This window comes from Ideonella alba, from assembly GCF_018069875.1.
In the GTDB taxonomy this organism is placed as follows: Bacteria; Pseudomonadota; Gammaproteobacteria; order Burkholderiales; family Burkholderiaceae_C; genus Ideonella; species Ideonella alba.
The window spans coordinates 275,958-332,055 of the sequence record NZ_JAGQDF010000004.1 but is presented as its reverse complement, the minus strand read 5'-3'; the positions used below and the strand labels follow the sequence as shown (position 1 = coordinate 332,055).

General features: G+C 70.0%; 49 protein-coding genes and 1 pseudogene (2 of these 50 only partly in view). 16 read left to right on the top strand and 34 right to left on the bottom strand.

Annotated elements, in window-relative coordinates; genetic code table 11:
* The 5 genes in view from KAK07_RS08965 to KAK07_RS08945 are tightly spaced (at most 45 nt apart) and all read right to left on the bottom strand, a layout consistent with a single transcriptional unit that may run on beyond the window.
* Window positions 1-469, bottom strand: partial view of a CaiB/BaiF CoA transferase family protein gene (locus tag KAK07_RS08965; RefSeq protein WP_210860302.1) — the beginning only. It extends 596 nt beyond the left edge of the window; the window shows 469 of its 1,065 coding nt (coding positions 1-469); it begins with the start codon at window positions 467-469; its stop codon lies beyond the left edge, outside the window.
* Window positions 469-1,611: an acyl-CoA dehydrogenase family protein gene (locus KAK07_RS08960; RefSeq protein WP_210860301.1), complete on the bottom strand. Its 1,143-nt coding sequence runs from the start codon at window positions 1,609-1,611 to the stop codon at window positions 469-471. Before KAK07_RS08960 ends, KAK07_RS08965 begins: the two co-directional genes overlap by 1 nt.
* Complete coding sequence (locus KAK07_RS08955; RefSeq protein WP_210860299.1) at window positions 1,608-2,813, bottom strand: lipid-transfer protein; 1,206 nt, start codon at window positions 2,811-2,813, stop codon at window positions 1,608-1,610. The genes KAK07_RS08960 and KAK07_RS08955 overlap by 4 nt, the downstream gene beginning before the upstream one ends.
* Window positions 2,814-2,849: 36 nt before the next feature.
* Window positions 2,850-3,341, bottom strand: coding sequence for a GNAT family N-acetyltransferase (locus tag KAK07_RS08950; RefSeq protein WP_210856389.1), 492 nt, complete (start codon window positions 3,339-3,341; stop codon window positions 2,850-2,852).
* 45 nt (window positions 3,342-3,386) lie between these two features.
* Window positions 3,387-4,079, bottom strand: coding sequence for a cytochrome b/b6 domain-containing protein (locus KAK07_RS08945; protein WP_210856390.1), 693 nt, complete (start codon window positions 4,077-4,079; stop codon window positions 3,387-3,389).
* Window positions 4,080-4,276: 197 nt separating this feature from the next.
* On the opposite strand from KAK07_RS08945, the gene KAK07_RS08940 reads away from it, so the two are divergent.
* Window positions 4,277-4,726 carry a c-type cytochrome gene (locus KAK07_RS08940; protein WP_210856391.1) on the top strand — a complete coding sequence of 150 codons (450 nt, stop codon included), beginning with the start codon at window positions 4,277-4,279 and terminating at the stop codon, window positions 4,724-4,726.
* A 423-nt stretch (window positions 4,727-5,149) separates the two neighbouring features.
* On the opposite strand, the gene KAK07_RS08935 is transcribed toward KAK07_RS08940, so the two are convergent.
* The 4 genes from KAK07_RS08935 to KAK07_RS08920 all read right to left on the bottom strand — a co-directional run bounded on the left by KAK07_RS08935 (window position 5,150) and on the right by KAK07_RS08920 (window position 10,087).
* Window positions 5,150-6,247 (bottom strand): transglutaminase-like domain-containing protein, encoded by a 1,098-nt coding sequence (locus KAK07_RS08935; protein ID WP_210860297.1) that lies wholly within the window; start codon window positions 6,245-6,247, stop codon window positions 5,150-5,152.
* Between the two features lie 22 nt (window positions 6,248-6,269).
* The gene (locus KAK07_RS08930) at window positions 6,270-6,836 is read right to left on the bottom strand and encodes a TlpA family protein disulfide reductase (protein WP_210856393.1); all 567 of its coding nucleotides are present in this window, start codon (window positions 6,834-6,836) and stop codon (window positions 6,270-6,272) included.
* Between the two features lie 90 nt (window positions 6,837-6,926).
* Complete coding sequence (locus KAK07_RS08925) at window positions 6,927-7,400, bottom strand: hypothetical protein (protein WP_210856394.1); 474 nt, start codon at window positions 7,398-7,400, stop codon at window positions 6,927-6,929.
* Between the two features lie 32 nt (window positions 7,401-7,432).
* Window positions 7,433-10,087: a serine/threonine-protein kinase gene (locus KAK07_RS08920; RefSeq protein WP_210856395.1), complete on the bottom strand. Its 2,655-nt coding sequence runs from the start codon at window positions 10,085-10,087 to the stop codon at window positions 7,433-7,435.
* Between the two features lie 161 nt (window positions 10,088-10,248).
* Here KAK07_RS08920 and KAK07_RS08915 point away from each other — a divergent pair, with 161 nt between their 5' ends.
* A complete protein-coding gene (locus KAK07_RS08915) occupies window positions 10,249-12,312 on the top strand; it encodes an ATP-dependent helicase (protein WP_247661293.1) in 2,064 nt (687 codons plus the stop codon).
* A gap of 13 nt (window positions 12,313-12,325) precedes the next feature.
* Here the strand turns inward: KAK07_RS08915 and KAK07_RS08910 are convergent, their stop codons facing one another.
* Window positions 12,326-14,233 (bottom strand): hypothetical protein, encoded by a 1,908-nt coding sequence (locus tag KAK07_RS08910; RefSeq protein ID WP_210856397.1) that lies wholly within the window; start codon window positions 14,231-14,233, stop codon window positions 12,326-12,328.
* Window positions 14,234-14,418: 185 nt separating this feature from the next.
* Here KAK07_RS08910 and KAK07_RS08905 point away from each other — a divergent pair, with 185 nt between their 5' ends.
* Complete coding sequence (locus KAK07_RS08905) at window positions 14,419-15,075, top strand: DsbA family oxidoreductase (RefSeq protein WP_310738672.1); 657 nt, start codon at window positions 14,419-14,421, stop codon at window positions 15,073-15,075.
* Window positions 15,076-15,124: 49 nt separating this feature from the next.
* Complete coding sequence (locus KAK07_RS08900; RefSeq protein WP_210856398.1) at window positions 15,125-15,436, top strand: hypothetical protein; 312 nt, start codon at window positions 15,125-15,127, stop codon at window positions 15,434-15,436.
* Between the two features lie 3 nt (window positions 15,437-15,439).
* Here the strand turns inward: KAK07_RS08900 and KAK07_RS08895 are convergent, their stop codons facing one another.
* The 7 genes from KAK07_RS08895 to argS all read right to left on the bottom strand — a co-directional run bounded on the left by KAK07_RS08895 (window position 15,440) and on the right by argS (window position 22,932).
* On the bottom strand, window positions 15,440-16,663 hold the full coding sequence (locus tag KAK07_RS08895) for a THUMP domain-containing class I SAM-dependent RNA methyltransferase (protein WP_210856417.1): 1,224 nt from the start codon (window positions 16,661-16,663) through the stop codon (window positions 15,440-15,442).
* A 59-nt stretch (window positions 16,664-16,722) separates the two neighbouring features.
* On the bottom strand, window positions 16,723-18,237 hold the full coding sequence (locus tag KAK07_RS08890; RefSeq protein ID WP_210856399.1) for an RNA polymerase factor sigma-54: 1,515 nt from the start codon (window positions 18,235-18,237) through the stop codon (window positions 16,723-16,725).
* A 55-nt stretch (window positions 18,238-18,292) separates the two neighbouring features.
* A complete protein-coding gene (lptB, locus tag KAK07_RS08885; RefSeq protein WP_210856400.1) occupies window positions 18,293-19,054 on the bottom strand; it encodes an LPS export ABC transporter ATP-binding protein in 762 nt (253 codons plus the stop codon).
* A 17-nt stretch (window positions 19,055-19,071) separates the two neighbouring features.
* Window positions 19,072-19,635 (bottom strand): lipopolysaccharide transport periplasmic protein LptA, encoded by a 564-nt coding sequence (gene lptA, locus KAK07_RS08880; RefSeq protein ID WP_210856401.1) that lies wholly within the window; start codon window positions 19,633-19,635, stop codon window positions 19,072-19,074.
* A gap of 181 nt (window positions 19,636-19,816) precedes the next feature.
* Complete coding sequence (locus KAK07_RS08875; protein WP_310738673.1) at window positions 19,817-20,461, bottom strand: thiol:disulfide interchange protein DsbA/DsbL; 645 nt, start codon at window positions 20,459-20,461, stop codon at window positions 19,817-19,819.
* Between the two features lie 96 nt (window positions 20,462-20,557).
* Window positions 20,558-21,235 carry an SPOR domain-containing protein gene (locus tag KAK07_RS08870; protein WP_210856402.1) on the bottom strand — a complete coding sequence of 226 codons (678 nt, stop codon included), beginning with the start codon at window positions 21,233-21,235 and terminating at the stop codon, window positions 20,558-20,560.
* The gene (gene argS / locus KAK07_RS08865; RefSeq protein ID WP_210856403.1) at window positions 21,232-22,932 is read right to left on the bottom strand and encodes an arginine--tRNA ligase; all 1,701 of its coding nucleotides are present in this window, start codon (window positions 22,930-22,932) and stop codon (window positions 21,232-21,234) included. The genes KAK07_RS08870 and argS overlap by 4 nt, the downstream gene beginning before the upstream one ends.
* 160 nt (window positions 22,933-23,092) lie before the next feature.
* On the opposite strand from argS, the gene KAK07_RS08860 reads away from it, so the two are divergent.
* The gene (locus tag KAK07_RS08860) at window positions 23,093-24,469 is read left to right on the top strand and encodes a serine/threonine-protein kinase (protein WP_310738674.1); all 1,377 of its coding nucleotides are present in this window, start codon (window positions 23,093-23,095) and stop codon (window positions 24,467-24,469) included.
* Between the two features lie 166 nt (window positions 24,470-24,635).
* Window positions 24,636-24,947 (top strand): PsiF family protein, encoded by a 312-nt coding sequence (locus KAK07_RS08855; RefSeq protein WP_210856404.1) that lies wholly within the window; start codon window positions 24,636-24,638, stop codon window positions 24,945-24,947.
* 227 nt (window positions 24,948-25,174) lie between these two features.
* On the opposite strand, the gene KAK07_RS08850 is transcribed toward KAK07_RS08855, so the two are convergent.
* The 4 genes from KAK07_RS08850 to KAK07_RS08835 form a co-directional block, all read right to left on the bottom strand.
* Complete coding sequence (locus tag KAK07_RS08850; protein ID WP_210856405.1) at window positions 25,175-25,618, bottom strand: DUF2214 family protein; 444 nt, start codon at window positions 25,616-25,618, stop codon at window positions 25,175-25,177.
* An 87-nt stretch (window positions 25,619-25,705) separates the two neighbouring features.
* Complete coding sequence (locus KAK07_RS08845) at window positions 25,706-26,137, bottom strand: hypothetical protein (RefSeq protein ID WP_210856406.1); 432 nt, start codon at window positions 26,135-26,137, stop codon at window positions 25,706-25,708.
* 127 nt (window positions 26,138-26,264) lie between these two features.
* Window positions 26,265-26,822: an ECF-type sigma factor gene (locus tag KAK07_RS08840; RefSeq protein ID WP_210856407.1), complete on the bottom strand. Its 558-nt coding sequence runs from the start codon at window positions 26,820-26,822 to the stop codon at window positions 26,265-26,267.
* An 83-nt stretch (window positions 26,823-26,905) separates the two neighbouring features.
* Window positions 26,906-27,811, bottom strand: coding sequence for a LysR family transcriptional regulator (locus tag KAK07_RS08835; protein ID WP_210860295.1), 906 nt, complete (start codon window positions 27,809-27,811; stop codon window positions 26,906-26,908).
* Between the two features lie 87 nt (window positions 27,812-27,898).
* On the opposite strand from KAK07_RS08835, the gene KAK07_RS08830 reads away from it, so the two are divergent.
* A complete protein-coding gene (locus KAK07_RS08830; protein WP_210860293.1) occupies window positions 27,899-28,588 on the top strand; it encodes a haloacid dehalogenase type II in 690 nt (229 codons plus the stop codon).
* A 38-nt stretch (window positions 28,589-28,626) separates the two neighbouring features.
* Window positions 28,627-30,819, top strand: a complete 2,193-nt coding sequence (locus tag KAK07_RS08825; RefSeq protein ID WP_210860291.1) for a malate synthase G — start codon at window positions 28,627-28,629, stop codon at window positions 30,817-30,819.
* Between the two features lie 71 nt (window positions 30,820-30,890).
* Here KAK07_RS08825 and KAK07_RS08820 read toward each other — a convergent pair whose 3' ends face one another.
* Window positions 30,891-31,385: a hypothetical protein gene (locus tag KAK07_RS08820; protein ID WP_210860289.1), complete on the bottom strand. Its 495-nt coding sequence runs from the start codon at window positions 31,383-31,385 to the stop codon at window positions 30,891-30,893.
* 138 nt (window positions 31,386-31,523) lie between these two features.
* A complete protein-coding gene (locus KAK07_RS08815; protein WP_210860287.1) occupies window positions 31,524-32,006 on the bottom strand; it encodes a hypothetical protein in 483 nt (160 codons plus the stop codon).
* A 483-nt stretch (window positions 32,007-32,489) separates the two neighbouring features.
* Between KAK07_RS08815 and KAK07_RS08810 the strand changes: the two genes are divergently transcribed.
* On the top strand, window positions 32,490-34,436 hold the full coding sequence (locus tag KAK07_RS08810) for an SIR2 family protein (protein WP_210860284.1): 1,947 nt from the start codon (window positions 32,490-32,492) through the stop codon (window positions 34,434-34,436).
* A 767-nt stretch (window positions 34,437-35,203) separates the two neighbouring features.
* Here the strand turns inward: KAK07_RS08810 and KAK07_RS08805 are convergent.
* A complete protein-coding gene (locus KAK07_RS08805) occupies window positions 35,204-35,398 on the bottom strand; it encodes a hypothetical protein (protein WP_210860282.1) in 195 nt (64 codons plus the stop codon).
* 310 nt (window positions 35,399-35,708) lie between these two features.
* Between KAK07_RS08805 and KAK07_RS25720 the strand changes: the two genes are divergently transcribed.
* Together KAK07_RS25720 and KAK07_RS08795 are read left to right on the top strand one after the other, a co-directional pair.
* Window positions 35,709-36,206 (top strand): SEC-C domain-containing protein, encoded by a 498-nt coding sequence (locus KAK07_RS25720; protein ID WP_210860281.1) that lies wholly within the window; start codon window positions 35,709-35,711, stop codon window positions 36,204-36,206.
* A gap of 249 nt (window positions 36,207-36,455) precedes the next feature.
* Complete coding sequence (locus KAK07_RS08795) at window positions 36,456-37,820, top strand: protein kinase domain-containing protein (RefSeq protein ID WP_210860279.1); 1,365 nt, start codon at window positions 36,456-36,458, stop codon at window positions 37,818-37,820.
* Window positions 37,821-37,831: 11 nt separating this feature from the next.
* Here KAK07_RS08795 and KAK07_RS08790 read toward each other — a convergent pair.
* The 3 genes and pseudogenes from KAK07_RS08790 to KAK07_RS08780 all read right to left on the bottom strand — a co-directional run.
* Window positions 37,832-38,101 (bottom strand): annotated as a pseudogene (locus tag KAK07_RS08790) (integrase core domain-containing protein); the annotation flags it as partial.
* A gap of 303 nt (window positions 38,102-38,404) precedes the next feature.
* The gene (gene glyA, locus KAK07_RS08785; RefSeq protein ID WP_210852991.1) at window positions 38,405-39,691 is read right to left on the bottom strand and encodes a serine hydroxymethyltransferase; all 1,287 of its coding nucleotides are present in this window, start codon (window positions 39,689-39,691) and stop codon (window positions 38,405-38,407) included.
* Between the two features lie 24 nt (window positions 39,692-39,715).
* Entirely contained in the window at window positions 39,716-40,330 is a 615-nt protein-coding gene (locus KAK07_RS08780) for a chalcone isomerase family protein (protein WP_210852989.1), read from the bottom strand.
* 382 nt (window positions 40,331-40,712) lie between these two features.
* Here KAK07_RS08780 and trpE point away from each other — a divergent pair, with 382 nt between their 5' ends.
* Window positions 40,713-42,188 carry an anthranilate synthase component I gene (gene trpE / locus KAK07_RS08775; RefSeq protein ID WP_210803208.1) on the top strand — a complete coding sequence of 492 codons (1,476 nt, stop codon included), beginning with the start codon at window positions 40,713-40,715 and terminating at the stop codon, window positions 42,186-42,188.
* 21 nt (window positions 42,189-42,209) lie between these two features.
* On the opposite strand, the gene KAK07_RS08770 is transcribed toward trpE, so the two are convergent.
* From KAK07_RS08770 to KAK07_RS08740, 7 genes are all read right to left on the bottom strand, one after another.
* Window positions 42,210-42,458: a hypothetical protein gene (locus tag KAK07_RS08770; RefSeq protein WP_210852987.1), complete on the bottom strand. Its 249-nt coding sequence runs from the start codon at window positions 42,456-42,458 to the stop codon at window positions 42,210-42,212.
* Window positions 42,458-42,940, bottom strand: coding sequence for a TspO/MBR family protein (locus tag KAK07_RS08765; RefSeq protein ID WP_210852986.1), 483 nt, complete (start codon window positions 42,938-42,940; stop codon window positions 42,458-42,460). The genes KAK07_RS08770 and KAK07_RS08765 overlap by 1 nt, the downstream gene beginning before the upstream one ends.
* Window positions 42,937-44,127, bottom strand: coding sequence for a geranylgeranyl diphosphate reductase (locus tag KAK07_RS08760; protein ID WP_247660980.1), 1,191 nt, complete (start codon window positions 44,125-44,127; stop codon window positions 42,937-42,939). Before KAK07_RS08760 ends, KAK07_RS08765 begins: the two co-directional genes overlap by 4 nt.
* Window positions 44,124-45,461, bottom strand: coding sequence for a BCD family MFS transporter (locus KAK07_RS08755; protein ID WP_210860267.1), 1,338 nt, complete (start codon window positions 45,459-45,461; stop codon window positions 44,124-44,126). The genes KAK07_RS08760 and KAK07_RS08755 overlap by 4 nt, the downstream gene beginning before the upstream one ends.
* A 37-nt stretch (window positions 45,462-45,498) precedes the next feature.
* Window positions 45,499-46,389 carry a chlorophyll synthase ChlG gene (gene chlG / locus KAK07_RS08750; RefSeq protein WP_210860263.1) on the bottom strand — a complete coding sequence of 297 codons (891 nt, stop codon included), beginning with the start codon at window positions 46,387-46,389 and terminating at the stop codon, window positions 45,499-45,501.
* A 339-nt stretch (window positions 46,390-46,728) separates the two neighbouring features.
* A complete protein-coding gene (ppsR, locus tag KAK07_RS08745; protein ID WP_310740713.1) occupies window positions 46,729-48,195 on the bottom strand; it encodes a transcriptional regulator PpsR in 1,467 nt (488 codons plus the stop codon).
* Window positions 48,192-49,064 carry a cobalamin B12-binding domain-containing protein gene (locus KAK07_RS08740; RefSeq protein WP_210852981.1) on the bottom strand — a complete coding sequence of 291 codons (873 nt, stop codon included), beginning with the start codon at window positions 49,062-49,064 and terminating at the stop codon, window positions 48,192-48,194. Before KAK07_RS08740 ends, ppsR begins: the two co-directional genes overlap by 4 nt.
* Window positions 49,065-49,424: 360 nt before the next feature.
* Between KAK07_RS08740 and bchF the strand changes: the two genes are divergently transcribed.
* The 4 genes in view from bchF to KAK07_RS08720 are tightly spaced (at most 13 nt apart) and all read left to right on the top strand, a layout consistent with a single transcriptional unit that may run on beyond the window.
* On the top strand, window positions 49,425-49,946 hold the full coding sequence (bchF, locus tag KAK07_RS08735; RefSeq protein WP_210852979.1) for a 2-vinyl bacteriochlorophyllide hydratase: 522 nt from the start codon (window positions 49,425-49,427) through the stop codon (window positions 49,944-49,946).
* Window positions 49,946-51,220: a ferredoxin:protochlorophyllide reductase (ATP-dependent) subunit N gene (locus KAK07_RS08730; RefSeq protein ID WP_210852978.1), complete on the top strand. Its 1,275-nt coding sequence runs from the start codon at window positions 49,946-49,948 to the stop codon at window positions 51,218-51,220. Before bchF ends, KAK07_RS08730 begins: the two co-directional genes overlap by 1 nt.
* Window positions 51,221-51,233: 13 nt before the next feature.
* On the top strand, window positions 51,234-52,787 hold the full coding sequence (gene bchB, locus KAK07_RS08725; protein ID WP_210852976.1) for a ferredoxin:protochlorophyllide reductase (ATP-dependent) subunit B: 1,554 nt from the start codon (window positions 51,234-51,236) through the stop codon (window positions 52,785-52,787).
* Window positions 52,762-56,098 carry the 5' portion of a magnesium chelatase subunit H gene (locus KAK07_RS08720; RefSeq protein ID WP_210860261.1) on the top strand. The gene runs 515 nt beyond the window's last position, so only the first 3,337 of its 3,852 coding nucleotides appear in the window; it begins with the start codon at window positions 52,762-52,764; its stop codon lies off the right edge, out of view. Before bchB ends, KAK07_RS08720 begins: the two co-directional genes overlap by 26 nt.

The following is a 56,098-nucleotide window of genomic DNA, read 5'->3' as shown; positions in this document are numbered from 1 at the left end:
GCATCTGGCCCGGCCGCGCGGCCAGGCCCATCAGGCCGGTCAGCGCGATGTAGTTCATGTCGTGGCCGGCGGCGTGGGCCAGCGGGCCGCTCTGGCCCCAGCCGGTCATTCGGCCGTAGACCAGGCGCGGGTTCAGCGCTGCGCAGTCGGCGGGGCCCAGGCCCAGGCGCTCCATCACGCCGGGGCGGTTGCCCTCGATCAGCGCGTCGGCGCTGGCGATCAGGTCGCGCGCGCGGGCCAGGCCCTCGGGGGTCTTCAGGTTGACGGGCTCGATGCGCTTGCCCTCGCGCAGCGGGCTGGGACCGGAGCCGCCCAATTGGTCAGCCACCGCGGCGGGGCCGGGGCGCACCAGCGCGATCACGTTGGCGCCATGCTGGGCCAGCCAGCGACCGGCCAGCGGGCCCGGGCCCAGGCCTTCGAACTCGACGATGGTCAGGCCCTGCAGGACCGGGGCGAGAGAGGTGTTCATCACAGCGTGCGGGCGATCAGGTCCTTCATGATCTCATTGGCGCCGCCGTAGATCTTCTGCACCCGTGCGTCGGCAAACAGGCGCGCGATCGGCGTCTCGGCCATGTAGCCGTAGCCGCCGAAGAGCTGCAGGCAGCGGTCGGTGACCTGGCACTGCTGCTCGGTGGTCCACCACTTGGCCATGAAGGCGGCACTGTCGTCCAGGGTGCCGTCGTGCAGGCGCTGGATGCAGTCGTTGACGAAGCTGCGCACCACATGGGCCTGTGTGGCCACCTCGGCCAGCGTGAAGCGCACCGTCTGCAGGTCCCACAGCGTGCCGCCGAAGGCCTGGCGCTGCTTGACGTGGTCCAGCGTCAGCGCCACCGCCAGGTCGATCGCCGCCGCCGCCCCCACCGCCAGCAGCGTGCGCTCATAGGGCAGCTGGCTCATCAGCTGCGCAAAGCCCTGGCCCTCGACGCCGCCCAGCAGGTTCGCCGCCGGCACGCGCATGTTGTCGAAGAACAGCTCGCAGGTGTCGCTGGCGTGCATGCCGATCTTCTCGAGGATGCGCGCCTGAAAGCCCGGCAGGCCCTCGGTCTCGGCCACCAGCAGCGACACGCCTTTCGATCCCTCGCCCCCGGTGCGCACCACCAGCACCAGCAGGTTGGCGCTGTGGCCGTTGGTGATGAAGACCTTGCTGCCGTCGACCACGTAGTCGTCGCCGTCGCGGCGGGCGCGGGTGCGCACCGCCTTCAGGTCGGAGCCGGCGCCGGGCTCGGTCATCGCGATGCCGGCCAGCAGCTCGCCGCTGGCCAGGCGCGGCAGCCAGCGCGCCTGCTGCTCGGGCGTGCCGTAGTCCAGGATGTAGTGCGCGGCGATGGTGTGCACGGCCACGGTGCCGCTGACCTCGGCGCGCGCCAGCTCATCCGTGACCACCATCTGGTAGGCCAGCGGGGCGCCAGCACCGCCCCAGGGTTCAGGCAGCTCGGGCAGCAGAAAGCCCATCGCGCCGAAGCCGCGCCAGACCTCGCGCGGCACATGGCCCTGGCGGCGCCAGTCGGCCACGTGGGGCGCGATCTCGGCATCCACGTAGCGGCGCACCGCGTCGCGGAAGGCGGCGATGTCGGCGTCCATCCAGGCGTGCTGGTGCAGGCGCGGCATCATGCGGCGGCGCCTTCCACGGCTTCGTACAGTGTGACCACGCAGGCACCGCCCAGGCCCAGGTTGTGCTGCAGCGCCAGCCGCGCGCCGGGCACCTGGCGCGCGCCCGCCTGGCCGCGCAGCTGCTGGACCAGCTCGGTGCACTGCGCCAGCCCGGTGGCGCCCAGCGGGTGGCCCTTGCTGAGCAGGCCGCCCGACGGGTTGGTGACCACCCGGCCGCCGTAGGTGTTGTCGCCATCGGCCACGAACTGCGCGGCGCCGCCCTCGGGGCACAGGCCCAGCGCCTCGTAGCTCAGCAGCTCGTTGTGGGCGAAGCAGTCGTGCAGCTCGACCAGTTGCACGTCCTCAGGACCGACGCCGGCCTGTTCATACACCTGCCGCGCAGCGGCGCGTGCCATGCTGAAGCCCACCACCTCGCGCATGTCGCCGGCCTCGAACGTGGCGGGGCCGTCGGTGGTCATGGCCTGGGCGCGGATGCGCACGTCGCGGCGCAGGCCGTGGCGGCGTGCGAAGTCGTCCGAGCAGATCAGGGCCGCCGCCGCGCCGCAGGTGGGTGGGCAGGCCATCAGCCGCGTCATCACGCCGGGCCAGACCACCGGCGCGGCCATCACCTCCTCGGTGCTGAGCGGCTTGCGCAGCAGCGCCAGCGGGTTGTTCGCCGCGTGCCGGCTGGCCTTGGCGCGGATCGCGGCGAAGGTCTCCAGCGGCGTGCCCCACTGCCGCATGTGGGCCAGGCCGGCGCCGCCGAAGTAGCGCAGCGCCAGCGGGATCTCGGCGTGGCCCACCAGGTCTTCGGTGGCGGCGTCGAAGCGGTCGAAGGGCGTGGGCCGGTCGTCGAACACCGCGCCCAGCGCGCCGGGCTTCATCTGCTCGAAGCCCAGCGCCAGCACGCAGTCGGCCGCGCCGTGCGCCACCGCCTGGCGCGCCAGCCACAGCGCGGTGGAGCCGGTCGAGCAGTTGTTGTTGACGTTGAGAATCGGGATGCCGCTCAGCCCCACCTCATAGAGCGCGCGCTGGCCGGCGGTGGAGTCGCCGTAGACATAGCCCACATAGGCCTGCTGCACCTGGGCGTAGTCCAGGCCGGCGTCGGCCAGCGCCAGGCGGGTGGCCTCGGCGGCCATCTGCGGGTAGGGCGCGCTGGCGCCGGGTTTGGCAAAGGGGATCATGCCGACCCCGGCCACCAGAACATGCTGCTGCTGCTGCATCGCTGTCTCCATGCCGCCTGCCCGCGGGGCAAGGGCTCAGCCCAGGTCGGCCTTCAGGTAGTGGGCGCCGGGGATCGGGTTGTAGTAGTAGGGCGGCACTTCCTCGAAGCCCAGGCTGGCGTAGAGCTCGCGCGCGGCCTCCATGTCGTCCAGGGTGTCGAGCAGCATGGCCGAGTAGCCGGCCTGCAGCGCGGTGTCCATCAGCGCCTGCGCCAGTTGCCGGCCCAGGCCGAAGCGGCGGAAGGCGCGGCGCACGTACAGGCGCTTCATCTCGCAGGCGTTGGCGTAGTCCACATCGGGCAGCGGACGGAAGGCGCCGCAGCCGGCCAGCTCGCCGTCCACCCAGGCCAGCAGCAGGCCGCCGGTGGGGGCGGCGTAGTCGCCGGGCAGCGCGGCCAGCTCGGCCTCGAAGCCCTGGAAGCACAGGTCCACACCCAGCGCGGTGGCGTACTCGCGGAAGATGGTCCGCGTGGCGTCGAGCGCCTCGGGCGTGTCGGGGCTGAGCAGCTGGATCTGCGGGGTGTCCATCGCCTGCGCGAGGTGACCGGGGAGCGCGAGTCTACCCGGCGTGCGTCAGAACGCCGGGGCCGCCTCACCCAGCGAGAACACCCAGCCCATCAGCGCCACGCAGGCCGCGAACAGCACCAGCGCCAGCAGGCGCTGGCCCCAGCCGTCGGCGCTGGCGGGGGTGTCCGGGGGCAGCGGCTTGTCGCCGTGCAGCATCGGGCGCACCAGGTTCTGGCCCTTCTTCTTCAGGTAGAAGACGATGGCGCTGATGTGCAGCACCACCAGCACGATCAGCAGCAGCTTGCCCAGCTCGGTGTGCCAGCCGGTGGCCAGGCTGGCCTGCGCACTGGTGACGAAGCGGTTGAGCGGGCCGGTGGTGGCGATCTCGTCGTCGGCCACCAGCCCGGTGGCCACCTGCAGCAGCAGCAGGCCCAGCAGCGCCAGCACGCTGAGCGCACCCAGCGGGTTGTGGCCCACGTCCAGGTGCTCGTCCGGCCCGGTCTGGCCCTTCAGGTAGCGCACGATGGTGCCAGGCGTCTTCACGAAGCTGGCAAAGCGCGACCAGCGCCCGCCCACCAGGCCCCACAGCACGCGGAAGATCAGCAGCGCGCCGACCACCATGCCCAGGCGCAGGTGCCACTCGATCAGGTTGCCGCCGATCTGGCCGGTGACGACCAGGCCGATCACGCAGAGCACCAGGGTCCAGTGGAACAGACGGGTGGGCAGGTCCCAGACGCGCACGGGGGTGGGGGAGTTCATCTCGGTGGAGGGCTTGGCTATGTCCTGACGCGACCATACCGCGATCCGGCCCCGGCCGGGAATCCCCCCGGGGCTTTTCACGCGGCGGGGAATAGCGCCGGGCCGGGCTGCGTACACTCGACACGACCCGCCCGCTGCTGTGCCTGGCGCGCGGTACGTGCCCTGTACACCCGACCACCCCACACCGGAGGATCTGCATGAAACGTCTTGCCCTGGCCCTGACCTGCGCCACCTTGTTCGCCGCCCTGCCGGCCCACGCCCAGTTCCAGAAGCCCGAGGACGCGATCAAGTACCGCAAGGGTGCCTTCACCGTGATGGCCGCCCACTTCGGCCGCATTGGTGCGATGGCCCAGGGCAAGGTGCCCTTCGACGCCGCCGCCGCCCAGTCCAACGCTGAGATTGTCGCCACCCTGTCGCGCCTGCCCTTCACCGCCTTCGTCGAGGGCACCGACAAGGGCGAGACCCGCGCCAAGCCCGAGATCTGGACCGACGCCGCCAAGTTCAAGGAGGGCAGCCAGGCCATGATCGACGCGGTGGGCAAGCTCAACGCCGCCGCCAAGACCGGCAACCTGGATCAGATCAAGGCCGCCTTCGGCGACGCCGGCAAGACCTGCAAGGCCTGCCACGACAACTTCCGCAAAGAGTGAGATGGAGCCCCCGGGCTGACGGGTACGTCAGCCCACCCCCCGAGGGGGTGCGCAGGCCGCTTCGGAGCGGCCGTGCGCTGGCCTGCGCTCAGCCCTGTTGATTCGGGTATCCGGTCCCAGAGGGGGTGCGCAGGCCGCTTCGGGCAAGACTGGACGTGCTGACGTCCTGAGGACGTCAGCTCGCCTGTCGCGCCGGGCGAGCTCTGCGAGCCCGTGGACCAGGCCGTGCGCTGGAAGAACTTTGTGCCCCCGGGCTGACGGGTACGTCAGCCCACCCCCCGCCGGGGGTGCGCAGGCCGCTTCGGGCAAGACTGGACGTGCTGACGTCCTGAGGACGTCAGCTCGCCTGTCGCGCCGGGCGAGCTCTGCGAGCCCGTGGACCCGGCCGTGCGCTGGCCTGCGCCCAGCCCTGATCAGCCGCGGTCAGGCTTTGATTTCGGTCGCGGCGATCGTGTAGCGGAAGGCGTCGGGCGCCAGGTCGTCGAAGCGGCCTTCGGCGTTCTCGCCCTGCGGGTACATGAAGAAGGGCAGCGTGCCCTGCTCGGCGCGGCCGGGCAGGCGCAGGTCGTGGGCGGTGTTGTAGCCCACCCAGTTGCCTTCCCAGCTGCCGAACAGGCCCGCCATCACCGGCGCGGCCACGGCGTGCGCCGGGTCCTTGATCCACTCGGGCGTTTCCTGGCGCATCACCTTCAGCACGTCGGCCGGGTCCATCGCCACCCAGCCGTGGCCGGCCAGGAAGACCTCGGCGCGGCAGTGCTGCGCGCCCTTGAGCGACGCTGAATTGGCGCCCAGCTCCTTGTAGCCGAAGGCCGAGGGCGCGACGCGCAGGCCGTAGACATCCCGCGCCGGCACGCCGCTGGCGCGGCACAGGCCGACGAAGATGGCGTTCAGGTCGGCGCACTTGCCGCCCAGGTTGCCGCTCTCCAGCATGCTCTTGATGTCGCCGGTGCCGCAGCCGCGGGTCTTGGGTTCGCGGTAGGCGTGGGCCACCACCCACTGGTAGATGCCGCGCACCTTGTCCAGGTCGCTGCGCGCGCCTCGGGTGGCTTCCTGGGCAGTGGTCTTGACGATGCCGTCCAGCGGTAGCAGTTCAGTGGCGGCCAGCGCGCCGCGCAGCACGGCCGGGTCTTCCTTCGCGGCGCTGCGGGCCGACCAGTCCACCGCACGGCTGCGGGTGCGCACGCGCGAGGTGACGCTCACGCGCGGCCGCTCCACGCCGGGCGCGAACTCGGCGTGCAGCATGCGCACGCCGCGCGGTGCATCGGCCACCAGGCGCAGCTGGCCGGCGTTGCCGCTGAAGCGGTGGCCGTCGGTCTGCTGCCAGGGCGTGTCCAGGTCGGGCAGCGGCAGCCACAGCTTCGTCGTGCCCTTGGCGACGGGCACCTCCACGTCCAGGGTCAGGTCGAAGCTCCGCCAGTCGCCGGGCTGCGGCGCGAAGCGGCGCTCGGCGGGTTGCGCGCCGGCCAGGCAGGGGACGGCGGCCGCGGTGGCCAGAAGGGTGCGGCGGGTGAGCAGGGTCATCACAGGCTCCAGAAGGGACGATTCAGCGTTTGAGCAGCGCGGCGAAGCGCGCGCGCGCGGACGGCGCGGTCCAGTCGACCTCGCCGGTCCAGGTGCACACCGGCCGGCCATCGCGGCCGATCAGCACCGTGGTCGGGAACACCCGGGCTGCCCAGGCGCGGGCAGCGGCGCCGTCGGCGTCGCGGGCGATTGGCAGGTCCACCGGCAGCAGGGCCAGGAAGCGGTCGATCGCCGCCGGGGTTTCTCGGAAGTTGATCAGCCAGATGCGCAGGCCCTCGGCCTCGTGGCGCGCGGCCAGCAGCTCCAGCGAGGGCATCTCGCTGCGGCAGGGCTCGCACCAGCTGGCCCAGAAGTTCAGCAGCACGGGCTGACCGCGCAGCGCGGCCAGGTCCAGCCCCGGGCCGCCGTGGCCGGGCAGCACCAGCGGCGCGGGCACCGGGCGGTGGGGGGCCCAGGGCTGCGGCAGCGGGCCGTCGTCGGCGCGCACCAGCGACGGCAGCACGGCGCCCACGCTGGCGCCCAGGCCGGCCGCCAGCCAGTGGCGGCGGCGCAGGCGCGGTGGGTGGCAGGGGGCGGTGGGCAGCGGCATCGGGCCGCGAGCATAGCCGCAGTTGCCCGACGAACCGCTGCGCCGGGTCTTGAACCGGCGCTTCAGCGCCCGGGCCGGACTCTCAGCCTCTCAGAGCGTGCCCTTGATCTCCGGGTCGCGCGTGGGCACCAGGCCCAGCACCTGGTCGCCGCGGTGGCGCACGAACAGCAGGATCACGCCGCGCGTGCTGCCCGGCGCCACCGGCATCACCACCCGGGGCCGGCCGTCGAGCTCGCTGGCCAGGAAGGTGTTGGGCAGACCCTTGGAGGTGGTCAGCGTCTTGGCCACGGCGGCGAACAGCGTGGCCTCGTGGTCGTAGCGCTCCGGGCCCAGCAGGCCATCGGGCAGGTCGCGCCCGCGCGGTTGCTCCAGGCAGACGAAGTCCGAGCCATAAGCGGTGGTCAGGTCCTGCGGCGCCACCGGCTGCCAGACCTGGTCCTGGATGTGGAAGTAGGCGCAGCGCTGCATCACCGCGTCGTCCGGCGTGACCAGCGGCACGACGCTGTAGGTGATGGTGCGGAACGAGCCGTCGGGGGCGGCGCTCGGTGCGGGGTCGGGGGTCATGGGCTCTCCTGGTCAGGTCACGGTGAAGGGTGTCAGGGAAGACGGCGGGGCTGGTAGCCGCCGGCCCGCAGGCGTTGCAGGTCGGCCGCGGCGATCGGTCGCGCCTGCGCGCAGGCCTGGGCCGACAGCCAGGCCTCGAGCACGATGCCGGCCTGGCCGCTCTCGACCGCGGGCTGCAGGCGCGCGGCGGCGGCGGCGCAGGACGCCGCCGAGGGGTCCGCGCGCAGCCGGCGCAGCTGGGCGTGGGCCAGAGTGTCGGACCACTGCCACTTCAGCGGCTGGCGCGCCAGCAGCGGCGTCAGCCGCGACTCGGCCTGGTCGATCAGGCGCTGGGCGGTGGGGGTGTCGCGTTGCGCCAGCGCGGTGTCGGCCTCCAGCAGCGCGCGCCGCGCCTGCAGCGCCTGGGCCAGCGGCTCGTCCGAGTCCAGCGCCGGCCAGTCGGCCAGCAGCGCCTGGCGGGCGGCGTGGGTGGCGGCGTCGGGCGGTGCCTGCAGCAGGTGCTGGGTGTCGCCCCACAGCGCTTCCAGGCGCCAGCGCGCGGCGCTGGGCGAGGCCGCCAGCACCTGCTGCGAGGCGCGGCGCGCCTCGGCGGCGCTGCGGCGGGCTTCGTCGTGGCGGCCCAGGTCGGCCAGGCGGGCGGCGCGGGCCTGCTCGACGCGCGCCAGGTCGGCGATCCAGCTGGCCTGGCCGGTCTGCTGGCGCTGCAGCGCGTCGAGCAGCGCGCGGGCCTCGTCCAGCAGCGCCAGGCTGTCCTGCTCCAGGCCTTGCACATGCAGCACATCGGCCAGCTGCAGCAGGCCGTTGGCCACGGCCACGCGGGCTGCCGCGTCGGTGGGCGCCGCGGCCAGGCGTCGGCGCTTGTCGGCCAGCACGGCCTCGAAGGACTGCCGCGCCGGCCCCCACTGGCCGCGCTGCAGCTGCACCGCGGCCAGGCTGGCGTGGGCGTAGGCCAGTTCCTGCGCCGCGCTGGCGGCGCCGGGCCGCTGGTCCAGCCAGCGCTGCGACAGCGCGCGGTAGCGCTCCAGCTGCGCCGCCGCGGGGCCCAGGTCGCCCTGGTCGAAGGCGATCTGGCCGCGCCAGAAATGCACCGCGCCCAGCGTGGCGAACCAGTCGTCGGCGGGCACGCCGGCGGCGCCGTCCAGCGGCCGCAGCAGGTCCTCGGCGGCCTGCAGCGCGGCCACGGCGGTGGCCGTCTGGCCGCGGCCGCGGCTGCTGTCGACCTCGCCCAGCACCAGCAGCGCCTGTGCGCGGTGCAGGCGGTCCAGTGGGGCCTCGTCGGCGCCGGGCTGTTCGGCCAGCACGGTCAGGCTGCGCTCGCCCAGGCCGGCCAGGATGTCCAGCCGGCCCAGCGGGCGCAGGCGGTCGGCCAGCTCGCCCAGCATGAAGCTGCTCAGCTGCTGGCTCTGCGCCTCGCGGGTGCGGGCCAGGGCGGCGGCTTGCTCGGCGCGCTGCCATTGCCACAGGCTCAGACCCAGGCCCAGCGCCAGCGACAGGCCGACCGGGCCCACGCTGGCCGCCAGCAGCGCATGGCGGCGCAGCCACAGGCCGCTGCGGTGGCGCCAGTGGCCGCGGCGCGCGCTGACCGGGCGGTGCGCGGCCCAGTGGTCCAGGTCGTCGATCAGCGCCCGCACGCCGGTGTAGCGCTCCGCCGGGTCCTTGCGCAGCGCCTTGTCGATCACCGCGGCCAGATCGCCATTGGCCCGCCAGCCATCGGGTGCGGCGCCCGGGCCTTCGGGGTCGGGCGTCACGGCGCCCAGGCGGTGCGGCGGGTCTTCCAGCACCGCCATCTCCATCACCGGGCGCGGCTGGCGGCGCTGGCTGAAGGGCAGGGCCCCGGTGACCAGCTCGAACAGGATCACGCCCAGCGAGAACACATCGGCCGCGACCCCCACCGACAGGCCGATGATCTGCTCGGGCGCGGCGTAGCCCACGGTCAGGCCGCGGCCGGTGCTGCGCGTGAGCTCGCCCGGCTCGGCGGGATCGTCCAGCAGGGCGGCGATGCCGAAGTCCAGCAGCTTGGGCTGGCCTTCGTCGGTGATCATCACGTTGCCGGGCTTCAGGTCGCGGTGCACGATCAGCTGCGCATGCGCGGCCTCCACCGCCTCGGCGATGCGCCCCAGCAGGGCCACGCGCTGGGCCAGCGACGGGCGATGCTGGCGCACCCAGTCGCTCAGCGTGCGGCCCGGCACCAGCTCCAGCACCAGGTAGACCTGGCCCTGGGCCTCGCCGGCATCCAGCAGCCGGGCGATGGCGGGGTGGTTCAGCCGGGCCAGTGCATGGCGTTCGCGGGCGAAGCGGGCGCTCAGGCCGGGGCCGGCGCGGTCGCTGCGCAGCAGCTTGATCGCCGCCGCGCCCTGGTACAGGCCGTCCACGCGCGTGGCGCGCCAGACCTGGCCCATGCCGCCTTCGCCGATCTTCTCCTCCAGCCGCCAGGGGCCCAGGGTCTGGCCCGGCTGGGTGGACAGCTGGGGTTCTGCCAGCGCGGGCGCCAGCCACTGCTGGAAGGCGGCGGCAGGGGCCGAATCGGGCTGGGTGCGCAGGCCCTGGAACAGGCTGCGCAGCGCGTCGGCCAGGCCGGGCTCACGGGCGCACAGTGCGTCCAGCCAGGCGGCGCGCTGGTCCTCGGGCAGGTCCAGCGCCTCATCCAGCAGGGCGGACAGGCGCTGCCAGTGCGGAGGATCGATCATCAGCGCGGAATGCCGGGTGGGGCCATGGCCAGGGGGGCGTGCCAGGAGACAGACGACATTCGCCGCGTCCGTGCGACAGCCCGCGCAGCATAGCCGCCCGGTTGGCGGGCGCCCGTCAGGGGCTGTGCGGGCTGTGGATGTATCCAGTATGCTGTCCACCGATGTCGGCCAGCACTCCCGCCCTGAACCCCGCCCAGCAGGCTGCCGTGGACCACGGCGACGCACCGCTGCTGGTGATCGCCGGCGCCGGCTCGGGCAAGACGATGACGCTGGCCGCGCGCCTGGCGCGGCTGGTGCAGGACGGGGCCGATCCGCAGCGCATCCTGCTGCTGAGCTTCTCGCGCCGCGCCGCGCAGGAACTGGCCCGGCGCGCCGGCCGCCTGCTGCACCAGGCGCTGGGCCTGCCGCCCACCGCGCGCGCCCCGCTGCTGCCCTGGGCCGGCACCTTCCACGGCATCGGCGCGCGGCTGCTGCGTGAGCACGCCGACGCCATCGGCCTGCCGCCGACCTTCAGCATCATCGACCGCGGTGACGCCGAGGACCTGATGGGCCAGTGCCGCCAGCAGACCGGCGTGGCCGACCACACGACCGAGCGTTTTCCGCTGAAGGGCACCTGCCTGGCGATCTACTCGCGCGCGGTGAACAGCCGCGAGCCGCTGGACGCGCTGCTGCGCGAACACTGGCCCTGGTGCGTGGCGCACGAGGCCGCGCTGCGCCGCCTGTTTGGCGCCTATGTCGCCGCCAAGCTGGACCAGCAGACGCTGGACTACGACGACCTGCTGCTGTGGTGGCTGGAGATGCTGCAGGCCAGCCCCGAGATCGCCGCCGCGCTGGAGGCGCGCTTCACGCATGTGCTGGTCGACGAGTACCAGGACACCAACCGGCTGCAGGAAGCCATCCTGCGCGCCCTCAAGCCGCAGGGCCAGGGCCTGACGGTGGTGGGCGATGACGCGCAGGCGATCTACGGCTTCCGCGCCGCCGAGGTGCGCAACATCCTGGACTTCCCCGCCCGCTTCACGCCGCCCGCGCAGGTGGTGACGCTGGCCGAGAACTACCGCAGCACCCAGCCGCTGCTGGACGCCAGCAACGCGGTGATCGCGCTCGCCCCCGAGCGTTTCGCCAAGACGCTCTTCAGCACCCGCGCCAGCAGCGAAAAGCCACTGCTGGTGGCGGTGGACGACGAAGCCGCGCAGGCCCGCTGGGTGGCCGACGAGGTGCTGCGCCTGCGCGAAGGCGGCCTGAAGCTCAAGAGCCAGGCGGTGCTGTTTCGCACCGGCAGCCACAGCGCCGCCCTCGAGCTGGAGCTGGCGCGCCGGCGCATCCCCTTCGTCAAGTTCGGCGGCCTGAAGTTTCTGGAGGCGGCCCACGTCAAGGACCTGCTGGCGCTGCTGCGCTGGATCGACAACCCGCGCAGCCGGCTGGCGGGCTTTCGGCTGCTGACGCTGCTGCCCGGCATCGGCCCGGGCCGCGCCGCGGCGCTGCTGGACGCGATGGACGCTTCACCCGAACCCTGGGCCGCCCTGGCCGCCGCGCGCGTGCCCAGCGCCGCGCGTGCCGACCTGGCCGCCTTCGCCACGCTGTGCCAGACCCTGCGCAGCGGCCAGCGCGGCTGGCCCGACGAACTGGCGCTGGCGATCGACTGGTACCTGCCGCAGCTCGAGCGCCTGCACGAGGAAGACGCCGCGGTGCGCGCGCTGGACCTGCAGCAACTGCTGCAGCTGGCCGCCGGCCACGCCAGCCGCGAGCGCTTCGTGACGGAGCTGACACTGGACCCACCCGAAGCCACCAGCGACGAAAGCGGCCCGCCGCTGAAGGACGAGGACTACCTGATCCTCTCCACGCTGCACTCGGCCAAGGGCCAGGAGTGGCAGGCGGTGTACCTGCTGAATATGGTCGACGGCTGCCTGCCGTCCGACCTGTCCACCGGCAGCGCCCAGCAGCTGGAGGAAGAGCGCCGCCTGCTCTACGTGGGCATGACCCGCGCCAAGCGCCACCTGCAGCTGATCGTGCCGCAGCGCTTCTATGTCACCCAGCAGCGGGCGATGGGCGAGCGCCACCTGTACGGCGGCCGCACGCGCTTCATCCCGGAGGCGCTGCTGCCGCTGTTCGAGGCCGATTCACCAGCGCGCCGCGCCCGTGCGGCCGAGGCAGCGGCAGAGGCCGCCAAGGGCCCGCCCACCAGGCCGCCGCTGGACCTGCGGGCGCGGCTGCGATCGGCCTGGTGAGGCCACCCCGGGGTCAGCGCCAGGCGATGTGGGTGCTCAGGGTCCCATCGGTCTGGCGGTTGATCACCAGCACCCGGTTGCCCATGGGCATCAGATACGCTGGCCCGGCGCCCAGCGACGACCAGCGGGCCAGCGTGCGCACATGCGCGGCGTCGGTCTGGCCCGCCACCAGCGGCAACTCGGCCAGCCGGTAGAAGCGGCTGTCCTGGGTGTCCCAGCTGAACAGGCGTCCGGACTGCTCAGCGCCGAGGGCCAGGGTCTGCGCGCTGGCGCCCAGGTCCACCAGGGCGCCCCGGGCTGTCCAATCCGCACCCAGCAGCGAGCTCGCACTCAGGCGGCCCGAGCCGTCGCGCGGCACGGTGAGCTGGCTGCCCAGGTCAGCCAGGCCCAGGTGATTGAACGAGGTCTGGCACAGCAGCAAGGAGGTGCTGCCCAGGGCCTGGACCTGCATACGGCCGCTGTAGGGGCCCGCGGTTCCGCAGACGCCGTTGGTGCCCGGCAGCGGACGGAGGCTGACCAGGGGCGCCAGCGTCTGATCGGTCGGCCGGGCCTGGGCCAGTTGCCAGGCGTCGCTGCTGGCCTCCACCTCGGCAAAGCTCAGCACGCCCGCCTCTGGCGCGGCGTCCAGACGCCGGGCGCGCCAGCCCAGCGGGTTGGTGCTGGTGGCCACCCGCAGCACCGGCCCCAGCGGGACCCCACGCAGATCGAACGCACGCATGAACTGGGTGTAGAGGTCTTCAAACTGACTGTTCTGACCGTCTGGGGCGATCCAGGCCAACCACAGCGTGTTGCCCACCACGGTTGCGGTGGTCAGGACCCTGTCGTAGTCCGCTTCCAGCGGACCACTGACCAGCGCCACGCTGCCGGCATCCAGCCGCGTCTGCCCGGTGGTGTCCAGCCTCAGCAGGCGGCTGCCGCGGCTGGAGGAGAGCACGGTCAGCAGGGCATCGGGCGTGGCCAGCAGCTGAACGTCGACGACGGCGTTGCCGGGCTCCAGGATGTCCTGGCTGCGGAACACCGCGGTCTTGATCACCTGTCCGCGCGCATCGAGCTGGCTGAAGGCCAGACCTTCTGACGCCCTGCGGCCCGGGATGCTGGTGGCCACCACCGCGTGGCTGTCCCAGGCTGCCGCGGCGCGGGGCTCGGGCAGGGTCTGTCCCGCCACCGGCGAGCCGCTGGCGCCAACCTGGACCTGCAGCGGCGTGTAACCCAGGCCGGTGTCGAGCGCATCCATCGTCACCAGCACCTCCTCGGCCTGGGCGCGGGGGATGGAGCCGGGCAGATCGAGCGTTCGCCGGACCAGACCCAGTCCCGGTGCGTACCACTCGGAGACCGTGGCCGAGACGACATCGCTGGTCGAGCCGTCGCTGCTGTAGCGGGCACGCAGCCGGATCTCGGTGTCCACACGCACGGCCTTGACGTCGCTGCGCTGCGGCAGATCGATCGTGTCCTCGGACTTCACCAGGGTCCAGATGGCCACATCCATCTGGTCATTCAGCTTGTCGCCATCCAGATCGGTGCCCACGTCGGTGTAGCGCTTGTCGATGGCAACATGCCGCTCGCCAAGCCGCACCGGTGAGCTCAGCAGCACCAGCTCGAAGGGGTTCTGCGGGCCGCCGTCGGTCCAGGGCATGCTGGTGTTCATCGTGACCCGGCCGTTGGCCACGACGACCGGATCGGCCGTGGCCGGCCCCTGGCCCAGGTCATTGCTGGCCTGGTCCAGCAGACGCGTGCCGCTGACGCTTTGCGTGACGGTGTTGTCGTACTCGGTGGTCGCGCCCGAGTTGATCGTGCGGCCCCGGTAGACGCTGACCGTGCCGTCGCGCAGCGGGCGCAGGACGGTGGCGTCGACATGCAGGGTCGCGCCGACCGCCGGCGCAGTGGGCAGCAGGCCACTGGTCGTGTCGCCTGGCGGCGTCACAGGATCCGAGCCACCGCCTCCACCGCCACCGCCTCCGCAGGCCACCAGGACTGCGCAGAGCACAGTCACCCCTGCCCGGCGCGCCGCGCGCCATCCTGTCCATCGCATCATGTCTCCCCCTGTTGTTTGTCAGGTCGATGTGCCGTCGATCATAAGTGAGCGCGCCATGGACCTAGACTAGGGCCATGATGCAGATCGAGTTCGTCTCCGACATCGTGTGCCCCTGGTGCGCGATCGGCCTGGCCTCGCTGGAGCAGGCGCTGGCCCAGGTAGGCCCCGAGATCGGCCCGGTATCGCTGCGCTTCCAGCCCTTCGAGCTGAACCCGCAGATGCCGCCCGAGGGCGAGGAGATCGCCGGGCACCTGTCACGCAAGTACGGCCGCAGCCGCGAGGAACTGGCCGGCGCCGCGCAGATGATCCAGCAGCGCGCCGAAGCGCTGGGCTTTCCGATGCGCACCGCCAACCGCACCCGCATCTGGAACACCTTCGACGGCCACCGCCTGCTGCACTGGGCCGGCACCGTGGGTGAGACCGAACAGAAGGCGCTGAAGCAGGCGCTGCTGCTGGCCTACCACCGCGACGGCCTGAACCCGGCCGACCCGGCGGTGCTGCGCGCCGCCGCGGCCGAGGCCGGGCTGGACGCCGCCGAGGCCGCCGCAGTGATCGACGATCCGCAGCGCTACGCCGCCGAGGTGCGCCAGGAGCAGGCGCTGTGGCAGCAGGCCGGCATCCACTCGGTGCCCGCGGTGGTGATCAACCGCCAGTACCTGGTCAGCGGCGGGCAGCCGCCCGAAGTGTTTGCGCAGGCGCTGCGGCAGGCGGCCGGGGCGGCCGCGGCCTGAAGCCGGCACAGACAGGCGGCACCTCGTGACACGATGGTTGAGCGCCGTGATGGCCTGGTCCCTGTCCGCCGCCGTGTGCGCCCAGGAACCGTCGGATCTGGCCCGTCGGGCCCTGAGCGAAGCCGTCGCAGCACGCACCGCGACCGTGGACCACATCGCCACCATTGGCGGCTACGAGTACGAGGTCTACGTCGACCGCAGCGTGGTGCCGCCGGTGGCGGTGGCCACGATCACCTCGGCGTCGATGGACCGCCTGCTGGCCACGCCGCAAAAGGGCATGGCCGAGCGCATGACGGCTCAGCACGACCGCGTCTCGCGCTATCTGGCCACACTCACGGGCAGGCCGGTGGTCAAGCGCTGAGCTTCAACCTGCCGCATCCTTGCGCATCGACCCCGCCACCAGATCAAACCGGAACATCCGGCACTCGATCGGACCGTTCCACATCGGCACGCGGCGGCTTTCCTTCAGGCGCATCAGGCTGGGGGTCTTGGCCTCGGGGGTGAGGACCCAGGCGGTCCAGCCGGTGTAGGCCTTCTTCCAGTGGGCGGCCAGGCGGGCGTAGAACTCGCCGGCGTCGGCGGCGCCTTCGAAGCGCTCGCCCATCACCTCGCCGCGCACGCCGCCGGTGCCCTGGCCGCTGCCCTTGGGCGCAATGCGCTCGCCATAGGGGGGGTTCATCACGATGGTGCCGGCCTCGGCGGGGGCGGGGCGCTGCAGCGCGTCGGCGGTCTTGAACTCGATGGCGTGGGCCACCCCGGCGCGCTCGGCGTTGCGGGTGGCGAAGTCGGTCATGCGAAAGCTCACGTCGCCGGCGTAGATCTTCACCGCGGGCGCGTGGACGGCGGCCTCGGCGGCGCGCTTCATCTGGCCCCAGGTGCCCAGCAGCGGCTTGAAGGGCAGCAGCTTCTCGAACGCGAAGCGGCGCTGCCCGCCGGGGGCGATGCCGCAGGCGATCTGCGCGGCCTCGATGGCGATGGTGCCGGCGCCGCAGCAGGGGTCGAGCAGCGGGCCGTCCTGTTCGCGGCCTTGCCAGCCGGCGGCGGCCAGCATGGCGGCGGCCAGCGTCTCCTTGAGCGGGGCTTCGCCCTTGGCCTCGCGCCAGCCGCGCTTGAACAGGGCTTCGCCGGACAGGTCCACGCTCAGCTGCGCATGCTCGGGGCCCAGGTGCAGCACCAGCGACAGGTCGGGGAAGCGGGTGTCGACGCTGGGGCGCTCGCCGGTGGCGTCGCGCAGCGCGTCACACACCGCGTCCTTGATCTTCAGGCCGGCGAAGTTCAGGCTGTGCAGCGGGCTGCGCCAGGCGCTGGTGTCCACGCGCAGCGTCTGCGCGGGGGTGATCCAGCGGGTCCAGTCGACCTGGCGGGCCAGGTCGTACAGATCACGCTCGTCGCGGTAGACGCCGCCGGCCACCTGCCACAGCACGCGCTGGGCCAGGCGGCTGCCCAGGTTCAGGCGCAGCGCGTCCTCAGGCGTGCCATCGACGAAGACGCCGCCGCGGCTGGCCTCCACATTCGTGCCCTCGGGCAGCAAACGCGCGCATTCATCGGCCAGCAGCGGCTCCACCCCGGCGGCGCAGGGCAGGAACATCACGCCGGGGCCGAGGGCGGCGGCCGGCGCGTCGCTGCGGGTGACGCGGCGGGGGGTGTTCACATGGCTTTGCGCAGGTTGGCCGGCGCAATCTTCAAGGCTTCACGGTACTTGGCCACGGTGCGGCGCGCCACCTGGATGCCCTGCTCTTCCAGCATGTCGGCGATCTGGCTGTCGGACAGCGGCTTCTTGATGTCCTCGGCGGCGACGAACTGCTTGATCAGCGCCCGCACCGCGGTGGAGCTGGCGTTGCCACCGGCGTCGGTGTTCAGGCTGGAGCCGAAGAAGTACTTCAGCTCGAAGGTGCCAAAGGGCGTGGCCATGTACTTGGCGGTGGTCACGCGGGAGATGGTGGATTCGTGCAGGCCCAGCTCGTCGGCGATCTCGCGCAGCACCAGCGGCTTCATCGCGATCTCGCCGTGCGTGAAGAAGGCCTTCTGGCGCTCGACGATGGCCTGGCTGACGCGCTGGATGGTGTCGAAGCGCTGCTGGATGTTGCGGATGAACCAGCGTGCTTCCTGCAGCCGCGCCGACAGGTTGCCGCCGCCGCGCTGGCCGCGGATGGCCTGGGCGTAGAGCTCGCTGACGCGCAGCTTGGGCATCACGTCGGGGTTGAGCGTGACCTTCCAGTTGCGGCCGCTCTTCACGACGATCACATCGGGCACCACGATCAGGCTCTCGGCCGGCGAGAAGGGCCGGCCGGGCTTGGGCTCGCAGGCCACGATCAGCGCCTGCGCGGCCTTGACGGTGGGCTCGTCGGCGCCGGTGGCGCTGGCCAGCTTCTTCAGGTCGCGCCGGGCGAGCAGCTCGAGGTGGCTGCGGGCGATGGCCATCGCGCAGTCGCGCGCCGGGCCCGCGGGGCGGTGGCGCAGCTGCAGGCACAGGCAGTCGCCCAGGTTGGCAGCGCCCACGCCGGCGGGCTCCATGCTCTGCAGCCAGGCCAGGCCGCAGCGCAGCTGGTCCAGCAGCTCGTCGCGGTCGTCCAGGTCACCCAGGCCCAGGCTGTCGGCCACGCGCTCGGCGATGTCCTCCAGCGTGCCATCCAGGTAGCCGTCCTCGTCGAGCGACTCGATCAGCACATGCACTGCGGCGGCGTCCTGCGGCGACAGGCGCATGCCCAGCAGCTGCTGGCGCAGGTGCTCCTGCAGCGTGGGGCCGCTGACGCTGCGCTCCTGCGGCTCGAAGTCGTCGTCGTTGCCCTGGCCGCTGCCGGTGCCGGGGGTTTCGCGGATGCCGTCGAAGTCGTCGCGCTCGGTGCCGTTTTCCCAGTCGTCGCGCTCGGTGGTGCCGAAGTCGGCGCTGTCCACCCCGGCGGACTCGTCGCCGCCTTCACCCACCGAGGCGCCGGCGCTGTCGGCCTCTTCGCGCTGGCTGGTGCTGCTGGCGCGGTCCACCGAGGTGAATTCGAAGCCGGGCCCTTCGTCCTCGGTTTCGAGGAAGGGGTTCTGGTCGAGCATCTGCTCGACCTCCTGGTGCAGCTCCAGCGTGGACAGCTGCAGCAGGCGGATCGACTGCTGCAGCTGGGGCGTCAGCGCCAGGTGCTGCGAGAGGCGGACCTGCAGGGTCGGTTTCATCGCGCTCGCCGCTCAGCCGGGATGACGGGCAGGGAATACAGCAGGGCCGTCATGGTCACATTCTGAAGTGCTCGCCAAGGTAGACCCGGCGCACGTCCGGGTTCTCGACGATGTGGGCGGGCGTGCCCTCGGCCAGCACGGTGCCGGCGCTGATGATGTAGGCGCGGTCGCAGATGCCCAGGGTCTCGCGGACGTTGTGGTCGGTGATCAGCACGCCGATGCCACGGGCCTTGAGGAACTGGATGATGCGCTGGATCTCGATCACCGCGATCGGATCGACCCCGGCAAAGGGCTCGTCCAGCAGGATGAAGCGCGGCTGCGTGGCCAGCGCGCGGGCGATCTCCACGCGGCGGCGCTCGCCGCCCGACAGCGCCGGGGCCGGCGAGTCGCGCAGGCTGGTCAGGCTCAGGTCGTTCAGCAGGCCGTCCAGGCGCGACTGGATCTCGCTGTCCGACAGCGGCTTGCCGTCGGCGCCGTACTGCAGCTCCAGCACCGCGCGGATGTTCTCGTCCACCGTCAGCTTGCGGAAGATCGAGGCCTCCTGCGGCAGGTAGGACAGGCCCATGCGCGAGCGCTGGTGGATCGGCTTGCGGTGCACCGGCTCGCCGTCGATGTGGATCTCGCCGGCATCGCAGCGCAGCAGGCCGACCACCATGTAGAAGGTGGTGGTCTTGCCGGCGCCGTTGGGGCCGAGCAGGCCGATCACCTCGCCGGCGCCCACCGACAGGTGCACGTCCTTGACCACCACCCGCGCGCCGTAGGCCTTGCGCAGGCCGGTGGCCTCCAGACGGCTGACGCTGGCAGCGGCGGCCGCCATGACCGGAGCGACCGTGGTCAACGCGGGGCCTCGGGGTTGTCGGCGCGTGGCACGAACACCAGGCGCGGGCGGCTGGACGCCGCGGTGCTGCCGGGGCTGCCGCCCTCGAAGGTGAGCGTGTCGGCCGGCTGGTCGTAGACGATCACGGCCGCGGTGGCCTCGTCGGCCGGCTGGCCGGCGCGCAGGATGCGCATGCGGGCCTCACCGACCAGGCGGATGCGGTCGGCGCCGCCGTCGTACTCGATGCGCAGCGCCTGGGCCTCGATGACCTCGTCCACCCGGTCGCGCTTCTGGCGGAAGGTGGCGGGCTGGGCGGCGCTGCCCAGCGCGGTGGCGCTGAAGCGGCCGGGCGCGTCTTCGCGCACGTCCACCTTGTCGGCCTTGATCTGCAGCGTGCCCTGGGTGATCACCACGTTACCGACGACGGTGGTGGTGCGCTTGCTCAGGTCCACCGAGGCGGCCTTCTTGCCGTCGCTCTCCACCACCAGCGGCTTGGTCCGGTCGGCCCGCTCGGCCCGGGCCGGCACGCAGGCCAGCAGCGCCAGCGCGGCGATCAGACAGAGGGGAGGGCGGCGGGACATGGCTGCGGCACGGAAATTGCAGACCATTCTACGGCCCCGGCACCCGAGCGCCAGCCCGTTGGCACGAAAAAGACAGCCCCAGCGGGGTCAGTGCGCCAGCCTGGGGCTCAGCGCGGGCGTCGCACGGCGTGCACCGGGCCCCGGCGGAGGGGTGACGCCGCGCAGCGGCCAGCCCAGGGGGTCAGGTCTTGGTCTTCCGGGCTTGCGCGACCAGGTAGTCGGCCACGGCCAGCGCCTTCTCGTGGGTGCCGGCGGTCGAGCCCGAGGTGGTCCAGCGGCCCTGGATGGCCAGCATCGGCACGCCGTCGACGCGGTAGGCCTCCATGGTCTGCTTGGCGGCGCGCACCTTGCCGGCCACCGAGAAGGACTTCATGGTGTCCAGCAGCTTGGCGCCGTCCAGACCGTTGGCGGCGCCCCAGGCGGCCACGTCCTCGTCCTTGAGCAGCATCTTGTGCTCGACGTGGATGCTGTTGAAGGCCTTGGTGTGCAGCGCTTCCAGCTGGCCCAGCGCCTCCAGCGCGTAGTACAGGCGCTGGTGGATCTCCAGGTTGGGGCGGAAGGCCACCGGCACGCGGCGGAAGGCCACGTCGGCGGGCTGCTTCTTGACCCAGGCTTCCAGCGCCGGGTCGAACTGGAAGCAGTGCGGGCAGCTGTACATGAAGAATTCCAGCACCTCCACCTTGCCGGGCACCGACACCGGCACCGGGCTGGCCAGGCGCATGTAGTGGGTGCCCTCGACCGGGCCGCCCTGGGCCTGGGCCAGGCTGGTGGTGGCCACACCGCCAACGGCCACCAGGGCCCCCGTGAATTCGCGCCGGTTCAGCATGTCGTTCGTCCTGTGTGCTGCCAAGGAAAGTGAGGTGTCAACGCCTGGTGCGACCGTGGCGATGACCGGAAGTTCAATCGGTGCCCGCCGGCGGCCTCAGTGCGGACGCTCCAGGCGCACCAGCACGGCTTCTGCGCCGCCGGCCTTCAGGCGGTCCTGCAGGGCCTCGGCCTCGGCGCGGGTGTCGTAGGGGCCCAGGCGCACGCGGTGCACGGTGCGGCCGCCCTGCTCACGCTCGGTGACCTTGGCGGTCATGCCCTGCATGGCCAGGCGGGCGCGCTGCTGTTCGGCATCGTCGGCGTTGGAATAGGCGCCGGCCTGCACGAAGTAGACGAACGGGTCCTTGGACGCCGCGTCGGTGCCCGCGGGGCTCTGGCCGGAGAGGATGGCGGCCGGGTCGCGGCCCGGCTTGGCCGGCTCGGCCGCGGGGGCGGTCGGGCTGGGCGCCGACGCGGCAGCGCGCTTGTCAGGCACCACGGCCGGCGCGGCCGGCGCCGTGGCCGGGGCGCTGGCCGCCGGGGCCGCCGCGTCGTTCACCGGCTTGCCGGCCTGCTTGCCGGCCAGCGGCGCGTTCGGGTCCCAGTTGCGGTTGCGCTCGATTTCGGCGGCGTCCTGCTCGGGCGTGCGGTGCGGCACCTTCTCGACGAAGGGCACCGGCACCTTGGCGATGTACAGCGCCACCAGCAGCGCCAGACCCAGGCCGATCAGCAGGCCGATGATGATGCCGACGAAGGTGCCGCCGCGCTGGGCGCCGGCCGGGGGGGTGCGGTTCATGCGGTCTCCGGCGCGGCGTCGCGCGACATTTGGTCAGGGGCGCCCACGCCCAGCAGCGCCAGCGCATTGCGCAGCACCTGGCGGGTGGCGGCCAGCAGGCCTAAGCGGGCGCGGGCCAGGGCCGCGTCGTCCACCAGGAAGCGCTCGGCGGCGTAGTAGCTGTGGAAGGCGGCAGCCAGGTCGCGCAGGTAGAAGGCCACGTCGTGCGGGGCCAGGTCGCGCGCGGCGCTGGTGAGCATGCCGGGGTAGTCGGCCAGCTTGAGCATCAGCGCCAGCTCGGTGGGGGCGGTGAGCAGCGACGGGTCGGCGCCCTCGGGCGTCAGGCCCTTGTCGGCGGCCTGGGCCAGCACCGAGCAGATGCGCGCGTGCGCGTACTGCACGTAGAAGACCGGGTTCTCGTCGTTCTGCTTCAGGGCCAGGTCCACATCGAACGTGAACTCGGTGTCGGCCTTGCGGCTGATCAGGAAGAAGCGCACCGCGTCCTTGCTGGTCCAGTCGATCAGGTCGCGCAGCGTGACGTAGCTGCCGGCGCGCTTGCTGATCTTCACCTCGGCGCCGTCGCGCACCACCCGCACCATGGTGTTGAGCACGTAGTCCGGGTAGCCCTGGGGAATGCCCGCGCCCACGCCCTGCAGGCCGGCGCGCACCCGGGCGATGGTGCCGTGGTGGTCGGTGCCCTGGCAGTTGATGACCTTGCTGAAGCCGCGCTCCCACTTGGTCACGTGGTAGGCCACGTCGGGCACGAAGTAGGTGAACGAGCCGTCGGACTTGCGCATCACGCGGTCCTTGTCGTCACCGTCGTCGGTGCTGCGCAGCCACAGCGCGCCGTCCTTCTCGTAGGTCTTGCCGGCGTCCACCAGGCGCTGCACCGTCTGCTCGACGCGGCCGCTGGTGTAGAGGCTGCTTTCCAGGAAGTAGCTGTCGAACTGCACGCCGAAGGCCTGCAGGTCCAGGTCCTGCTCGTGGCGCAGGTAGGCCACGGCGAACTGGCGGATGCCGTCCAGATCAGCCGGGTCGCCCGAGGCGGTGAAGGCGCGGTCGTCGGCCGTCACCGTCTTCTTGGCCAGGAAGTCGGCGGCGATGTCGGCGATGTAGTCGCCGTTGTAGGCGCTCTCGGGCCAGCCGTCGTCACCGGGCTTGAGGCCCTGGATGCGGCACTGGGTGGAGGTGGCCAGCGTGGCGATCTGCACGCCGGCGTCGTTGTAGTAGAACTCGCGGGTGACGTCCCAGCCCTGGGTCTCGAAGAGGTGGCACAGGCTGTCGCCCAGCGCGCCCTGGCGGGCGTGGCCCACGTGCAGCGGCCCGGTGGGGTTGGCCGAGACGAACTCGACCATCAGCTTGCGGCCGTTGGCTGGCTGGCGGCCGAAGGCGCTGCCGGCGGCCAGCACCTCGGCGACGACGGCCTGCTTGGCGCTGTCCTTCAGGCGCAGGTTGATGAAGCCCGGGCCGGCGATCTCCAGCGCCGCCACCCAGCGCTCGAACGCGGGCTGGGCCTTCAGCGCGGCGATCAGCTGCTCGGCCAGCGCCCGCGGGTTGGCCTTCAGCGGCTTGGCCAGCTGCATGGCGGCGGTGATCGCTAGGTCGCCGTGGGCGGCCTGCTTGGGGGATTCGAAGACGGGGGTGAGGGCGGCGTCGGGGGCCAGCTGCGCGACGGCGGCGGCCAGCGCGGCCTGGAGCTCTGCCTTGGCTTGGATCATGGGCCCGATTCTACGGTTGGGGGCCCCGCCCGATCTGGCGGGTCGGCGCCCGGCTGTTCGCCGCTTTGCCGCCGCGCGGCCCGGGCACCATGGGAGCGCCGTTCGTACCCCGGGACCGGGGGCGGGCTGCGCCCGCCTTGCCGCCTGCCCTGCCGCCGCCGTGTCCGACCTTTCTGATCTGTCCCGCCATCTGGAATCCACCGTGCCGCAGGCCCGGGAGGGTGCGCTGCGGATGATCGGCAAGTACAAGGTGATCAAGAAGCTGGGCGAGGGCGCCACCAGCGAGGTCTTCCTGGCCTGGGACGAGTTCCACCAGCGCGAGGTGGCGATCAAGCGCACCCTGGCCCTGGCTGGCCGCAGCGCCGCCGAGCAGCATTTCGCGGCCCACTTCTTTGCCGCCGAGGCCGCGCTGGTCGGCCGCCTGAACCATCCGAACGTGGTGCAGCTCTACGATGCCGTGGAGGAGCCCGACGGTCGCGCCTACCTGGTGATGGAGTACGTGGCCGGCGACACGCTGCGCGGCCACTGCGCGCCCGACCGCCTGCTGCCGCTGGAGCAGGTGGTGGAAATCGGCTTCAAGTGCGCGATGGCGCTGGACTACGTGTGGCGCCAGGGCGTGATCCACCGCGACGTCAAGCCGGCCAACATCCTGACCGTCGAGGAAGCCGGCGAGCTGACCGACATCAAGCTCACCGATTTCGGCAGCGCACTGAACCTGACCAGCGACCGCACCCAGGTGCACCGCGTGGGCTCGCTGGCCTACATGTCGCCCGAGCAGCTCGATGGCGCCACGCTGGACTGCCGCGCCGACATCTATTCGCTGGGCGCGGTGCTCTACCACCTGGTGGCGGGCCGGCCGCCCTTCGAGGCCGAGTCGCAGGGCGCGCTGCTGAACCTGATCTGCCATGTGCCGCCCGAGCCGCTGACCGGCTGCCGCGCCGGCGTGGGCGAGGAGCTGTCGCAGGTGATCTGCGGCGCGCTGGCCAAGTCGCGCGAGGACCGGCCGGCCAACTGGCAGCTCTTCGCGCAGCAGCTCTCGGCGCTGATCGTCAACCACCAGGTGCCGCGCGGCCGGTTGCAGCAGGTGATGGACTCGGAGCGCTTCAACCTGCTGCGCGGGCTGGAGTTCTTCACCGACTTCGGCGACGTGCAGCTGTGGGAGGTGGTGCGGCGTGCGCGCTGGCAGCGCTTCCACTACGGCCACCGCATCTACAAGCGCGGCCAGCAGGGGCGGCAGTTCCACATCATCGCCCAGGGCGAGGTCGAGGTTTTCCGTGAAGGCCAGCGCGTGGCGCGCCTGGGTGCCGGCACCTCGGTGGGCGAGATGGCCTACCTGGCGCCCAGCCCCGAGCTGCGTCGCCACGCCGCCGACGTGATCGTCAGCGAGCCCTGCACGACGATCTCGTTCACCCCCGATGCGCTGGCCGAGCTCAGCACCGAGACCCGCCACCGCTTCGACGGCGCCTTCATCAAGGTGCTGGTGCGCCGGCTGCACGCCGCCCACGAAGCGATGGCGCATCCGCGCCGCATCCTGTAGCCGGGCGCCGACACCCGGGCGTCGCATTCAACGCATCCCCCCGTCGGGGGCTTGTGTTGTCCACCGAGGAAGCGCAACCTGCGTTGTGAACCCAGGTACCCCGGCCAGTGTGACCGGGGACCGGTTCACCCACCACGCATCTGCACACCTTGCTAGGAAGGACCCCATGAAGCATCTGTTCACCGCCATCGCGCTGGCCGCCTGTGCCTTCACCGCCGCTGCCCAGAGCGCCGCGCCCGCGTCCGGCCCGTCGGCTGCCCAGACCGCCCAGCGCAACAAGATGAGCGAATGCCATCAGCAGGCCGGCGACAAGAAGGGCGACGAGCGCAAGGCCTTCCTGTCCGAGTGCCTGAAGGCCCGCAAGGACAAGCACACCGCCCAGCAAGAGAAGATGAAGACCTGCAACGCCGACGCCAAGACCAAGGCGCTCAAGGGCGATGAGCGCAAGGCCTTCATGAAGGACTGCCTGGGTAAGTAAGGCCCCCACGCTCCCTGCCGGTCGCGCCTGGCAGGCCGCGCCGGACCAGCGGTCCGGCCCCTCGACAGGCGCCAGTGGTCCTCAGGACCACTGACGTCCGGTCTCGGCCCCCCAAGGGGGCTCATGCAGCGGACCGGCAAAGCCGGATCCGCGCATGGACCTGGATTGGGGTCCTGCCTGGATCTATCGAAGCCCGGTCTCTGGCCGGGCTTTGTTGTGTCTGGGGGTCAGGTGGTGAGCAGGCCGCGGGCCAGCAGCACGGCGAGCAGCGGGATCAGCAGCATCGCGTGCGAGGCGCGCATCACCTGGCGGCGCACACGGGCCACCTCGTCGGCGCTGGGCAGGGCGGGGGCAGCGGCCCAGCGGGCGTAGGCGCGGTGCGGGGCCACGGCGGCCCAGGCCAGCAGGGCCAGGCCCAGCAGCTTGGCCCACAGCAGCGGCTGGGCGCCGTACCAGGCCAGGCCCTTGACGCCCAGCGTCATGCGCAGCAGGCCGCTGAGCAGCAGCGCGGCCAGGCAGCCCAGGTAGATGCGGTCCACCACCAACAGCCGCTGCAGCACGGCGGCATTGAGCCATTCAGCGCGCAGCAGCGCCGCCTGGCTGGTGGAGAACACCACCAGGGCCAGCACCGCGGCCAGGTGGACATAGGCGATCAGGGCCTCGGTCAGCATGCGGCGATTGTCGCCACAACGAAAAACCGCCCGGCGGTGCGGGGCCGCGGGCGGTGAAGCGAGTCCAACGGAAACCGGGGCGGCCGCTCAGCCGGTGATCGCCCAGGCCGAGGTGCCGTAGTTGCGGCCGTTGGTGCATTCCTTGTCGGTCGGCTTGAACTTCTTGCTCCACTGCGGCAGGCTCCACTGGCCGTCGGCCTCGCGGTAGGAGTAGTAGAACTGCACGTTGCTCAGGTCATGGCCCAGCCGGCCCTCGACCACCGAGCCCAGGTCATCGCCCAGCGTGCTGCAGGTATTGCCGAACTGGCAGGTGATGTCGATCACGTCCTCGGTGTTGTTGGTGGCGGCGGTGGTGTCGCGGTACTTGACCTTCTTGACCTTGATCTCGTCGCCCGTGTAGTGGTCGTTCTTGAAGGTGAAGGTGATGTCCTGGCAGACGCCGGCCAGGCTGGGGCCGGCAATGCCCAGGGCCAGGGCGGCGGCGATGAAACGGGCGGTGAGGCTGCGCGAAACGGTCATGGTGAAGCTCCTGAAGTGGGGTAGGTGCGGTGTCGCAAACAATCGACTCCCGACACTTCAGAAGACGGCCTGATGGCCGCCGTTCCGGACACTTCACACCCCCCCAGCTTCAGGGGGTCACCCTCTTTCAGCGCAGCGCGTCAGCCAGGAACAGCCGGGCCTGCTGCCAGTCGCGGCGCACGGTGCGCTCGTTGACATCCAGCGCCGCGGCGATCTCGGGCTCGGTCAGGCCGCCGAAGTAGCGCATCTCGACCACCCGGGCCATGCGCGGATCGAGCTTGGCCAGTTCATCCAGCGCCTCGTTGACGCGCAGGATCTGCTCCTCGCCACTGGCCGCGGGCAGGTTCTCGCCCAGCTGGGTGGACAGCGTGACCTGCGCCAGGTCGCCGCCGCGGCGCTCGGCCTGGCGCTCGCGCACCAGGTCGATGATCACCGAGCGCATCACCCGCCCCGCATAGGCCATGAAGCGGGCGCGGTCCGGGAAGCCGGCGTCCTTGCCGGCCAGGCGCAGGTAGGACTCGTGCACCAGCGCGGTGGTGTCGAGCATCCGCGACGGCCCGGCGCCGTGCAGCCGCGCCCGCGCCATGCGGCGCAGGTCCTGGTAGGCGGTCTCGAACAGCTCGTCGACGCCGCGGGCCCCCTCAGGCCCGTTGTTCGGCGCTGCGTTCGGTGTGGATTCGGTCATGCGATTTCCGAGCAAGCGACCGCGCATTGAACGCCGGACCGGCCCCGCTGTCCATTCCCGTGAACACGGGACAGGCCGCCGGCTCAGCGGCTCCAGTAGCCCGGGTCGCCGTAGCTGTGCTTGATGAAGTCGATCCACAGCCGCACCCGCAGCGGCAGGTGGCGGGCGCTGGCGAACACCGCGTAGATGCCGTTGGGCGGCGCCGCGTAATCGTCCAGCACGCTGATCAGGCGACCGGCGGCGATGTCCGCCTGGACCTCCCAGGTGCTGCGCCAGGCGATGCCCAGGCCCTGCAGGCACCAGGCGTGCAGCACTTGGCCGTCGCTGCAGTCCAGCCGCCCGCCGGGGCGCAGGTGGGTGACCGCGCCGTCGACCAGGAAGGCCCAGCCGCGCGTCTGGCTGGCGTCGGAGCTGAGCGTCAGGCACTGGTGTCGGCCCAGCTCGGACGGGTGCTGCGGCGTGCCGGCGCGGCGCAGGTACTCGGGCGTGGCCACGCACAGCCGGCGGTTGTCGGCCAGGCGCACGCCCACCAGGCTGGAATCGGGCAGGTCGCCCACCCGCACCGCGCAGTCGAAGCCCTCGTTGACGATGTCCACCACCCGGTCCGACAGGTTCAGCGACAGGCTCACCTCCGGGTGCTGGGCCAGGAAGGAAGGCACCAGCGGCGCCACGTGGCGGCGCCCGAAACCGGCCGGCGCTGTCACCCGTAAGTGACCACTGGCTTTCACGCCACCCGCCGACACGCTGGCCTCGGCGTTGTTGAAGTCGGCCACCAGGCGCTGGCAGTCTTCCAGAAAGGCGCTGCCCTCGTGGGTGAGCGTGACACGCCGCGTGGTGCGCAGCAGCAGCTTCACGCCCAGCCGCTCTTCCAGCGCGTCCATGCGCCGGCCGATCACCGCCGGGGCCACGCCCTCGGCCAGCGCGGCGGCGGTCAGGCTGCCCTTGGTGGCCACGGCGACGAAGGTTTCGATCTGCTTGAGGCGGGGCATGGGCGGGGCTGACTTTTGCGTTCAAGTCATGAATCCATGACGTTCCAGGGTATTAATCGCTGGCCAAGTATCGAATAAATTGCGAGCATGGAAAAGAGGCCCCCGCCCCGCGCCGTGCTGTTCGACGCCTACGGCACGCTGTTCGATGTCTACAGCGTGGGCCTGGAGGCCGGCCAGCTGTTTCCCGGCCGCGGCGACGCGCTGGCCCAGCTGTGGCGCGACAAGCAGATCGAATACACCCGCCTGGTATCGATGAGCGGCCCGCAGCACTACCGCCCGTTCTGGGAGATCACCCGCGAGGCGCTGCTGTTCTCGGCCGAGAAGCTGGGCCTGGCGCTCTCGCCCGAGGCCGAGCTGCGCCTGCTCAACGCCTACCGCCACCTGTCGGTCTTCCCCGAGAACCACGGCGTGCTGCAGGCCCTGAAGGACCGCGGGATCCCCACCGCCATCCTCAGCAATGGCGACCCCGAGATGCTGGCCGTCACGGTCAAGGGCGCCGGCCTGGGCGGCCTGCTGGACCACGTGCTGAGCGTGCACCCCACGCGCCGCTACAAGACCGACCCCGCCGCCTACCAGGTGGGCGTGGACGCGCTGGGCCTGCCCGCGCGCGAGGTGCTGTTCGTCTCCAGCAACGGCTGGGACGCGGTCGGCGCCACCTGGTTCGGCTTCAACACGCTGTGGGTCAACCGCAGCGGCGCGCCGCTGGAGCGCCTGGGCACCACCCCGCACCGCACCGGCACCAGCCTGCGCGACGTGCTGGCCTTCTTTCCCGATTGATTCCTTCTCTTCCTTGTGTTCCTTCCCTGAGGTTTGACATGACCGCACGCACCACCGTCCACGGCCTGCAAGTGGCCACCGAGCTGCACCGCTTCATCGAGGAGCAGGTGCTCCCCGGCACCGGCGTCGACGCCGCCGCCTTCTGGAAGGGCTTCGACCAGATCGTCGCCGACCTGGCGCCCAAGAACGCTGCGCTGCTGGCCGAGCGCGACCGCCTGCAGGCCGAGCTGGACGCCTGGCACACCAAGCACCCCGGCCCGATCAAGAACATGGGCAAGTACCGCGCCTTCCTGGAGAAGATCGGCTACCTGGTGCCGGTGCCGGGCAAGGTGAAGGCCACCACCAAGAACGTCGACGCCGAACTGGCCCTGCAGGCCGGCCCGCAGCTGGTGGTGCCCATCACCAACGCCCGCTATGCGCTGAACGCCGCCAATGCCCGCTGGGGCAGCCTGTACGACGCGCTGTACGGCACTGATGCATTGCCCGAGACCGACGGCGCCACCAAGGGCCCCGGCTACAACCCGGTGCGCGGCGCCAAGGTCATCGAATACGCCCGCCACGTGCTGGACCGCTGCGTGCCGCTGAAGAAGGGCTCGCACCTCGATTCCACCGCCTACCGCGTGGTCGACAACCAGCTGGCCGTGACGCTGAAGAACGGCAGCACCGTCGGCCTGAAGAACCCGGCCCAGTTCGTCGGCTTCCAGGGCGAGATGGGCGAGCCCAGCGCCGTGCTGCTGAGCCACCACGGCCTGCACATGGACCTGCGCATCGACCGCAGCACCACCATCGGCGCCAGCGACGCGGCCGGGGTCTGCGACCTGGTGCTCGAGTCGGCGCTGTCGACCATCCTGGACCTGGAAGACTCGGTCGCCGTGGTCGACGCCCAGGACAAGGTGCTGGCCTACGGCAACTGGCTGGGCATCCTCAAGGGCACGCTGACCGAAGAGGTCAGCAAGGGTGGCAAGACCTTCACCCGCGGCCTGAACCCCGATCGCCTGTACACCGGCCCGCGCGGCGAGGACGTGGCCCTGCACGGCCGCAGCCTGCTGTTCGTGCGCAATGTCGGTCACCTGATGACCAACCCGGCCATCCTGTGGGGCGAAGGCGCCAAGGAGATCCCCGAGGGCATCATGGACGCGGTCATCACCACGACCATCGCGCTGCATGACCTGAAGGGCAACGCCACCGCCGGCATCAAGAACAGCCGCAAGGGCTCGGTCTACATCGTCAAGCCCAAGATGCACGGCCCGGCGGAAGTGGCCTTTGCCTGCGAGCTGTTCACCCGCGTGGAGCAGCTGCTGGGCCTGCCCAAGGCCACCGTCAAGCTGGGCATCATGGACGAGGAGCGCCGCACCAGCGTCAACCTCAAGGCCTGCATTGCCGCGGCGGCCGACCGCGTGGCCTTCATCAACACCGGCTTCCTGGACCGCACCGGCGACGAGATGCACACCGCCATGCGCGCCGGCCCGATGATGCGCAAGGGCGACATGAAGACCAGCGCCTGGATCCAGGCCTATGAGCGTTCCAACGTGCTGGTGGGCCTGGAGTGCGGCCTGCGCGGCAAGGCCCAGATCGGCAAGGGCATGTGGGCCATGCCCGACCTGATGGCCGCGATGCTGCAGCAGAAGATCGGACACCCGCGCGCCGGTGCCAACACCGCCTGGGTGCCCAGCCCCACCGCCGCCACGCTGCATGCGCTGCACTACCACCAGGTGGACGTGTTCAAGGTGCAGAAGGAACTGGAAAAGACCGATGTCGATGCGGTGCGCGAGGAGATCCTCACCGGCCTGCTGACCATCCCCGTGGTGAAGAAGGCCAAGTGGTCCGACGAGGAGAAGCAGCAGGAGCTGGACAACAACGCCCAGGGCATCCTGGGCTACGTGGTGCGCTGGGTCGACCAGGGTGTGGGCTGCTCCAAGGTGCCCGACATCCACAACGTGGGCCTGATGGAAGACCGCGCCACGCTGCGCATCTCCAGCCAGCACATGGCCAACTGGCTGCTGCACGGCGTGGTCACCAAGGACCAGGTCAAGGCCACGCTCAAGCGCATGGCCAAGGTGGTGGACAAGCAGAACGCCGGCGACACCGCCTACACGCCGATGGCCAAGAACGCCAAGGGCGCCGCCTACCAGGCCGCCTGCGACCTGGTCTTCAAGGGCGTGGCCCAGCCCAGCGGCTACACCGAGCCGCTGCTGCATGCCTGGCGCCTGAAGGTGAAGGCCGGCGCCTGATCACGGCCCGCACCTGACACGACAACGGCGCCCCGCGGGGCGCCGTTGTGTTTGGGCGGCAGGTCTGGACCTCAGGGTGCGACCGAGCAGGTCGAGCCCAGCACGCCCTGGCCCTCGCCTCCGTCCAGCACCACGCTGGCGATGCGTTCGGTGGCTGGCGGCACCAGAATCACGTCGTAGACGACCTCGTTGTGGACCAACTCGCTGGTGAGTGTCTGGCCAGCGTCATTCAGGGCCCGCACCCGCACCACCTCGGTGGGCGACAGCAGCAGGCGCATCCGCACCCGCATGCCGGCCACGTGTGACTCGGGCATCGTGATCACCAGGCTGCGCGGGTCGAAGCTGAAGCCGTGCAGCACCTGGCCGTTGGCGGCCGTGAGGTCGCGCACCGTCGGGGCGACGCCGCCGCTGCGGTCCTTGAAGCGAAAGCCCTTGATCCTGAACTTGTCGGGCATCACGGTGCCAGCGTCGACGGCGTCCACGTTGGCGCAGCGGGTGGCGGCCTGGGCAGGCGCCAGCGTGGACAGGGCCAGCAGCGTGGCGGCGAGCAGGGCGGGGCGGATCATCGGCATCTCCTCATGCGTGGGTGTTGGATACCTCAGAGAACGCGATCCGCGCGCCGATCCGGACACGTGGCGGCCAGCGCCACAGCCGGAAAAGACAAGGGCGCCCCGCAGGGCGCCTTGGCGGGGGGGCAGCCGGGCTCAGCGCATGGCGCAGACGCCGTTGACCACGCCCTCGTTGGCGCCGCCCTTGACCTGCACCATCGTGATCGGCGCGGACACGGCGGTCAGCGTCGCCGTGTGCATGATGTTGTCGCTGGGCAGGATCAACACGTCTTGCACGCCGCCCGCGGCGTCCAGCGCCTCGATCGGCACACCCGCGCCGGCAAACGCGCCGATGCGCAGTTCCACGGTCAGCGACGGACCGGGCAGCGTGATGCGCAGACCGCGCGGGTCAAACTGCATGCCGTGCACCGGCTGGCCGATGATGTCGCTGAACACGTTCACGAACGGCGCCCAGCCGCCGCTGCGGTCCTGGAACTTGAACTTGGCCAGCTTGAACTTTTCCGGCAGCGGCGCGTTGTCCGGGAAGCCGAGGAAGTCGGTGCAGCGGATAGCGGCCTGGGCGGTGGGCAGCGCGGCCAGGGCGAGCAGGGCGGCAGCGATCAGGGTGCGGCGGGACATGGCGGACTCCTCAAGAAGTGGGTGGATACCTCAGAGAACGCGATGAGAGCGCGGATCCGGACATGGGTCCAGCGGGGTGATCCACCATGCCCCCAAATTTGCAGGTGCCATTGGGGGCGATGGCGCTATCGCGTGGGCGGAGCCGTCTGGCGCGGCGGTCGAGCTTAGAAGGCAACAGAGAGCCATGCGATTGGGGACGATCGCGCAGTCTTTTGGCAGGCTCCCCGGTACGAAGGCGTCATTCATGGATCGCCACCCCTTGGCAGGAGCCTCTAAGCACCGCCACAATCAGTCGTAACGGGCGTCCGATTTTCTCGTAAGATTTAAACTGTATAAAAATACAGTTAGCAAGGGAAAAGTTATGCGCGACAACGGTCGTTCGATGATTGACTGCTGCCTGATAAATCGGAACCGATCAGCGATCGCAGGATGTTGCGCCCTATGAGAACGCGTTAGGCCGCACAACTTCATCCGGTGACCGTAGTGAAAGCCTCTGACATACTCGATCGCTCGGGACTCTTTGATCACATATCTCCGCTCGTCGTTCTTGCAGGTGCGGGCGTTTCACTCGACTCCCCGTCCAACGTTCCACTGGCCAACGGCTTCACGTGGCACATCCTAGATTCGCTCCTCCCAAGCACTGCATCGTTGCGCGCGCGTTTTGCGGAGCAGTCCGAATATGGACTTACATGTCCTCGGCTAGAGACCGTCCTTGAGGTGGCCGTTGACGTATTTGGCAATCGAGCGTTGACTCCGCTGCGCGCACTTGCGGACATAAAGGCGAACAGATCGCATCGATTGCTCGCGGAGTTGTCAGATTTCGTTCCGATTATTACAACAAACCTGGACTGTGGAATTGAGAACGCAACCACTAGCGCGATCTATCGCGTCGTAGCAAACCAGACTCCAATTGGCGGGACTGGGTTACCCCCACTGCTAAAGCTACATGGCAGTGCCGATCTGGCTGTTGATCAACTAGGCGTCACCCTGAACGGCATTCGGCACGGGTACGGCACCTATATTGAATCCTCGCTTCGCTCCTTGTGGATGTCTTGTGGCGCACTTTTAGTCTGCGGCTACAGTGGTCTCGACACATGCGATCTCTGGAGATTCCTTAGGCGAGCCCGCGCAATGCCCAAGGCAAACCTCTCCGTCTATTGGATTGATCACACCGCCGAGTTTCAAATTGACGACGTCTCCCCGCCCACTCATTTTGGGTTCCATCTTTTTCGCCAATCCATTCCGACATCAAATCTCCATGTCCTAAGAGGCCCGACCTATGAATTCCTACACGCGATTCGGTCGCGTCTTCTAGACGCGTACATTGGGCCTTCTCCGGTTGAATCACCTGCGACTGCCCGCGAAGCGCCTGAGCTTGTTTGGAGCGGAATCTCTGAGCAGGAGAAGAGCGACTTCATGTTTGCCTTGTATGACAGACTCGGCCTAACGGATTTGCTACTTGATGAAGCACTGTTGCTTGAAGCAACGGAGGCCAATCGAACTCGGCAAGTTCACGCGGTTTTTAGGGCAGGTCTTGGTGGCGTGGTTTCAGTGACCATGCCAACCGGAGAATTGGCTGACATTGAGGAGTTCGCCAGAGTCGCCTCGTTGCACCGGCAAAGCGGCTACGAGACCCGGGTCGCCCTAGAGGAGAGACATCTTGATATCGATCACGCATCTATCGATTTCGAGAACTTGACCGTAAGCCGTAGCAAGGCAGATCAGCACCAGTTGGCACTTGTAGCTGAGTGGCTACTTGGAGTGATACACGCGGAGCTAATGATCTCCGCTGCCGAGATTGATTCCGGAGCATACAAGAGACTTTCAGAGAACGTCCAGAGGCTCGCCCCGACACTACTCAGAGTCGTTAAGGGCCTACTGATGTCAACGGGGGCTCGCTTGTTCGCCACACCGGCTGGGCTAAAGTCTCTGACTGCGATCTTGTACCTGCGAGATATCAATGTCTTGGACGAGTCGATCCTGACCATTGACGAACAAGGCGATGTCGATTTAGCCTTGAGCTTGTACGAGTCGCTACTGGCGGCTGATCAGAATGACGTGTTCTGGTCAGCATTTCTTATAAATGAGCTTGACGTTGCATTTGAGGCCACCAGACTACATCTTGAGTCGTACCTAGTCTTGCTGCTCGCCGGAAACGTAGACGAGCGAGATGCCCAGGGCATATCCTCCTCGTATCGTGGCCTACTTGGTCGAATGAATCAGGTTGCCGGATTCACTCGAAATCATCATATGCAACGGACGTCCGCCGACTATGACATGATTTTTGCGGAGCTTTCCCGAGTCGATAAGGGATCCACACGTTTTCGCGCGCTGCTGGACCATATGACGGACCTAGCCAGCGATCGAGATCAAGATGCACTACGAGTTATCCGGCAACTGCCAGATCTCAAACTTCGAGGGGCGTCCTAAGATGCAGAGCATCGCGGCACCATTAGCACGTGCGGCCTAACAGGTCGTTCAACCGGACGTGCTACGGCGAGCACCGCTTGGCCGCTCCGGTCCATGGCGGCTATTGTCCCTCCGCGGCCAGGCGGCGCTCGCCTCCGCACGCCGGTTAACTCTTCGTTAGCAGGCTGTTGAAATACTGTTCAGCAGGGTGCGCCACGATAAAGTTTGCCTATCGAGACCAAGCGTCGACGACCTGGGCCACCAGTAGTTCCCAGGTAGTGCGCAGAGTGAAGACGCCTCTTGATAGCTCCACTGCATCGCTTCAGATGTCATGAATCGGTTTTTCAACACCCTGTTAGGCGTCGCAAACTCCCGGATCGCGCAGCAAGCAAATGATCGAAGTCCCTCCTCAGGCTCGCCGATACGAGTGCAGATGGCGAGAGGTTGATGGTCGCCAAGTTCACTACTGGGTCGATCACTCTCCAGACGAGCCACATTGGCCCGACTCTGCCGTGATGCGATGGGACTTGAGACAACGCGACTGGGACAAAATTTGGCCGGAACTGATTGACCATCCGTGTGCCATCCTTTTTGCACCGCGCCACCCTCATCGGCCCGGTCCTAGAAGGTTCAAAGACTGGGTGGCGTCATGGCCAAGCGCTTTTGACTGGGCCCATGAATTGCCAGAGCACCTTCATGACGCAATCCGGAAGACTCTTGCCGATCTTGAGGCGGGAACTACAGCCGATGCGCGCGCTACAAGTGACGCAGACCCCAGTGAGTCTGGCTCAGTTGAACAGCAGCAGCCACATCACTCCGCCCAGCGCCGACAAGACACGGACGATCTGGTCGAACAACTGGTCGTAGCCTTGCTTGAGGTAGACGATTCGGTTCGTCCAGCTTTGGCTCAGCAACTTCAAGTTCTCGCCCTTGCACCCGACAGTGGAAGGGTCGTGCAGACCCTCAAGAACCTTCTTTCTCATAAGTCTTCGAGGACAGAAGGCGACGCCTAACATGTCGGTCAACCGGACGCGCTACGGCATGGCACCCAGGCCGCCAGCCGCTCGTTGTCTATGTTGCGCTTCGCGGCCAGGGCGCCATGCCTCTGCGCGCCAGTTACCTCTAAGCTAGGCATCTCAAGTGACTCCGTTCACTCTATCACCGACCAAGACACCGGACATACTGACGCCCACACTGCGGCACGCATGTGCACGATTGGTTCCTGGGACGGAGCCCGTGTTTGTGGAGAGAAAACCTTTACCAGGCGCCCGCATCAACAAGTGCACTTTCAACGTGCGCGAGTACCTGCAAAATAGCCCAGGCGACATGGTCCTCGGATGGGATGTGACCGTCTGGGAAGGCGTACTATTAAATTGCATAGGGCACGCGGTAGTCCGCAACGGCGACGAGTTTCTATGCGTTACGCCGAGCAAGTATCCCGAGCGAAAGCTACTTTTCCTCCCAGATCCCTCTTTGACTTTCGATTTCGAGGATGACAACGCACGTCTACCTGTGAGAGAAATTGCTCTTTCGTCCCGCCCGGAGGTTTTTAAGCTCATCGAAGTCACGATGCTTGAGCGCCAGATCAAGGTCAAGTACCCGGTATCCTCGAAGCCGACCCTCGTCCAGGGCCAAGACGCCGTGGAAATTCAGCGTCTTGGGCAGATGAAGAGCCAACTCATGTTGCGGGTCATTCTTGTCACAGCGGACCACAACACACGGTGCCCGTGCGGAAGCGGTAAGAAGTTCCGGAAGTGCCATCGGTCGGATGTCGAACGCATGCTTTCGTGAGTAAATGCAGAGATGCCAAACCACTCGTTCAACCCGACCCGCTACAGCAAGCGCCGTAAGCCCGGCCTGAGGCACTTGATGCATCATCTCAGCCCGCGCTTACGGCGCTTGCCTCCGCGGGTCGGTTAACTCGAACGTGAGGCATCTGAAACCGTGTCACAGACTGTCTCAGCGTCGAGGCTGCCGAATCATGTGCGTTGCGTTCGTCTGCGCTGACCACGGACCTATAGATCCATGGAGTGAAAACTGATGTTCGAAGCCGGTGAAGTAATAGATGATCGCTACACGGTCCTGGGGACCTGTAGCGAAGCAGGTGGAATGGGTTCACTGCTCTTCGTGCAGAGACTCGACTCGAATCGCAAGATCAAGCGCGTCTTGAAGTTCTGCAAACAAACGTCAGACGAATCACTGCGTCGATTCAGGCGCGAAGTTCGCCTAATGAAGGACTTCAAGGGAAACAGCAGAGTAATGCAGGTTATCTACTCCAACTTGGAGCATGAACCGCCCTACTTCGTAATGAAACACTACGAAGAGGGAGATCTCACGGGCATAGTGCCCAAGCTTCGCGACGACTACGAAGAGCAGGAACGTGTTTTCGACGCGATGATCGACTGCATCGCCGAGCTACATGCAGAGGAGGTATTTCATCGAGACATAAAGCCACAGAATTTCCTTGTAGATGGTGACGAGATCGTTGTTTCGGACTTTGGCCTCAGCACGGAGATTGACTCGTCAACGCTCTTCACGCGAAGCACAATGGGCTGGGGAACGCCAGGGTATCTGCCTCCTGAGTTTTGCTTGCCAGGCGGCTTCAAGAACGCAGATGCATCAAGCGATGTATTCATGCTTGGAAAGACCTTCTACTTTCTGCTTACGGGCCGAGACCCAACCTATCTTCTACCCGACGATGTACCGAAGCCGTTGATGGTTGTAATCGAACGCTGTTGCGTGGCCCACAAGCCCGGCAGATACCAGAGCCTATCTTCTTTACGCCAGAGTTTGACTTCAGCGTACGACGTACTGCTAAATCGTGTTGTTGGCTCCGCCTTGGCAGTCCGGACGCTACGGTCTATCGTTGATCGCCTGAAGACTTCTGGGAGGTACCGCGCGACTGAAGTAAGTACGTTCATCAATGAGCTCGCCATGCTTGAAGGGGCGGAAAGAGATCAACTTTGCAAGGAGATCGCGCCAGAAGTTTTCACTGTGCTCGCCCAAACCTCCCTGAAGAGTGATCACTCTCGCTTTCTGGCTGCCTACCGAGAAATGGCCAAAGGCGGAAGCTATGGATGGAGTTTCGCAGAGACAATTGCATCCAACATGCAGACCTTCTTTGACAGCGAGGAAGTCTCAGCGGCGGACAGAGCTGAGGCACTTCGGATTGCGATTCTGGCCGCTGAGTCCCAGAACCGCTTTGCAGCCATGGACACCTGCCGAGAGATGATTCGAGGCGTCGTAGATGAGGAACTAGCCCAGCACGTTCACGATGTGATCATCGAATTTCAAGATACTTTCATCGCTGGACTTGAAGAATCTTCCGTGCGGGCGGCAGCTATCCGCTCCGCATTGGCAAGCCTAAAGAAGCAATCCTCCGATGAGGGCGATGACGATCTTTGAGCGGTTGCAGCTTATGTGTCAGGTCCCGGGTGTTTGATCACCCGCTTGGCGAATAGATCGGGATGCGTCGCCTGCCATTTCTTGAGCGCTTGGTTCGGCGTGTTCAGGTCCAGCGCGCGCTGTGGCAGGTGCTCGTTGTAGAGCCAGGAGAAGCGGTGAAGCGTCGTCCCCAGGTCATGGGCGCTGTTGAAGCGATGCGACTTCAGAACCTGCGTCAGTCGCCCGTTGAAGCGCTCCACCATGCCGTTGGTCTGCGGATGCTTGGGCTCGGTCAGTCGGTGCCACGCAATGGTTATCGATTTCACCGGCCGCCGGTTTGACCTGTGGTGGGCATCTTCTAGCGCACGTCCGGGTGGAGGATCGGGTGTGAGTTTGCCGCTCGGCTCAGGCCGTGGGCGAAGGCTTCAGGCTGCACCTGGCTGCAGGAGGCTCGGGCACGCGGTCGGGGTTGAATGCTGCATCGCGCGTGGGCACCGCCAGGCCCACCATCACCAGCTCGCGTGATTCGGCCTGGCGCTCCAGGTCCGCTCACCAGCACCGACAGCAGCACCATGATCAACGGGCCGGGCCGGGCCGCAGCCCGCTCAGCCGTAGGTCGGAAACGGCGCCACGATGTCCCGCACGGCGGCGCGCACCCGCGACTCGGTTGCTGCCTGGTCGTCGGGACGGGTGCGCAGGCCCTCCAGCACCTCGGCGATCAGGTCACCGATCTGTTCCACCTGCGCCTGCCCCAGGCCCCGCGTGGTCGCGCCCGACAGGCCGAAGCGCAGCCCCGACATCACCTTCAGGTCGGCTGCGTCCGAGGGGATGGGATTCATGTTGGCGATGATGCCGGCGCGCTCCAGGCTCTGGGCGGCGGGTGCCCCGGTCAGGCCCTGGGCGCGCAGGTCCACCAGCATCAGCGGCGTGTCGGTGCCGCCGCCGACCAGATCGAAGCCGTGCTGCTGCAGCCGCCGCGCCAGCGCGCGCGCATTCGCCAGTACGGCCTGGGCGTAGTGGGCGAATGAGGGCTGCAGCGCCTCGCCCAGCGCCACCGCCTTGCCGGCGAGGATGTGCAGCGAGGGCGTGCCCTGCAGGCCCGGGAACACCGCGTTGTTGATCGGCTTGCGCAGGGCCTCGTCGTTCCACAGGATGATCGCCCCGCGCGGACCGCGCAGCGACTTGTAGGTGGTGGTCGTGACGATGTCGGCGTGGGGGAAGGGGCTGGCGTGCGCGCCGCCGGCCACCAGGCCCGCGAAGTGCGCCATGTCCACCAGCAGCTTGGCGCCGCCGGCGTCGGCGGCGCGCCGCAGGGCCGCGAAGTCCAGTGCCCGCGGGTAGGCCGAGCCCCCGGCGATCAGCAGCCGCGGCCGGTGCTGGCGCGCCAGCGCGATGACCTCGTCGTAGTCGATCAGGCCATCCTCGGCGCGCACGCCGTAGCTGACGATGCGAAACCACTGGCTGCTGGCGTTCGCCTCGGCGCCGTGGCTGAGGTGGCCGCCGGCATTCAGGTTCATCGACAGGATGGTCTCGCCGGGCCGGGCCACCGCATGCAGCACCGCATGGTTGGCCTGGCTGCCTGAATGCGGCTGCACGTTGGCGAAGCGACAGCCGAAGAGCTGGCAGGCGCGGTCGATGGCCGCCTGCTCGATGACGTCGACGTTCACGCCGCCCGCGTGGTAGCGCTTGCCGGGATAGCCCTCGACGGTCTTGTTGGTCAGGATCGAGCCCTGCACCTCCAGCACCGCCCGGCTGACGATGTTCTCCGAGGCGATCAGCTCGATCACATCCCGGGTGCGGGCCTTCTCGCGGGCGATCGCCTGGGCGATCAGCGGATCGGTCTGCTCGACCCCGGCGCTGAAGTAGCCGGCGGGCAGGAGGGCGGGCGGCATGGCGTGGCGCTCTGGTGGCGGGGCTCAGGCGCCGAAGGCGCGGCCCTTCTGGCCCAGCAGGGCGTCCTTCAGACCGGCGTCCGCCGGCGCCTGGCCCAGCCAGATGCTCATCAGCACGTTGAAGAACTCGGGCTCCTTGATCGGCTCGATCTCGGGCTTGCCGTTGACCACCACCACCGTGCCCTGGCCGGGCAGGTAGTCGACGCTGAACGAATCGCCGGCCGCCAGCTTCTTCTTGCGGGCGAACAGCTCGGCCAGCTTCAGCGTGCCCGGGATGGACTTGGCGAACTCCTGGCGCGAGGCGTTCTTCTCCATGCCCTGGGTGAACAGCTTGCCCAGCTCGTTGGCATCGATCTCGCGCAGCATCACGATGTGCAGGCGGCGCGGGCCGGGCGTGGCGTAGACCGCCTCAGGCGTGGTGGCGGGGCGGCCCAGGTACAGGCCGGCGGTGTAGACCTTGAAGATGGCCTTGTAGCGGATGCCCGCGCCGTTGAGCTGCAGCCGGCTGCCGGCCACGGTCTCGAAGGCGTCGTAGCGCACGCCGGCGAGCTCCACCGGCGGCGGATCGGCCGCGCGGACGCTCCAGGGGGACAGGGCCAGCGCCGCCGCCAGGGCGGGCAGCATCGAACGACGTCTCATGGTGGGCACTCCTTGGGTACTGCAGGTGCGCTGTGGGCGCGGCGGGCCGGGTCGGTCCGCAGCGGGCTCGAGTGTCGCCAATGCCGGGCGGCCTGTAAACCGGGGGAACGCAAGAGACCCTGGAGGTCGCTGCGCTACACTCGGGCGCATGTTCACCTCGCGCAAATGGATGGCGTCGTCGATCGACCGGGGAGCCTGGCCCTGGCGTCGCTGGCCGGCCTGATCCTTTGCCGCCTGCCTGAGCGCCCGTGACCGGGCCCGCCAGCGCGCCGGTTTCCTGCCGCGGTCCGCTGGGCCGCCGCCACCCGACACCTCTGCCCGAGCCGCTCCCCTTCATGCTGCCGCATGCGCAGCCGGCCGGGCCCCGTCAAGGACCCGACCCGTGATCACCGAACTCGAATTCAAGAGCCTGGCCGACGAGGGCTACAACCGCATCGCGCTGATCGCCGAGGCCTTCGCCGACCTCGAGACCCCGCTGTCGCTCTACCTGAAGCTGGCCGGCGGCCACAAGCACAGCTTCCTGCTGGAATCGGTGGTGGGCGGCGAGCGCTTCGGCCGCTACAGCTTCATCGGCCTGCCCGCCCGCACCCTGCTGCGCGCCACCGACGGCGTGACCGAGGTGGTCACCGACGGCGCGGTGGTCGAGCGCCATGAAGGCAACCCGCTGGACTTCGTGGCCCAGTACCAGCAGCGCTTCAAGCCGGCGCTGCGCCCGGGCCTGCCGCGTTTCTGCGGCGGCCTGGCCGGCTACTTCGGCTACGAGACCGTGCGCTACATCGAGAAGAAGCTGGCCGGCGTGAAGAAGCCCGGCGGCATCGGTACGCCCGACATCCTGCTGCTGCAGACCGAGGAGCTGGCGGTCATCGACAACCTCTCGGGCCGGCTGTACCTGATCGTCTGGGCCGATCCGTCGCAGCCCGAGGCCTACTTCAAGGGCAAGAAGCGCCTGGCCGAGCTGAGCGACAAGCTGCGCTACAGCGTCACCGCGCCGCAGGTGAAACGCGGCGCCAGCCACGCGGTGGAGCGCGAGTTCGCCAAGGCCGACTTCGAGCGCGCGGTGCTCAAGGCCAAGGAGTACATCGCCGCCGGCGACTGCATGCAGATCGTCATCGGCCAGCGTCTGAAGAAGCGCTACACCGAGAGCCCGCTGTCGCTGTACCGCGCGCTGCGCTCGCTGAACCCCAGCCCCTACATGTACTACTACGACATGGGCGACTTCCAGATTGTCGGCGCCAGCCCCGAGATCCTGGTGCGGCAGGAAGCGCGGCCCGAAGGCCAGGTGGTCACCATCCGCCCGATCGCCGGCACCCGCCCGCGCGGCGCCACGCCCGAGCAGGACCGCCAGCTCGAGGCCGACCTGCTGGCCGACATGAAGGAGCGCGCCGAGCATGTGATGCTGATCGACCTGGCACGCAACGACGTGGGCCGCATCGCCCAGACCGGCAGCGTCAAGGTCACCGAGGCCTTCGGCATCGAGCGCTACTCGCATGTGATGCACATCGTCAGCAACGTCGAAGGCCTGCTGCAGCCGGGCCTGAGCGCGCTGGATGTGCTCAAGGCCAGTTTCCCGGCCGGCACGCTCAGCGGCGCGCCGAAGATCCATGCGATGGAGATCATCGACGAGCTGGAAATCTCCCAGCGCGGCATCTACGGCGGCGCCTGCGGCTACCTCAGCTTTGCCGGCGACATGGACGTGGCCATCGCCATCCGCACCGGCATCGTCAAGGACAACACGCTCTACGTGCAGGCAGGTGCCGGCGTGGTGGCCGACTCGGTGCCCGAGCTGGAGTGGAAGGAAACCGAGGCCAAGGCGCGCGCGGTGATCCGCGCGGCGGAGCTGGTCGAAGAAGGCTTCTGATCGACAGGCGGGGTGGCGCGCTCAGCGCCACCACCAGGCCCGGGCATGGGCCAGGCCGGCCGCACCCAGGCAGGCGGCCACCACCCACGGCGCCGCGCCCGCCATGTGCAGCCGCCAGGCCAGCACCAGACCGGCGCCGGCCAGCACCGAGCGCAGCCGCTGCGGCTGCGCAGGGCGGCGGTACAACAGCAGCCACAGCGCCTCGGCGGCCATCAGCGCCAGGATGGCGTTCAGCAGCCAGGGCAGCCAGAGCGTGGGCAGGGCAGGCATCACGGACCGAACGGCGGGTTCAGGTCCACCACCGCGCGGTTGAGCACCGCAGCGAAGGTCACCCAGGCCAGGTAGGGCAGCAGGAACAGCGCCGCCCGGCGCGAGCGTGGCCAGCTGATCACCACCAGCAGCGCGATCGAAGCCCACAACAGCCCCACCTCGGCCAGCGCCCAGTCGGGCCGGCGCAGGCGGAAGAACAGCAGGCTCCACCCCACGTTCAGGCAGGCGTTCAGGCTCCAGGCCAGCAGCAGGTTCAGGCGCTGCGCGCGCGTGTGGCTGGCCTGCCAGGCCTCGGCGGCCGACAGCGCACACAGCGCGTAGATCAGCGTCCAGACCGGACCGAACCAGGCGTCGGGCGGCTGCCAGGGGGGGCGCTGCAGGCTGGCGTACCAGGGGCCGATGTCGGTGGACAGCCCACCCAGCGCGGCCACGGCCAGCGCGGCGGCGGCGGCGGCCAGCCGCGCGCGGGTGACAGGACTCATACGCGCGCCAGACCCAGCAGGTGCGCCACGTCCTTGGCAAAGATGCGCAGATGGGCCATCGGCTTGGCGCGCACCAGGCGCTTGTTCATGTAGGCGTCGAAGGTGAGCTGCTGCACGTCGCGGTCGCGGCAGATGCTGACGAAGCGCTCGCGCAGGCGGTCGTTGCGGTACCAGAACCACTGCATCGCACCCAGCACCCAGAACACGCGGCCGTGCTCGCGCATGAAGCGCGCGCGGGCCTGGCGCAGATCGCGCACGTCGCCACTGGCCAGGAAGGCCAGGGCCGCCTCGGCCGCCAGGCGGCCGCCCAGCATCGCGTAGTAGATGCCCTCGCCCGAGGCCGGCGCCACCACGCCGGCGGCATCGCCGGCCAGCAGCACGTCCTGGCCATCGTCCCAGCGCGGCAGCGGCTTGAGCGGCAGCGGCGCGCCCTCGCGGCGCAGCGTGGTGGCCGCGGCCAGGCCGCTGGCCTCGCGCAGCCGGCCCACGGCGCCGCGCAGCGAGAAGCCCTGCTCGGCGCTGCCGGTGCCCACGCTCATCGTGCGGCCGTGCGGGAAGATCCAGGCGTAGAAGTCGGGCGACAGGCTGCCGCGGTAGATCACGTCACAGCGCTCGGGGTCGACGCCCGGCGGCGTGTCGATGATCTCGTGGTACGCGAAGACGAAGCGGCCGCGGTCCCAGCCCGGCACCGTGCCGCGTGCCACCGCCGAGTTGGCGCCGTCGGCGCCGATCACGCAGCGGGTGCGAAAACGCAGGTCGGTGCCGTCGGCCCGGCGGGCATGGACCACGCGCACGCCGTCGGTGTCGCGGCCCAGGCTCTCGAAGCGGGCGGTGCAGCGCTCGGCGCCCGCGGCCTCGGCGCGCTGGCGCAGCCACTCGTCGAAGTGCTCGCGGTCAACCAGGCCCACATAGCCGTTCTCGATCGGGATGTCGACGTGCTTGTCCGAGGGCGCCACCATGCGCGCGCAGCGCGCCTTGGCCACCAGCAGCGATTCAGGGATGTCGAAGTCGCGCATCAGGCGCGGCGGGATCGCACCGCCACAGGGCTTGATGCGCCCGGCGCGGTCGATCAGCAGCACGCGCTTTCCGGCGCGGGCGGCCTCGTGCGCCGCGGTGGCGCCGGCCGGGCCGCCGCCCACCACGACCAGGTCCAGCGGGCGGGCGTTGACGTTCATGGCGGCGTTCATCGGGGCACCTGCAGGGTGGTCGGGCCGGTCAGCGCACCGGGGCCGGACGCCGGTCTGGCGCGGCGCCGTCCGGCGGCGATGCCGGCGGCGGCCACGAACATCGCCGCCTCCAGCGCGAAGACACTGGCGTAGGCGGTGTCCGGCAGGCCGAAGGCCCAGCGCGCCAGGTCGCTGGCGCCGGTGCCGACCAGACCGCCCAGCCCGAAGGCAATGCCCTGTGCGGCGCCGAACAGGCCCATGCGCACGCCCTCGCGGCCGCCGCCCTGGGCGCCTGCCAGGTGCATCATCGAGCCGATCGCGGCGATCGAGAACGCGCCATTGGCGGCGCCCAGCAGCCACACGTTCAGGCGGAACGGCCACTCGGGACCGACCAGCGCCGCCATCACCAGGCCGGCCATCGCCAGCGCCGAGGCGATGCAGCCGCCCACCGTCCAGCCACGCAGCGTGCCCAGGCGCAGGCCACGCCATTCGCGCCCTGCGGCGGCGGCGGCCAGCATGCCCACCAGCACGCCGCCGTGCTGCAGCCCGGACAGGCTGGTGGTCTGGCCCGGCGTGTAGCCCAGCACCTGGCCGGCAAAGGGCTCCAGCACCAGGTCCTGCGCCGCGTAGGCCAGCATCGACAGGAAGACGAAGACCGAGAAGCGGCGCGCGTCCTCGTCGGCCCAGACTTCGCGCAGCGCGGTGCGGAAGGCCTGGGCGTCGGGCCGGGCCTCGTCCGGCCCGGCACTGGCCGGCGCGCGGCCCTCCAGGCCCCACAGCGCCAGCACCGTCACCAGCACCGCGATCAGCGCCACGCCGCTGGTCACCTGCACCAGGCGGGCGGGGCTGTAGGGGTCGAGCAGCTTGCCGGTGACACCGGCGGTGACGGCAAAGCCCACGATCATCATCAGCCACACCACGGTGGCCGCGCCGGCGCGGCGGTCGGGCGCCACGCGCTTGGCCAGCAGTGTCAGCAAGGCCGTGCCGCAGGCGCTGACGCCCAGGCCGATCAGCACGAAGCCCAGCGCCGCCAGCGCAGCGCCCGGGCCGGGCTCGCTGCCCATCCAGGCGGTGGCCAGCGCCGCCAGCACGCCGCCACTGGCCAGCACCGCCATGCCGCCGATGATCCAGGGCGTGCGGCGGCCGCCCACGTCGCTGCCATGGCCCATGCGCGGACGGGTGATCTGCACCGCGTGGTGCAGCGCCACCAGCAGGCCGGGCAGCAGCGCGGGCAGTGCCAGCTCGACCACCATCACCCGGTTCAAGGTGGAGGTGGTCAGCACCACGATCGCCCCCAGCGCGGCCTGCACCAGGCCGAGCCGGGCCACCTGGGGCCAGCCGAAGAAGGAGGTCATCGCAGCAGTCCTTTCATGGGCGCCGGGGAGCGGCACCTCAGCCGGCGGCCAGGCTGCGCAGCGCCAGCGCGCTGACCAGCATGCCCAGCACGAACAGCGGCACGCCGAAGCCGCTGTACCAGGTGGCCTGGGCGCGGGGATTGGCCAGGAAGCGCCGCATCATCTGCGCCTGCACCACGATCAGGCCGCTCACCACCGCGGCGTGCCAGGGCGCCTGCCACAGCAGCAGCAGGGTCACGACCACGGCCTGGGGCAGCAGCATCGTCAGGCAGGCGGCGCGCGCGGCGCCGCGCACGCCCAGGCGCACCGGCAGCGAGCCGATGCCGGTGGCGCGGTCGCCTTCGATCGACTTGAAGTCGTTGAGCGTCATGATGCCGTGCGCGCCCAGGCTGTAGAGCAGGGCCAGCGCCACCGAGCGCTCCTGCGGCATCGTGCCCCAGGCCATCACCGCGGCGCCGGTGACCCAGGCCAGGCCTTCGTAGGACAGCGCGCAGGCCGCGTTGCCCCACCAGCCATTGCGCTTCAGGCGCAGCGGCGGCGCGCTGTAGGCCCAGGCCAGCAGCAGGCCCAGCACCGCGGCGCCAAAGCCCCAGCCGCCCAGCGGCACCGCGGCCAGCAGCGACAGCAGCGTCCAGATCAGCGCCACATACAGACCCCAGCGACCCGGCATGCGGCCCGAGGGAATGGGGCGTTGCGGTTCATTGATGGCGTCGACCTCGCGGTCGAACCAGTCGTTGACCGCCTGGCTGGTGGCGCAGACCAGCGGCCCGGCCAGCAGCACACCCAGCAGCACCAATCCCCAGCGGCCGTCCAGCGGCAGGCCGGAGGCCACCACGCCGCAGCCGAAGGCCCACATCGGCGGAAACCAGGTGATCGGCTTGAGCAGCTCGGCCACGGTGGCCAGGGAGGGGCGGCTGGCAGCAGACATGACCGCATTCTTTGGTTGACACGTGATGGTGTCAAGAGTAATTTACAGGGTGCGGACCCATCCCGGGTCGATCGCCGGGTCACCATGAACCACCCTGTCTCCCTGCGCCTGTCGCGTGCCCTGCCAGCCCGCCGACCACCGGTCATGCGTGCGGCAGTGGCGCGCGCGACTGCACCCGCGGCCACGGGGTCGATGGTGTGGTGGGAGCGGCTGCTGCCGTGGGTGCCCTCGGGCGGTACCGCGCCGCGGCCGCCGGGCTCGTTCTACGGCTGAGCTGTGCTGAACAGGCGCGGCTGCCACGCCTGGGCGCGGCGCGCGGTGGTCAGCCGCCGGTGAGTGTCAACGCGCCGCCTGGTCGGCGCTGCCCTCGGCCATGCCGTAGCGGCGCAGCTTCACATACAGGCTCTGGCGCGACAGGCCCAGCATCTCGGCGGCCGAGGCCCGGTTGCCCTGGGTCAGCTGCAGCGCGGCTTCAATGCACAGCTGCTCGATCAGGTCGGTGGACTCGCGCACCAGGTCGCGCAGCGGCATGCGCCCGACCAGCTGGGTGAGCTGCTCGACCGAGCGCGGCATGCCCTTGGCGCTGGTGTCTTCCTGACCCAGCCGGCGGCCGACGTGGCGGATGTTGAAGGCCACGCAGGGGGGCTCGGCCTCGGGCGCGGCGACGGCGGAGATCTCGACATCGGCCTCCACGCCCAGCTCGCCGTGCACCACGGTGTTGAACAGGCGCAGCGTGCCCTGCTGGCGCAGCGCGGCCAGCATCACGTTGAGGTCGACACCCGGGCGGCCCAGCCAGCGCTCGATCGATTCGCCGATCAGGTGCTCCTCGCGGGTCATCTGGGCCAGCTCGACGAAGGCCTTGTTGGCCATCAGCACCCGGCCATCGGGCGAGGTGACGACGAAGCCGTCGGGCAGTCCCTGAACCAGTTGCGACAGCCCCAGTTCGCGCGCGCCCTCGACGCCACCGGCCTGCAGCGGCCGCATGCGCACCAGGATCATCGTGCGCTCGTCCTGCGTGAACAGGCTGGCGCTGACCACCACGTCCAGACGGCGTGGTGTGGTGACGCGCAGCCGGTGCTCCTCGCTGCGGCCGCTGGAGCGCACGCGGTCGAGCAGCGCATCGAGCTCGCGCACGACGCGATCAGGCAGGCCGGTGCCCAGCGGCTGGCCGACCAGCCGGCGCGAGGACGGGCCCAGCAGCTCGATCGCCATCGGGTTGGCTTCCAGCACCCGCAGGTCGCTGGCGTCGACGATCAGGATGGCGTCGGTGGCCCGCTCGAACAGCAGACGGTAGCGCGCCTCGACATTGCGCAGGCGCAGGTAATCGCGCTCCACCGCATGCTGCGCATCAACCAGGCGCTGCTGCAGCTTGGCCAGGCTGCGCATGTCGCGGCCCAGCGCCAGCACGCGGCCCTGCTGGCCCACCGGCATCGCGCGGTACATGACCGGGAAATCGCCGCCCTGGCCCAGCGGATGGTTCACATGGCGCCACTGCGGGTTGCCGGTCTCGCTGAGCAGCGACTCGACCTTGGTGCGGCTCTCGGGGGTGACCACATCCACCCAGGGGCGGCCGACCCAGCCGCCTGGCACATCGCTGGGCAGGCCGTTGACACTGGTGGACACGTCCTCGACGACACCCTTCGGGTCGACGATCAGCGCGATGTCGGAGGCGGTCCAGATCAGCGACGCGGCATCGCCCGGCGCCAGCGCCTGCAGCGTGCGCTCAGGCTGGTCGAAGGTCTGTCCAACCGCTGCGAGGTGCCTGGTGGCCTTGCCGGCGCGTGTCAACGGGCGTCGTGTGCTCACCGGTTCGTATCCCGCGCGGTCATCAGGGCGTCGGCTACTAGAAGGGCTTGTCGGGCATCGGTGGCACCGGCGTCTGCACCCAGCGCCTGTGCCAATTCGGGACGGGATAATACCAGCGGCCCACCCAGCAGAACGATCAGCGGGTAACGGGCCTCCTGGCGCAGGCGGGCGATCAGGGACTTCAGCGGGTCGGTCTGGCGGTCACTGCCGATCGAGAAGCCGATCACGTCAAAGCGGTGGCTGCGCGCCAGGGCCAGCAGGCCGGCCTCGGCCTTGGGCTCGTCGGCGCAGACCTCCCAGCCCGAGGCGCGGAAGAAATCGCGCACCATCGACAGGCCCAGCGTGTGCTGCTCGCCCGGGGCGGGCGCGAACAGCGCACTGCGGGGCAGACGCGTGGCCTGCACGGTCGGCGGCAGGCGCTCGGCGATGCTGCGCAGCAGGCCCTGCAGCCGGCCCAGGCCGATCGTGACCTGGGTGAAGTCGCACAGATCGGCCGACCACAGCTCGCCCAGCCGCCGCGCGGCCGGGGCCAGCAGGTCCAGGCACAGCGTGGGCGCGGGCACGCCATGGTCCTGCAGGTAGATCACGTGCTGCATGGCCTGCTCGTAGCCCTGCAGCACGTGCTCGGTGAAGCGCTCGACCTCGTGGCTGTCCAGGCTGAAGCCGGCGCCCGAGGCCGAGGTCGAGGCCTGCGAATCGTGCTGCCGATGCAGCAGCATCAGGCGCGGAATGATCTGGTGTTCGACGGTGTCGAGCAGGGCGGCCGAATGGGCGCACAGCAGATCGTCGGCCCGGACGCCATGGCAGGTGTCTTCACCCGCTGGCAGCCGTGTGGGGGGCGGCGCGTGACCCCGGTTCCATGAACCCATGCACATCTCCTCAACGCTGATGCTCGGCACAGCGACCCAGGTGCATTGTCGGGCTCTGTCGGTAGACCATCCCCCTAGATCAGAAGTCCCGGGGAGGGAGGGGCCGCGGGCCCCTGCGCTGCGTTGCACTGATTGCCGTCGTGTCGGTTCATATCAGGCGCCGACGCTCCAGCCGAGCTTGTACGCCGCCTGAGGGTGGATGTCAAAGCAGGCGTGACGACGCCCGCAGGGAGATCCAACCTTGGTCGCTACCGTAGCGTCAATTCAAATTAACGTCAATCATCATTGACACCGCTGCTGCGGCGATCTAGATTGGGCCGCCTGCCCCATTGCGGGTCCGATGCACCTTCCCCGCCCGCCGTGAGCCCCTCCCCCCTTCGTTCCCCTGCTGCCGCCCCGACAGGCGCCGCCCCGCTGTACACCCCCCAGGAGCGCCTGCGCCGCGACGCCTCGCCCTGGACGCTGGTGCAGGGCGTGCTCGCGCCGCTGCAGTTCGGGGTCTTCCTGGTGAGCCTGGCGCTGGTGTTGCGGTCACTCGACAGTGGTGCCCACCAATCGGCCGCGCTGATCTCGGTGGGCGTGAAGACCGCGGTGCTCTACCTGATCATGGTCACCGGCTCGATCTGGGAGAAGCAGGTCTTCGGCGTCTGGCTGTTCGCGCGCCCCTTCTTCTGGGAAGACGTGTTCAGCATGCTGGTGCTGGCACTGCACACCGCCTACCTGCTGGCCTGGTCGCAGGGCTGGCTGGACACGCGGGCGCTGCTGCTGCTGGCGCTGGCGGCCTATGCCAGCTACCTGGTCAATGCCGGCCAGTTCGTCTGGAAGCTACGCATGGCCCGCCTGCAGGCGCCGCCCGCGCTGGCTGTGGCGAAGGGGCTGTGATGAATGGTCCCGCCCCGGTGTTCCAGTTGCTGCCCGAGTCGGTGCTGCGCGAGCGCGGCCAGCGCGAGGTCTTCTGCGGTCTGACCGGCATCGTCTGGCTGCACCGCAAGATGCAGGACGCGTTCTTCCTGGTGGTGGGCTCGCGCACCTGTGCGCACCTGCTGCAGTCGGCGGCCGGGGTGATGATCTTCGCCGAGCCGCGCTTCGGCACCGCCATCCTCGATGAGCGCGACCTGGCCGGCCTGGCCGATGCGCACGACGAGATCGACCGCGTGGTGGCCGATCTGCTGGCGCGCCGCCCCGACATCCGCACGCTGTTCCTGGTGGGCTCCTGCCCGTCCGAGGTCATCAAGCTCGACCTGGCGCGCGCCGCCGAGCGGCTCAACGGCCGCGTCGCGCCCGGTGTGCGGGTGCTGAACTACAGCGGCAGCGGCATCGAGACCACCTTCACCCAGGGCGAGGACGCCTGCCTGGCCGCCCTGGTGGCCGAACTGCCCGCCGCCGCGCCCGAGGCCCCGCCCTCGCTGCTGGTGGCCGGCGCGCTGCCCGACGTGGTCGAGGACCAGCTGAGCCGCCTGCTCAGTGCCATCGGCATTCCCGCCGTGCACTTCCTGCCGGCACGCCGCCGTGGCGAGCTGCCGGCGGTCGGCCCGTCGACCCGTCTGCTGCTGGCCCAGCCTTTCCTGGCCGACACCGCCCGCGCGCTGGCCGCACGCGGCGCGCGTCACCTGCCGGCGGCCTTCCCCTTCGGCATCGAGGGCACCACCGCCTGGCTCGAAGCCGCGGCGGCGGCCTTCGGCATCGGCCCCGAGGTGGTCGAGCGCGTCACCCGCCCGGCGCGCGAGCGGGCCCAGGCCGCGCTGGCGCGCCACCGCCCGCTGCTGGCCGGCAAGCGCGTCTTCTTCTTCCCCGACTCGCAGCTCGAGGTGCCGCTGGCGCGTTTCCTGAGTCGCGAGCTGGGCATGGACCTGGTCGAGGTGGGCACGCCCTACCTGCACCGCCAGCACCTGGCGCCCGAGCTGGCCTGGCTGCCCGCGGGCACCCAGTTGTCGGAGGGCCAGGACGTCGACCGCCAGCTGGACCGCTGCCGCGCCGCGCAGCCCGACCTGGTGGTCTGCGGCCTGGGCCTGGCCAATCCGCTGGAGGCCGAGGGCCTGACCACCAAGTGGTCGATCGAGCTGGTCTTCACCCCGGTGCACGGCTACGAGCAGGCGGGCGACCTGGCCGGCCTGTTCGCCCGCCCCCTGGACCGCCGCCAACGGCTGGCCGCCTGACGAGGACACCACGATGCAACTGACGCTCTGGACCTACGAAGGACCGCCGCATGTGGGCGCGATGCGCGTGGCCACCGCGATGCGCGACGTCCACTACGTGCTGCACGCCCCGCAGGGCGACACCTACGCCGACCTGCTGTTCACGATGATCGAGCGCCGCGACCAGCGCCCGCCGGTCACCTACACCACCTTCCAGGCGCGCGACCTGGGCGCCGACACCGCCGAGCTGTTCAAGACCGCGGTGCGCGACGCCGTGGCGCGCCACCAGCCCGCCGCGCTGCTGGTGGGCGCGTCCTGCACCGCCGAGCTGATCCAGGACGACCCCGGTGGCCTGGCCTCCACGCTGCAGCTGCCGCTGCCGGTGATCCCGCTGGAGCTGCCCGCCTACCAGCGCAAGGAGAACTGGGGCGCTGCCGAGACCCTGTACCGCCTGGTGCGCGGCCTGGCCGGCCTGCCACCCGCGTCCTACGCGCGCCCGCCGCGTCCGGCCGACCGCGCGCCGCGCGCCAACATCCTGGGCCCGATGGCGCTGGGCTTTCGCCACCGCGACGACCTGCGCGAGGTGCGCGAGCTGCTGGCGCTGCTGGGCATCGAGGTGAACGTGGTGGCCCCGCTGGATGCCCACGCCGCCGACCTGGCGCGCATCCCCGAGGCCGACTTCAATGTCGTCATGTACCCCGAGCTGGCCGGCACGCTGGCCGACTGGCTGGCACGCCAGTGGCAGCAGCCGCGCACCCGTCAGGTGCCGATCGGCCTGGGCGCCACCGCCGACTTCATCGCCGAGCTGGCCACGCTGGCCGGCGTCGACCCGGCCCCCGCGCTGCAACGCATTGATGCACGGGCGCGCTGGTTCGCCCGCTCGGTCGACAGCACCTACCTCACCGGCAAGCGCGTCTTCATCTTCGGCGACGCCTGCCACGCGGTGGCCGCCGCGCGGATGGCGGCGCGCGAGATCGGCTTCACCGTCGCCGGCCTGGGCACCTACAGCCGCGAGCAGGCGCGCGACCTGCGCGAGGCCGCGGCGCTCTACGGCGTCGAGCCCCTGATCACCGACGACTACCTCGAGGTGGAACGCCACATCGCCGCGCTGCAGCCTGACCTGGTGCTGGGCACGCAGATGGAGCGCCACATCGCCAAGCGCCTGGGCCTGCCCTGCGCCGTGATCTCGGCGCCGGTGCATGTGCAGGACTTCCCCGCCCGCCACGCGCCGCAGATGGGCCTGGAAGGCGCCAACGTGATGTTCGACGCCTGGGTGCTGCCGCTGATGATGGGCCTGGAAGAGCACCTGCTGGCGATGTTCCGCGACGACTTCGAGTTCTCGCCGCAGGCCGCGCCCTCCCACCTGGGGGCCAGCGCACCGACGCCGCTGCCCGCGCCGCTGGCGGCCCCGGCCCCGGCCTCCAACGAGCCGAGCTGGGCGGTGGAGGCCGAGCGCGAGCTGCACAAGATCCCCTTCTTCGTGCGCGGCAAGGCGCGCCGCAACACCGAGCGCTTCGCGCGCGACCGTGGCGTGGCCCTGATCACTGTCGAGACCCTCTACGATGCCAAGGCCCACTTCAGCGCCTGAGTCCCGCGCCGCGGGCCCGGCCCCGGTGCCACTGCGCGTGGTGCTGGTGACGATGGACAGCCACATCGCCAGCGCCGCCGAGCGCGCCGCCCGCGAACTCGCGCGCGCCCTGCCCGGCCTGCGGCTGGCGGTGCACGCGGCCTCGGAGTGGGCCGACAAGCCTGCCGCGCTGGCGCGCTGCCACGAGGACATCGCCCAGGGCGACATCGTCATCGTGACGATGCTGTTCATGGAAGACCACTTCCTGCCGGTGCTCGACGCGCTGCGTGCGCGCCGCGCGCAGTGCGACGCCATGGTCTGCGCCATGTCGGCCGCCGAGGTGATGAAGCTCACCCGCATGGGGCGCCTGAGCATGGACGGCCAGGCCACCGGCATCACCGCGCTGCTCAAGAAGCTGCGCCACCGCCTGTCCGGCAAGGGCGAAAGCGAGGGCTCGACCCAGCCCAGCGCCGGCGCCCAGCAGATGGCGATGCTGCGCCGCCTGCCGCAGATCCTGCGCTTCATCCCCGGCACCGCCCAGGACCTGCGTGCCTACTTCCTGGTGCTGCAGTACTGGCTGGCCGGCTCGCAGGACAACGTGGCCAGCCTGGTCAAGCTGCTGGTGCAGCGCTACGCCAGCGGCCCGCGCGAGGCCTACCGCGCCCGCGCCAAGCCCGACGCGCCGGTCGAGTACCCCGAGGTCGGCCTCTACCACCCGCGCATGCAGCCCGCGCTGGCCGACCAGGCCAGCGCGCTGCCGGCACCGTCGGCGCCGCAGGGCACGGTGGGCCTGCTGCTGCTGCGCAGCTACCTGCTGGCCGGCAACACCGCCCATTACGACGGCGTGATCACCGCGCTGGAAGCCCGCGGCCTGCGCGTGCTGCCGGCCTTCGCCACCGGGCTGGACGCGCGCCCGGCGGTGGAGAAGTTCTTCCTCGCCGACGGCCGGCCCTGCGTCGACAGCGTGGTCTCATTGACCGGCTTCTCGCTGGTAGGCGGCCCGGCCTACAACGACGCCCGCGCCGCCGAGGACCTGCTGGCCCGGCTGGACGTGCCCTACCTGTCGGTGATGCCGGTCGAGTTCCAGACACTGGAGCAGTGGGGCGGCTCCGAGCGTGGCCTGCTGCCGGTCGAAGCCACGATGATGGTGGCGCTGCCTGAACTGGACGGTGCCACCGGCGCGATGGTCTACGGCGGCCGCAGCGACAGCGCCGGCCACGCCTGCAACGGCTGTGCACGCCAATGCACCTTCGCTGCCGCGCCCGAGGCCCACGACATGCAGACCTGCCCCGAGCGGGCCGACATGCTGGCCGCCCGCGTGGCCCGGCTGGTGGCGCTGCGCCGCAGCCAGCGCGCCCAGCGCCGCGTGGCCTGCGTGCTGTTCAACTTCCCGCCCAACGCCGGCAACACCGGCACCGCGGCCTTCCTGTCGGTGTTTGAAAGCCTGCACAACCTGCTGCTGTCGCTGCAGCAGCAGGGCTACACGGTGGAGGTGCCGCCCACGCCGGATGCGCTGCGCGAGCGCATCATCTTCGGCAATGCCGAACGCCTGGGCGCCTCGGCCAATGTGCATGCCCGCATCCCCACCGACGACCACGTGCGCCAGCAGCCCTGGCTGGCCGAGATCGAATCGCAATGGGGCCCGGCCCCGGGCCGCATCCAGAGCGACGGCAGCAGCATCCACGTGCTCGGCGAGCGCTTCGGCAACGTCTTCGTCGGCATACAGCCCGGCATGGGCTACGAGGGCGACCCGATGCGCCTGCTCTTCGAGCACGGCTTCGCCCCCACCCATGCGTTTGCCGCTTTCTACCGCTGGCTGCGCGAGGACTTCCGCGCCGACGCGGTGCTGCACTTCGGCACCCATGGCGCGCTGGAGTTCATGCCCGGCAAGCAGGCCGGCCTGTCCGGCGCCTGCTGGCCCGACCGGCTGATCGGCGAGCTGCCCAACTTCTACCTCTACGCCTCGAACAACCCGTCCGAGGGCACGATCGCCAAGCGTCGCGCCGCCGCCACGCTGATCAGCTACCTGACGCCGCCGGTCTCGCAGGCCGGGCTGTACCGCGAGCTGGGCGACCTGAAGGCCTCGCTGCAGCGATGGCGCGCGCTGGACCCGTCGGCCGATGCCGAACGCGCCGCGCTGGCCGCGCTGGTGCAGGCCCAGGCCCAGGCACTGGAGATGGCCCCGGCGCAACCCGACTGGGCCGACCTGGACGCGCCGGCCCAGGCCGCGCAGGCCGACCGCCTGTGGCGCCTGCTGCTCGAGACCGAGACCACGCTGATCCCCCACGGCCTGCACGTGGTGGGCCGCGCGCCCTCGCCCAGCGAACGGCTGGACTTCCTGCAGGCGATGAGCGCCGCCTCGGCCGCTGGGGGTGGCCAGCAAGCGCTGCCGCGCGAGGTGCTGCAGGCGCTGGTCGACGGCCGCAGCCCGGCGCAGGCCTTGGCCGATGCCGGTCTGCCGGCCGACGATGCGCGCCGCGAACGACTGGAAGAACTCGCCCGCGCCGAGCGCCTGCTGGCCCAGGACCACGAGATCGGCGCGCTGCTGCACGCGCTGGACGGCGGCTATGTGCGCCCGGCGCCCGGCAGCGACGTGGTCCACGACCCGTCGGTGCTGCCCACCGGCCGCAACCTGCACGGCTTCGACCCCTTCCGCCTGCCCAGTGCCTTTGCGGTGATCGACGGCGCGCGCCAGGCCGATCGCCTGCTGGCGCGCCACCAGGCCGACGGCCACCCGCTGCCCGAGACGGTGGCCCTGGTGCTGTGGGGCACCGACAACCTGAAGACCGAAGGCGCCCCGATCGCCCAGGCGCTGGCCCTGCTGGGTGCCAGGCCGCGCTTCGACGGCTACGGCCGCCTGGCCGGTGCCGAGCTGCGCCCGCTGGCCGAGCTGGGCCGCCCGCGCATCGACGTGGTGGTCACGCTCTCGGGCATCTTCCGCGACCTGCTGCCGCTGCAGATCAAGCTGCTGGCCGAGGCCGCCTTCCTGGCCGCCAGCGCCGACGAGCCGCCCGAGCTGAACTTCGTGCGGCGCCACGCGCTGGCCTTCCAGCAGGCCCATGGCGGCTCGCTGGAGGACGCCGCGCTGCGGGTCTTCGGCAATGCCGAGGGCGCCTATGGCGCCAACGTCAACATGCTGATCGACAACAGCCGCTGGGACGGCGAGGACGAGTTGGCCGAGACCTACACCCGCCGCAAGGGCTTCGCCTACGGCCGCAGCGGCCGCCCGGCCAAGCACCCGGCGCTGCTGGGCAGCGTGCTGGCCGATGTCTCGCTCGCGTACCAGAACCTGGACTCGGTGGAGCTGGGCGTCACCACCATCGACACCTATT

Bases quoted from the DNA above. Each gene is read 5' to 3' on its own strand.
- KAK07_RS08960 (WP_210860301.1), bottom strand. From the start codon at position 1,611: ATGATGCCGCGCCTGCACCAGCACGCCTGGATGGACGCCGACATCGCC.
- KAK07_RS08955 (WP_210860299.1), bottom strand. From the start codon at position 2,813: ATGCAGCAGCAGCAGCATGTTCTGGTGGCCGGGGTCGGCATGATCCCC.
- KAK07_RS08950 (WP_210856389.1), bottom strand. From the start codon at position 3,341: ATGGACACCCCGCAGATCCAGCTGCTCAGCCCCGACACGCCCGAGGCG.
- KAK07_RS08945 (WP_210856390.1), bottom strand. From the start codon at position 4,079: ATGAACTCCCCCACCCCCGTGCGCGTCTGGGACCTGCCCACCCGTCTG.
- KAK07_RS08940 (WP_210856391.1), top strand. From the start codon at position 4,277: ATGAAACGTCTTGCCCTGGCCCTGACCTGCGCCACCTTGTTCGCCGCC.
- KAK07_RS08935 (WP_210860297.1), bottom strand. From the start codon at position 6,247: ATGACCCTGCTCACCCGCCGCACCCTTCTGGCCACCGCGGCCGCCGTC.
- KAK07_RS08930 (WP_210856393.1), bottom strand. From the start codon at position 6,836: ATGCCGCTGCCCACCGCCCCCTGCCACCCACCGCGCCTGCGCCGCCGC.
- KAK07_RS08925 (WP_210856394.1), bottom strand. From the start codon at position 7,400: ATGACCCCCGACCCCGCACCGAGCGCCGCCCCCGACGGCTCGTTCCGC.
- KAK07_RS08920 (WP_210856395.1), bottom strand. From the start codon at position 10,087: ATGATCGATCCTCCGCACTGGCAGCGCCTGTCCGCCCTGCTGGATGAG.
- KAK07_RS08915 (WP_247661293.1), top strand. From the start codon at position 10,249: ATGTCGGCCAGCACTCCCGCCCTGAACCCCGCCCAGCAGGCTGCCGTG.
- KAK07_RS08905 (WP_310738672.1), top strand. From the start codon at position 14,419: ATGATGCAGATCGAGTTCGTCTCCGACATCGTGTGCCCCTGGTGCGCG.
- KAK07_RS08900 (WP_210856398.1), top strand. From the start codon at position 15,125: ATGGCCTGGTCCCTGTCCGCCGCCGTGTGCGCCCAGGAACCGTCGGAT.
- KAK07_RS08895 (WP_210856417.1), bottom strand. From the start codon at position 16,663: ATGTTCCTGCCCTGCGCCGCCGGGGTGGAGCCGCTGCTGGCCGATGAA.
- KAK07_RS08890 (WP_210856399.1), bottom strand. From the start codon at position 18,237: ATGAAACCGACCCTGCAGGTCCGCCTCTCGCAGCACCTGGCGCTGACG.
- lptB (WP_210856400.1), bottom strand. From the start codon at position 19,054: ATGGCGGCCGCCGCTGCCAGCGTCAGCCGTCTGGAGGCCACCGGCCTG.
- lptA (WP_210856401.1), bottom strand. From the start codon at position 19,635: ATGTCCCGCCGCCCTCCCCTCTGTCTGATCGCCGCGCTGGCGCTGCTG.
- KAK07_RS08875 (WP_310738673.1), bottom strand. From the start codon at position 20,461: ATGCTGAACCGGCGCGAATTCACGGGGGCCCTGGTGGCCGTTGGCGGT.
- KAK07_RS08870 (WP_210856402.1), bottom strand. From the start codon at position 21,235: ATGAACCGCACCCCCCCGGCCGGCGCCCAGCGCGGCGGCACCTTCGTC.
- argS (WP_210856403.1), bottom strand. From the start codon at position 22,932: ATGATCCAAGCCAAGGCAGAGCTCCAGGCCGCGCTGGCCGCCGCCGTC.
- KAK07_RS08855 (WP_210856404.1), top strand. From the start codon at position 24,636: ATGAAGCATCTGTTCACCGCCATCGCGCTGGCCGCCTGTGCCTTCACC.
- KAK07_RS08850 (WP_210856405.1), bottom strand. From the start codon at position 25,618: ATGCTGACCGAGGCCCTGATCGCCTATGTCCACCTGGCCGCGGTGCTG.
- KAK07_RS08845 (WP_210856406.1), bottom strand. From the start codon at position 26,137: ATGACCGTTTCGCGCAGCCTCACCGCCCGTTTCATCGCCGCCGCCCTG.
- KAK07_RS08840 (WP_210856407.1), bottom strand. From the start codon at position 26,822: ATGACCGAATCCACACCGAACGCAGCGCCGAACAACGGGCCTGAGGGG.
- KAK07_RS08835 (WP_210860295.1), bottom strand. From the start codon at position 27,811: ATGCCCCGCCTCAAGCAGATCGAAACCTTCGTCGCCGTGGCCACCAAG.
- KAK07_RS08830 (WP_210860293.1), top strand. From the start codon at position 27,899: ATGGAAAAGAGGCCCCCGCCCCGCGCCGTGCTGTTCGACGCCTACGGC.
- KAK07_RS08825 (WP_210860291.1), top strand. From the start codon at position 28,627: ATGACCGCACGCACCACCGTCCACGGCCTGCAAGTGGCCACCGAGCTG.
- KAK07_RS08820 (WP_210860289.1), bottom strand. From the start codon at position 31,385: ATGATCCGCCCCGCCCTGCTCGCCGCCACGCTGCTGGCCCTGTCCACG.
- KAK07_RS08815 (WP_210860287.1), bottom strand. From the start codon at position 32,006: ATGTCCCGCCGCACCCTGATCGCTGCCGCCCTGCTCGCCCTGGCCGCG.
- KAK07_RS08805 (WP_210860282.1), bottom strand. From the start codon at position 35,398: ATGAGAAAGAAGGTTCTTGAGGGTCTGCACGACCCTTCCACTGTCGGG.
- KAK07_RS08795 (WP_210860279.1), top strand. From the start codon at position 36,456: ATGTTCGAAGCCGGTGAAGTAATAGATGATCGCTACACGGTCCTGGGG.
- glyA (WP_210852991.1), bottom strand. From the start codon at position 39,691: ATGCCGCCCGCCCTCCTGCCCGCCGGCTACTTCAGCGCCGGGGTCGAG.
- KAK07_RS08780 (WP_210852989.1), bottom strand. From the start codon at position 40,330: ATGAGACGTCGTTCGATGCTGCCCGCCCTGGCGGCGGCGCTGGCCCTG.
- KAK07_RS08770 (WP_210852987.1), bottom strand. From the start codon at position 42,458: ATGCCTGCCCTGCCCACGCTCTGGCTGCCCTGGCTGCTGAACGCCATC.
- KAK07_RS08765 (WP_210852986.1), bottom strand. From the start codon at position 42,940: ATGAGTCCTGTCACCCGCGCGCGGCTGGCCGCCGCCGCCGCCGCGCTG.
- KAK07_RS08760 (WP_247660980.1), bottom strand. From the start codon at position 44,127: ATGAACGCCGCCATGAACGTCAACGCCCGCCCGCTGGACCTGGTCGTG.
- KAK07_RS08755 (WP_210860267.1), bottom strand. From the start codon at position 45,461: ATGACCTCCTTCTTCGGCTGGCCCCAGGTGGCCCGGCTCGGCCTGGTG.
- chlG (WP_210860263.1), bottom strand. From the start codon at position 46,389: ATGTCTGCTGCCAGCCGCCCCTCCCTGGCCACCGTGGCCGAGCTGCTC.
- KAK07_RS08740 (WP_210852981.1), bottom strand. From the start codon at position 49,064: ATGGGTTCATGGAACCGGGGTCACGCGCCGCCCCCCACACGGCTGCCA.
- KAK07_RS08730 (WP_210852978.1), top strand. From the start codon at position 49,946: ATGAATGGTCCCGCCCCGGTGTTCCAGTTGCTGCCCGAGTCGGTGCTG.
- bchB (WP_210852976.1), top strand. From the start codon at position 51,234: ATGCAACTGACGCTCTGGACCTACGAAGGACCGCCGCATGTGGGCGCG.